This is a genomic window from Pseudomonas sp. MWU13-3659 (genome assembly GCF_023757525.1).
Taxonomy (GTDB): domain Bacteria; phylum Pseudomonadota; class Gammaproteobacteria; order Pseudomonadales; family Pseudomonadaceae; genus Aquipseudomonas; species Aquipseudomonas entomophila_E.
This window is the reverse complement of record NZ_JAMSHW010000018.1, coordinates 56,109-102,124: the sequence shown is the minus strand read 5'-3', so window position 1 is coordinate 102,124 and position 46,016 is coordinate 56,109. Positions and strand designations below refer to the sequence as shown.

The 46,016-nt window shown below is 62.7% G+C and carries 36 protein-coding genes (1 of these 36 only partly in view); 16 read left to right on the top strand and 20 right to left on the bottom strand.

Features of this window, described 5'->3' with window-relative positions; translation table 11 throughout:
* The first annotated feature begins 152 nt into the window (after positions 1–152).
* The 4 genes from NGM28_RS20465 (at position 153) to NGM28_RS20450 (ending at position 3,098) form a co-directional block, all read left to right on the top strand.
* On the top strand, positions 153–566 hold the full coding sequence (locus tag NGM28_RS20465; protein WP_240065129.1) for a GFA family protein: 414 nt from the start codon (positions 153–155) through the stop codon (positions 564–566).
* Between the two features lie 79 nt (positions 567–645).
* A complete protein-coding gene (locus NGM28_RS20460) occupies positions 646–984 on the top strand; it encodes an FKBP-type peptidyl-prolyl cis-trans isomerase (RefSeq protein ID WP_240065130.1) in 339 nt (112 codons plus the stop codon).
* Between the two features lie 212 nt (positions 985–1,196).
* Positions 1,197–1,859, top strand: a complete 663-nt coding sequence (locus tag NGM28_RS20455) for a histidine phosphatase family protein (protein WP_252091248.1) — start codon at positions 1,197–1,199, stop codon at positions 1,857–1,859.
* Positions 1,860–1,904: 45 nt separating this feature from the next.
* Positions 1,905–3,098 (top strand): D-amino acid dehydrogenase, encoded by a 1,194-nt coding sequence (locus NGM28_RS20450; protein WP_240065132.1) that lies wholly within the window; start codon positions 1,905–1,907, stop codon positions 3,096–3,098.
* A 108-nt stretch (positions 3,099–3,206) separates the two neighbouring features.
* Here NGM28_RS20450 and NGM28_RS20445 read toward each other — a convergent pair whose 3' ends face one another.
* From NGM28_RS20445 to NGM28_RS20435, 3 genes are all read right to left on the bottom strand, one after another.
* Complete coding sequence (locus NGM28_RS20445; protein WP_252091247.1) at positions 3,207–3,935, bottom strand: aspartate/glutamate racemase family protein; 729 nt, start codon at positions 3,933–3,935, stop codon at positions 3,207–3,209.
* A gap of 17 nt (positions 3,936–3,952) precedes the next feature.
* A complete protein-coding gene (locus NGM28_RS20440) occupies positions 3,953–5,488 on the bottom strand; it encodes an NCS1 family nucleobase:cation symporter-1 (RefSeq protein ID WP_240065134.1) in 1,536 nt (511 codons plus the stop codon).
* A 557-nt stretch (positions 5,489–6,045) separates the two neighbouring features.
* Positions 6,046–6,483: an Lrp/AsnC family transcriptional regulator gene (locus tag NGM28_RS20435; RefSeq protein ID WP_011532923.1), complete on the bottom strand. Its 438-nt coding sequence runs from the start codon at positions 6,481–6,483 to the stop codon at positions 6,046–6,048.
* A 133-nt stretch (positions 6,484–6,616) separates the two neighbouring features.
* On the opposite strand from NGM28_RS20435, the gene NGM28_RS20430 reads away from it, so the two are divergent.
* The 7 genes from NGM28_RS20430 to NGM28_RS20400 all read left to right on the top strand — a co-directional run bounded on the left by NGM28_RS20430 (position 6,617) and on the right by NGM28_RS20400 (position 23,036).
* On the top strand, positions 6,617–7,516 hold the full coding sequence (locus NGM28_RS20430) for a DMT family transporter (protein ID WP_252091246.1): 900 nt from the start codon (positions 6,617–6,619) through the stop codon (positions 7,514–7,516).
* Between the two features lie 158 nt (positions 7,517–7,674).
* Positions 7,675–9,369, top strand: coding sequence for a ShlB/FhaC/HecB family hemolysin secretion/activation protein (locus tag NGM28_RS20425; protein ID WP_252091245.1), 1,695 nt, complete (start codon positions 7,675–7,677; stop codon positions 9,367–9,369).
* 89 nt (positions 9,370–9,458) lie between these two features.
* A complete protein-coding gene (locus tag NGM28_RS20420) occupies positions 9,459–20,207 on the top strand; it encodes a two-partner secretion domain-containing protein (protein ID WP_252091244.1) in 10,749 nt (3,582 codons plus the stop codon).
* The gene (locus tag NGM28_RS20415) at positions 20,204–20,764 is read left to right on the top strand and encodes a hypothetical protein (protein ID WP_213660197.1); all 561 of its coding nucleotides are present in this window, start codon (positions 20,204–20,206) and stop codon (positions 20,762–20,764) included. The genes NGM28_RS20420 and NGM28_RS20415 overlap by 4 nt, the downstream gene beginning before the upstream one ends.
* A 130-nt stretch (positions 20,765–20,894) precedes the next feature.
* The gene (locus NGM28_RS20410; protein WP_252091243.1) at positions 20,895–21,287 is read left to right on the top strand and encodes a hypothetical protein; all 393 of its coding nucleotides are present in this window, start codon (positions 20,895–20,897) and stop codon (positions 21,285–21,287) included.
* A gap of 365 nt (positions 21,288–21,652) precedes the next feature.
* On the top strand, positions 21,653–22,519 hold the full coding sequence (locus NGM28_RS20405) for a hypothetical protein (protein WP_213660199.1): 867 nt from the start codon (positions 21,653–21,655) through the stop codon (positions 22,517–22,519).
* 31 nt (positions 22,520–22,550) lie between these two features.
* Positions 22,551–23,036 (top strand): hypothetical protein, encoded by a 486-nt coding sequence (locus NGM28_RS20400; RefSeq protein WP_252091242.1) that lies wholly within the window; start codon positions 22,551–22,553, stop codon positions 23,034–23,036.
* Between the two features lie 39 nt (positions 23,037–23,075).
* Here the strand turns inward: NGM28_RS20400 and nfi are convergent, their stop codons facing one another.
* On the bottom strand, positions 23,076–23,813 hold the full coding sequence (gene nfi / locus NGM28_RS20395; protein WP_252091241.1) for a deoxyribonuclease V: 738 nt from the start codon (positions 23,811–23,813) through the stop codon (positions 23,076–23,078).
* Positions 23,814–24,144: 331 nt separating this feature from the next.
* Here nfi and NGM28_RS20390 point away from each other — a divergent pair, with 331 nt between their 5' ends.
* Positions 24,145–24,537 (top strand): DUF2846 domain-containing protein, encoded by a 393-nt coding sequence (locus NGM28_RS20390; RefSeq protein WP_213661131.1) that lies wholly within the window; start codon positions 24,145–24,147, stop codon positions 24,535–24,537.
* A gap of 142 nt (positions 24,538–24,679) precedes the next feature.
* Positions 24,680–25,609, top strand: a complete 930-nt coding sequence (locus tag NGM28_RS20385) for a class I SAM-dependent methyltransferase (protein ID WP_252091240.1) — start codon at positions 24,680–24,682, stop codon at positions 25,607–25,609.
* Between the two features lie 75 nt (positions 25,610–25,684).
* Here the strand turns inward: NGM28_RS20385 and NGM28_RS20380 are convergent, their stop codons facing one another.
* The 8 genes from NGM28_RS20380 to gcl form a co-directional block, all read right to left on the bottom strand.
* The gene (locus NGM28_RS20380; RefSeq protein WP_240065145.1) at positions 25,685–26,683 is read right to left on the bottom strand and encodes a sulfate ABC transporter substrate-binding protein; all 999 of its coding nucleotides are present in this window, start codon (positions 26,681–26,683) and stop codon (positions 25,685–25,687) included.
* A gap of 171 nt (positions 26,684–26,854) precedes the next feature.
* Positions 26,855–27,676, bottom strand: a complete 822-nt coding sequence (locus NGM28_RS20375; protein ID WP_240065146.1) for an ion transporter — start codon at positions 27,674–27,676, stop codon at positions 26,855–26,857.
* Between the two features lie 45 nt (positions 27,677–27,721).
* Positions 27,722–28,597 (bottom strand): urea transporter, encoded by an 876-nt coding sequence (locus tag NGM28_RS20370; RefSeq protein WP_240065147.1) that lies wholly within the window; start codon positions 28,595–28,597, stop codon positions 27,722–27,724.
* A gap of 185 nt (positions 28,598–28,782) precedes the next feature.
* On the bottom strand, positions 28,783–30,198 hold the full coding sequence (gene pyk, locus NGM28_RS20365; RefSeq protein WP_240065148.1) for a pyruvate kinase: 1,416 nt from the start codon (positions 30,196–30,198) through the stop codon (positions 28,783–28,785).
* Positions 30,195–31,469 carry a glycerate kinase type-2 family protein gene (locus NGM28_RS20360; RefSeq protein ID WP_252091239.1) on the bottom strand — a complete coding sequence of 425 codons (1,275 nt, stop codon included), beginning with the start codon at positions 31,467–31,469 and terminating at the stop codon, positions 30,195–30,197. The genes pyk and NGM28_RS20360 overlap by 4 nt, the downstream gene beginning before the upstream one ends.
* Before the next feature lie 180 nt (positions 31,470–31,649).
* On the bottom strand, positions 31,650–32,543 hold the full coding sequence (locus NGM28_RS20355; RefSeq protein ID WP_011532931.1) for a 2-hydroxy-3-oxopropionate reductase: 894 nt from the start codon (positions 32,541–32,543) through the stop codon (positions 31,650–31,652).
* Positions 32,544–32,722: 179 nt separating this feature from the next.
* A complete protein-coding gene (hyi, locus tag NGM28_RS20350) occupies positions 32,723–33,505 on the bottom strand; it encodes a hydroxypyruvate isomerase (RefSeq protein WP_240065150.1) in 783 nt (260 codons plus the stop codon).
* Positions 33,506–33,559: 54 nt separating this feature from the next.
* Positions 33,560–35,335: a glyoxylate carboligase gene (gene gcl / locus NGM28_RS20345; RefSeq protein ID WP_252091238.1), complete on the bottom strand. Its 1,776-nt coding sequence runs from the start codon at positions 35,333–35,335 to the stop codon at positions 33,560–33,562.
* Positions 35,336–35,591: 256 nt separating this feature from the next.
* Here gcl and NGM28_RS20340 point away from each other — a divergent pair, with 256 nt between their 5' ends.
* Positions 35,592–36,032 carry a GlcG/HbpS family heme-binding protein gene (locus tag NGM28_RS20340; RefSeq protein WP_240065152.1) on the top strand — a complete coding sequence of 147 codons (441 nt, stop codon included), beginning with the start codon at positions 35,592–35,594 and terminating at the stop codon, positions 36,030–36,032.
* A gap of 87 nt (positions 36,033–36,119) precedes the next feature.
* Here the strand turns inward: NGM28_RS20340 and NGM28_RS20335 are convergent, their stop codons facing one another.
* Entirely contained in the window at positions 36,120–36,731 is a 612-nt protein-coding gene (locus tag NGM28_RS20335) for a TetR/AcrR family transcriptional regulator (protein WP_011532935.1), read from the bottom strand.
* Positions 36,732–36,864: 133 nt separating this feature from the next.
* Between NGM28_RS20335 and NGM28_RS20330 the strand changes: the two genes are divergently transcribed.
* Positions 36,865–37,779, top strand: coding sequence for a DUF808 domain-containing protein (locus tag NGM28_RS20330; RefSeq protein ID WP_240065153.1), 915 nt, complete (start codon positions 36,865–36,867; stop codon positions 37,777–37,779).
* A 97-nt stretch (positions 37,780–37,876) separates the two neighbouring features.
* Here NGM28_RS20330 and NGM28_RS20325 read toward each other — a convergent pair whose 3' ends face one another.
* Positions 37,877–39,820: an LTA synthase family protein gene (locus NGM28_RS20325; RefSeq protein WP_240065154.1), complete on the bottom strand. Its 1,944-nt coding sequence runs from the start codon at positions 39,818–39,820 to the stop codon at positions 37,877–37,879.
* 150 nt (positions 39,821–39,970) lie between these two features.
* Between NGM28_RS20325 and NGM28_RS20320 the strand changes: the two genes are divergently transcribed.
* Positions 39,971–40,279 carry a hypothetical protein gene (locus tag NGM28_RS20320; protein ID WP_240065155.1) on the top strand — a complete coding sequence of 103 codons (309 nt, stop codon included), beginning with the start codon at positions 39,971–39,973 and terminating at the stop codon, positions 40,277–40,279.
* Between the two features lie 68 nt (positions 40,280–40,347).
* Here NGM28_RS20320 and NGM28_RS20315 read toward each other — a convergent pair whose 3' ends face one another.
* From NGM28_RS20315 to uraD, 6 genes are all read right to left on the bottom strand, one after another.
* Entirely contained in the window at positions 40,348–41,130 is a 783-nt protein-coding gene (locus NGM28_RS20315) for an outer membrane protein OmpK (protein ID WP_252091237.1), read from the bottom strand.
* A 351-nt stretch (positions 41,131–41,481) separates the two neighbouring features.
* Positions 41,482–42,267 (bottom strand): outer membrane protein OmpK, encoded by a 786-nt coding sequence (locus NGM28_RS20310; protein ID WP_240065156.1) that lies wholly within the window; start codon positions 42,265–42,267, stop codon positions 41,482–41,484.
* A gap of 141 nt (positions 42,268–42,408) precedes the next feature.
* Entirely contained in the window at positions 42,409–43,764 is a 1,356-nt protein-coding gene (locus tag NGM28_RS20305) for a nucleobase:cation symporter-2 family protein (protein ID WP_240065157.1), read from the bottom strand.
* A gap of 153 nt (positions 43,765–43,917) precedes the next feature.
* Positions 43,918–45,237, bottom strand: coding sequence for a urate hydroxylase PuuD (locus NGM28_RS20300; RefSeq protein ID WP_252091236.1), 1,320 nt, complete (start codon positions 45,235–45,237; stop codon positions 43,918–43,920).
* A 45-nt stretch (positions 45,238–45,282) separates the two neighbouring features.
* Positions 45,283–45,786: an ureidoglycolate lyase gene (locus NGM28_RS20295; RefSeq protein WP_011532943.1), complete on the bottom strand. Its 504-nt coding sequence runs from the start codon at positions 45,784–45,786 to the stop codon at positions 45,283–45,285.
* A gap of 102 nt (positions 45,787–45,888) precedes the next feature.
* Positions 45,889–46,016 carry the 3' portion of a 2-oxo-4-hydroxy-4-carboxy-5-ureidoimidazoline decarboxylase gene (gene uraD / locus NGM28_RS20290; protein ID WP_011532944.1) on the bottom strand. The gene runs 388 nt beyond the window's last position, so only the last 128 of its 516 coding nucleotides appear in the window; its start codon lies beyond the right edge, outside the window; its stop codon occupies positions 45,889–45,891.

The window sequence follows — 46,016 nt, the reverse complement described above, 5'->3', positions numbered from 1 at the left end:
ACCATCGCCAATGGATATGCTCAATAGCCTTCAAACCCACACTCTGAAAAGCCGAAGCCGAAGCCGAAGCCGAAGCCGAAGCCGAAGCCGAAGCCGAAGCCGAAGCCGAAGCCTATACTCCCAATCCCCCAACCCAGCACGGAGCTCCCCAAATGCCCCTGGAAAAACAAGGCACCTGCCTCTGCGGCAAAACCCACCTCAAGGCCACCGTCGACAACACCCAGATCAGCGCCTGCCATTGCAGCATGTGCCGCAAGTGGACCGGCGGCCCGCTGCTGGCCGTGCATTGCACCCAGCCCCCGCAGATCGAAGGCCCCGAGCCCAGCGTCTACGACTCTTCCCCCTGGGCCCAACGCGGTTTCTGCAGCCACTGCGGCACCCACCTGTTCTATCGCGTAAAGCAGAGCGACATCTACATCCTGCCCATCGGCCTGCTCGACGGCGACGAAGCCTGGGACTTCAACCTGCAGATCTTCATAGACGAAAAACCCGCCTGGTACTGCTTCAAGAACCAGACCGAGGAATGGACCGGCCAGGAGGCGTTCGAGCGGTTCACCGCGCAATAGCAGCTGCGATGAACGCTTGCCAAACCACGGCATTCCTGAGAAAACGGCGCCCTTTGAATGCCCAGGGGAGAATCCGACCATGAACAGCGAACTGCACATCACCGACCTGCAAGAAGGCGACGGCAAGGCCGTGGTCAAGGGCGCGCTGATCACCACCCAGTACACCGGCTGGCTGGCCGACGGCAGCGAGTTCGACTCGTCCTGGTCGCGCGGCAAGCCGTTCCAGTGCGTGATCGGCACCGGCCGGGTGATCAAAGGCTGGGACCAGGGCCTGATGGGCATGCGCGTCGGTGGCAAGCGCAAGCTGCAGGTGCCTGCACACCTGGGCTATGGCGAACGGACCATGGGCAAGATTCCACCGAATTCGGACCTGACCTTCGAGATCGAACTGCTCGAAGTGCTGACCCGCGACGATTGAGCCAAACGCCATAATTCGGCAACACACAAGCACTAGTGTGAGCTTGTCGAAGGAATGGCATGTGCACTCAGGGAGGAACCAAAGGGCTTGAGGGGACTCTGACCCTCACTCGCTGCCACGGACGGCATTCACGACAGGGACGCCCGGCGGCTGCGGCCGCAGGGCAATGTGGCGAGGCATCCCGATTCTCCTTGTCACAAGAGCCTGCCTTGATGAAGTTGCCAACTTTCCTGCGCCGTCGCCGCCACCTGTTGTTGAGCCTGACGCTCGCCGCTGCGGCTGTGCCGTTGGCGTTGGACGTGGTTGAAAGCCGCGCGCAACCGGTGGACGGCACTCAGACACTGGTGTTCCTGCGCCACGCCGAAAAACCTGGCGAGGGGCTTGGGCAGTTGAACTGCCAGGGGCTCAACCGCGCCCTGGACCTGGCCACGTTGTTGCCAGAGCGTTTCGGCAAGGCCGACTACGTGTTCGCCGCCAACCCCTTGCGGCATGTCGAGGAGGGCAGCCAGGAGCAAAGCTACAGCTACATTCGCCCGCTCATGACCATCACCCCCAGCGCCATCCGCCTGGGCCTGCCGGTGAACATCGACTACGGCGCCAACGACACCGACGACCTCGCCGACGAGCTGCTGCGCGACAAGTACCGCAACGCCACGGTCTACACTGCCTGGTCCCATGGCTACCTGCCGGAACTCATCAACACCGTGGCCGGCAAGGCCCTTGGCGAGAAGCGGGTGATCACCGAAGACTGGAGCGGCGACGATTTCGACACGCTTTACGTGCTCACCCTGACCTGGCGTGACGGAAAGGCCAGCCTGCTCAGCCGCAACGTGCGCCAGGGGCTCGACCACGGCGAGGATGGCTGTCCGACCTGACCTGCTGCTACTGTCTCGGTCTGCAGACTTGGACAGGGATGTGCGATGAGCCAGCGGGTGACGGTGATCGGGGGTGGGGTGGTCGGCCTGGCGACAGCCTACGCATTGGTGCGCGAGGGGATGTCGGTCGACCTGGTCGAGGCGCGTGACAGCCTGGCCAGTGCCACCAGCTTCGCCAATGGCGGGCAGTTGTCCTATCGCTACGTGGCGCCGCTGGCCGATGCCGGCGTGCCCTGGCAGGCGCTTGGATGGTTGCTGCAGGGCGATTCGCCACTGCGCCTGCGGCTACGCATGGACCCTGCGCAGTGGCGATGGTTGGCGGCTTTTGTGCTCGCCTGCCGACGGACTACAAACCAGCGCAATGCGGCTCAACTGCTGAGCCTCGCACTTGAAAGCCAGGCAGCCCTGGCGCGTTGGCGCGAAGCCGATGGCCTGGAGGACTTCGCCTGGCGGCGCAATGGCAAACTGGTTGCCTTTCGAACACAAAAAGCCTTCTCCCACGGACGTGATCATTTGCTTGACCCGCAGAGCCAGCAGGTCCTGACCGCCGTCGATCTGCGCAGGCTGGACCCGGCGTTGGCCGATGCGCCTTTTATCGGTGGGGTGTTCACGCCCGATGAGGAAGTCGCTGATTGTCACTTGTTCTGCCAGCGCCTGGCCGAGCGCCTGCTGGCGTCCGGTCTGTGCCGAATCCTGTTGGGCAGGCACGTTTCTCGGCTGATTACCCGTGGTGACAGGGTGGTCGGGTTGGCGCTTGGGGAGGAACAACTTGATGTCGAGCGCTTGGTGCTGTGCGCCGGTCACCGTAGCCCGGGGCTGGTGTTGCCTGGGTTGGTGCTGCCGGTCTATCCGTTGAAGGGCTATAGCCTGAGCGCTCCCATCACAGCCGCGCACCAGGCGCCGGAAGTCAGCATCACCGACTACGAACGCAAGATCGTCTATGCACGGCTTGACCAGAAACTGCGAGTGGCGGCGATGGTGGACATCGTCGGCTATGACGAGTCGGTGGATGCCGGCCGGCTACGCAGCATGCGTCGGTTGGCGGGCGAGACATTGCCGGGGGCCGCGGATTACAGCCAGGCAGTGGAATGGGCGGGGATGCGGCCGGCGACACCGACCGGGGTGCCGATCATCGGTGCCACGGCTTACTGCAACCTGTGGATGAACCTGGGGCATGGGGCGCTGGGGTTCACCCTGGCATGCGGCAGTGGGGAGCGATTGGCCAGGATGTTGTGTTGATTGCACTGGCCTCTTCGCCGGCAAAGCCGGCTCCTACAGGTTCGGCGCTTGTCACATGCCTGTGGGAGCCGGCTTGCCGGCGAAGAGGCCGGTACAGTCAACCTTCACTCAACGCCCGAAACGCATCGGCCAACCCACCACTTTCTTCGCCCGGGGTGTGGCGTAGGTACGCACCTTGGACGTGCTCAACCCCATCCGCACCAGCGATTCGGCGATGGTCACCGCCGCACTCACGCCATCGACCACCGGCACCCCGGTGCGCTGGCGAATCTGCTCATCGAGCCCGGCCATCCCGCCACAACCCAGGCAGATGACCTCGGCCTTGTCCTCGCGCACCGCGCGCTCGGCCTGTTCGACGATGGCCTCCACTGCACGCCGTGGGTCGGCCTCCAGCTCCAGCACTGCCAGCCCGCTGGCGCGCACCGAGGCGCAGCGGTCGTACAGGCCGGACAGTCGCAGACGGTCCTCGATCAGCGGCACGGTGCGGTCCAGGGTAGTCACCACCGAATAGGCGTGGCCCAGGTACATGGCGGTGCTGGCGGCCGCATCGGTGATGTCCACCACCGGCACGTCGAGCAACTCCTGCAAGCCCTCGCGGCCATGCTCGCCGTAGCCAGCCTGGATCACCGCATCGTAAGGCCCTTCATAGGCCAGCACCCGGTCCATCACGGCGATGGCGGCCAGGTAGCTCTCGAAGTTGCCCTCGACCGACTCGGCCCCGAACCAGGGCGTCAGCCCGACAATCTCGGTGCCGGGCGCGGCGACGCTGCGCGCCTGCTCGGCGATGGCTTCGGTGATGGCTTCGGTGGTGTTGACGTTGGCAATCAGAATACGCATGAAGAATCTCCCTGAATTCAGTGGCTGCTGTGGTCGACGGCGATGCACTCGCCGCTGACATCGGCGTACTGGCCGTGTCGCGGCGCGATCAGCAGGTAGACGGCGGCGGCGATGCCGGCCCCGATCAGCCACGAGAACGGCGCCACGCCGTGGAAGTTGGGCACCAGGGCCAGGACAATGGCCAGTAGCGCGGCGGGGATGAACGCCGCCACCGCGCGCAGGTTGATGCCTCGGGTGTAGTGGTAGGTGCCGGCGGGGTTCTCGCTGTACAGCTCGGGCACGTTGATACGGCCCCGGCGCAGCAGCCAGTAGTCGGCCATGATCACGCCGTACAGCGGGCCGAGCAGGGCGCCGAGGCCTGAGAGGAAGTACACGATCACCAGCGGGCTGTTGTAGAGGTTCCACGGCAGGATCACCACCGCCAGGGTGGCGCTGATCAGGCCGGCGCGGCGGAAGTTCAGGTGGCGTGGCGCCAGGTTGCTCAGCACGAACGCCGGGGCGACGAAGTTGGCCATGATGTTTACCGCCACGGTGACGATCAGGAAGGCCAGGCAGCCCAGTACCAGAAAGGCGGTATTGGGGATGCTGGCGACGATCTGTGTGGGGCTGTCGATGATCTGGCCGTTGATCTGGAACTGCGCGCCGCACAGCACCACGGTGATCGCGGCGAACACCAGGATGTTCACCGGCAGGCCCCAGAAGTTACCCACGCGAATGGTCTTGCGGCAAGGCGCCGAGCGGGCGAAGTCGCAGAAGTTGAGCACCAGGGTGCCGTAGATCGCCAGCCACAGGGCACCGCCGGCGAAGATGTTGCGCCACATCTCGTAGCCGCTCAATGGTTCGGCCACCGACCAGGCGATGCGCGCGTCGGCCTTGAAGTACATGAACACGGCCAGGCTGGCCACCGTGAGCAGGATCACCGGGCCGGCGAACGCTTCATAGCGGCGCACCATCTCCATGCCGTAGGCGAGGATCACCAGTTGCACCAGCCAGATGCCCACGAAGCACACCCAACCCAGGCTCGACAGCCCGAGGATGCTGTCGTGGTCGTAGGCCGCGACCTGCGGCCACACGGCAGTCAGCAGCACGCGCAGCACCACCGAGGCGAGGTAGGTCTGGATACCGAACCAGGCGATGGCGATCACCGCGCGGATCAGCGCCGGGAGCTGCGCGCCGTGGATGCCGAAGGCAATGCGGCTGATTACCGGGAAGGGCACGCCGGTCTTCTGCCCCATGTAGCCGGAAAGGTTCATGAAGCAGTACACCAGCGCCGCGCCGATCGCCAACGAGAGCAGGATCTGCCAACCACCCAGACCAAGGGCGAACAAGCCCATGGCGAAGGAGTAGTTGGCAATGTTGTGCACGTCGTTGGTCCACAGCGCGAAGATGCTGTAGCCACCCCAGCGCCGGCCTTCGAGCTTGGTCGGGGCGAGATCGCGGTTGTGCAGGCGTGGGCTCAGTTCCAGATCGGTCGGGTGACCTTCGAGGGTGGTAGTGGCGGGGTGGGTGCTGGCAACGGAAAGTTCAGGGGCAAGGTCGAGGCTGCTACTCATTCCGGCGGCTCCTGATGCGGATGACTGCGATGAGCGGGCGCTGGCGCACGGGCTCGCCATCTCGTCGGTGCAGGCGTTGGCATCACTGGGTTCTGGGCGCGGCTGTCGCGGTTCGGGGCGACGCTGCGGGTTCTTGTGTATTTATGTTTTGCATTGTTTGTATACAAAACATGAGCACACAAAAGCCAGTTCCATGCCATATGGAATCCAACTTTTAGTTGGCCATTATTTTGAATTTCTTGGTTAAGTTTATAACTAGCTGAAATAGCGAAATTATAAATTGACCGAATGAACAGTTTTTATTTTTTTGAAGGTCTTTTAGTTGATCGATTGATCAGGTTTATGGACGAAGAGTGTGTAACCTAATGGGGCATCGCTTGGTGGAAGTGCACACAAAAATGGCACCTAAGGTGACATTTGTGTGTACAAGATTATTTGGCATGGGCTCTGTAGGAGCGGCTTCAGCCGCGATCACCCGCGAAGCGGGTGCCAGACACCGCGTTGTTCGCATCGCGGCTAAAGCCGCTCCTACAGGTTCGCGCCGGTCGTGCAGCGCCTCATTCCATCGGCGGCAGGCGCCGCTTCACCGGAGTCTTCTTGATAATCGCGGTATTGGTCTCGGCCAGCACGTTGAGGCGGTCGAGGAGGGTATCCAGCTGCTCCATCGAGCGCACATGCAGCCGGGCGATGAAACAGTCCTCGCCGGTCACCTTGTCGCACTCGGTGAATTCGGGGATAGCCACGATCTGCCGCTCCACCTCCTGTAGCTGCCCCGGTAGCGGACGAATGCGCACGATGGCCTGCAACTGGTAACCAAAACTGCGCGGGTCGACCTCCACGGTGTAGCCGCGCAGCACGCCGCGCTCCTCCAGGCGGCGCAAGCGCTCGCTGACGCTGGGCGCGGACAGCCCGCTGATCTGGGCCAGGGCCTTCAGCGAACGGCGCGAATCTTCCATCAGGGCGTTGATCAGCAACTGGTCGATAGCGTCGGTCATGCTTACCTCGTTAGGCGGTTTTCATTATTTGCCTTGATAGTAAAGGTGATTTCTGGAAAACACCTTCGCCATCCGCTGGATGGCAACCTGTGATCCTCCGCATACTGTGCCCATCGTCGACAGGAGGTGTGAGATGGACAATTCGCTGCGCCGCGGGGCCCTGGAAATGGTCGCCGCCATGCTGATCTCCGGGACCATCGGCTGGTTCGTGCTGGTGTCCGGGTTGCCGGTGCTGGAGGTGGTGTTCTGGCGCTGCGTGTTCGGGGCCGGCACCTTGCTGTTGATCTGCGCGGCCATGGGTATTCTCAAACCCGGTGTTTTGACCCGCGCGACCTTCCTGTTGGCCGTGGCCAGTGGGGTGGCCATCGTCGGCAACTGGGTGCTGTTGTTCGCTTCCTACTCGCGGGCCTCCATCGCCATCGGCACGGCGGTGTACAACGTCCAGCCGTTCTTGCTGGTGGGGCTGGCGGCGCTGTTCCTCGGCGAGAAGATCACCCTGCCCAAGTTGACCTGGCTGAGCGTGGCCTTCCTCGGCATGCTGGCCATCGTCAGCGCCCATGGCGCCGGGCAGGGCAGTGGCGGCGAGTACCTGCTGGGCATCGCCCTGGCCCTGGGCGCGGCGTTTCTCTATGCCGTGGCGGCCCTGATCATCAAGCGCCTGACCGGTACTGCGCCGCACCTGATTGCGCTGGTCCAGGTGAGCACGGGCGCATTGCTGCTGGCGCCTTGGGTGAAGCTTGGCGGTTTGCCGGCTGAGCTGCCCGCGTTGGGCAGCCTGGTGACGCTGGGCATCGTGCACACGGGACTGATGTACGTGTTGCTCTACAGTGCCATCCAGCGGCTGCCCACGGCGTTGACCGGGGCGCTGTCGTTCATCTATCCAATTGCAGCGATCCTGGTCGACTGGGTCGCCTTCGGCCATCGCCTTGCCCCCTTGCAGTGGCTGGGTGTGGCGCTGATCCTCCTGGCAGCGGCAGGCATGCAGCAGGGCTGGTGGTTCCGGCCAGCCGCCAAGCCGCTGCGCCAGCGCTGAACTGCGGGCGACGGCGTGTTTTTTCGAGCGCTAGAGAGGCATTGTCCTTCTATTCGATTGGATTGATGGCTTATTGATGGCATTGTCATTGTCTTGTAGGCTTCGCAAACGTTTTCGCAGCGATGCGCTCCTGCCTCCCAGTGACGGACCACTCCTGTATGCCTTCTATTTTCCGTGCCTTGGCCGCTGGCCTGGCGCTGCTTCCTGCTGTCGTTTTCGCCGCCTCGTTCCAGTCTCCCGGTGATCGCGACCTGATCCGGGACCGCCAGGAGAACCTGTTGCAGGAGCAGCGCAAGCGTCTCGAGGAGTTGCAGCAACTGCCTGGCAAGGCGGCGTCGCCAGCACCGGCCTTGCCCAGCGACGAGGGGCGTTGCTTCGAAATCCGCAGTGTCGAGCTGCAAGGCGCGACCTTGCTCAGCGAGCGCCAGCGCCAGGCGTTGCTGCAGGATTATCAGGGCAAGTGCCTGCAAGTCGGCCAGATCAACGACCTGCTCAAGCGCATCACCAACCACTACATCGACCGTGGCTACCTCACCACCCGCGCCTACCTGCCCCAGCAGGACCTGGGCTCTGGCATCCTGCGGATCATCATTGTCGAAGGGCGCCTGGAGGGGCTGGACGAATCCGCGCTGGCCAGCCCGCGCGAGCTGGCCATGGCGTTCCCCGGCAAGGCCGGGCAAGTCCTCGACCTGCGCGAGCTGGAGCAGATGGTCGACCAGCTCGGCCGCCTGCCCTCGCGCCAGGCCGAGATCGAACTGGTACCCGGGCAGGCGGTCGGTGGCAGCCGTGTGCAGCTCAAGGGCCAGCGCGACAAGCCCTGGCGGGTGTCGGCCAGCCGCCACAACAATGGCGATGCCAGCAGTGGCGAGCAGCAGATGAACCTGGGGTTCGAGTGGGACAGCCCGTTGGGCCTGGCCGACCAGCTCAGCCTGCGCAGCGGCCAGGACGTGGTCAGCGACCACTGGCGCCACGCCGACAGCAAGGGGCTGAACTACAGCCTGCCGTGGGGCTGGTGGACCTTCAACTACAGCTACAACCACAATTACTACCGCACCCGCGACACCTCCAGTGGTTTTCCCTTCAAGCTCGATGGCGACAACACCGTGCACCAGTTCCAGGCCGAGCGGGTGATCCACCGCGACAGCTTGAGCAAGACCGGGGTGAGTATGGGCGTGAGCCATCTGCGCGCGCGCAACTACCTCGACGACACCTTGATCGATGTGTCGAGCACGCGCATCACCGAGCGCCAGCTGGGTTTCAACCATGGCCGACGCATCGGTGGCGCCTTCGTCAACCTCGACGCCGGCTGGCAGCAGGGCATCGGCGCGCTCGACGCCCAGGGCGCGGGCGACCCCCATGGCAACGAGCCAGTGGCGCGCTACAACAAGTACACCCTGACCCTGAGCTATCTGCAGCCTTTCACGGTGTGGGGCGAGCAGTTCAGCTTCGACAGCCTGGCCACTGGTCAACGGAGCGAGGATGCCCTCTACAGCGGCCAGCGCATCAGTGTCGGGGGGCTGTCGTCGGTACGCGGCTTCAAGGAGCAGACCCTCACCGGTGACAGCGGCGGCTACTGGCGCAACCAGTTGCGCTGGCGCCGCCCGGTGACCTGGGGCGCCTTGCAGCCCTGGTTGCGCGAGTACGGCATGGCCTTCGCCTACGATGCCGGCGTGATCAAGGGCCAGCATGGCAACGGCAACGACCATGGCCGCCTCAGTGGCAATGCCGTCGAGTTCAACGTGCGTGGCCAGTACTTCGCCGCCAGCGCGACCTTCGCCCGTTCGCTGGAGCGCCCCGACGCCATCACGCATCGCGAACACCCGATCTACTTCCGCGTCGACGCGTTCTTCTGAGCCGCGCGCCCACCCTTTGCCCGTGACATCGCCGCCCAGCCATGGGCTGCCCCGCAACCTGCGCCCATAGCGCCTGGAGTTTGTTCGACATGGACATCCGCACCCCGCTGAATCAATGCATCGCCCTGATCGTCGCGGGCGTGATGTTCCTCAACCCCATCGTCACCACGGCGGCCGAGCTCACCCTCGACGCGGCGGCCAACGCCAACACCCACCTCGGCCAGGCGGGCAACGGGGTGCCGATCGTCAACATCGCCACGCCCAATGGCAGCGGGCTGTCGAACAACACGTTCAGGGACTACAACGTCGGCAGCAACGGGCTGATCCTCAACAACGCCACCAGCAAGACCCAGTCCACCGAGCTGGGCGGCATCATCGTCGGCAACCCCAACCTGCGTGGGCAAGCTGCCCAGGTGATCCTCAACCAGGTCACCGGCGGCAATCGCAGTACCCTGGAGGGCTACACCGAGGTGGCGGGGCAGGCGGCCCGGGTCATCGTCGCCAACCCGCACGGCATCACCTGCAAAGGCTGCGGTTTCATCAACACGCCACGGGCCACCCTCACCACCGGCAAGCCGGTGATGGACGGCGAGCGCCTGGACCGTTTCCAGGTCGATGGCGGCGACATCTCTATCGAAGGCGACACGCTCAATGCCGGCAACCTCGACCAGTTCGACCTGGTCACCCGCAGCGCCAAGCTCAACGCCGAGCTGCACGCCAGGCAGCTGAACATCGTCACCGGGCGCAACGACGTCCAGGCCGACAGCCTGCAGGCCACGCCACGCGCCGACGATGGCAGCACAAAACCGCTGCTGGCCATCGACAGCTCGGCGCTGGGGGGCATGTACGCCGGCAGCATCCGCCTGGTAGGCACCGAACAGGGGGTCGGCGTCAAGCTGGCCGGCAACCTGGCCGCCACCACCGGCGATATCCAGGTGGATGCCAATGGCAAGGTGACCCTGGCCCAGGCTGCCAGCGCCGGCAACCTCAAGCTCGAGGCGCAGAGCGCCGAGCTGACCGGCAAGACCTACGCTGCCGGCAGCGCCACGCTGCGAGTGCGTGACACGTTGCAGGTTGGCCAGAGCCTGGCCGCCCGTGAGCAGATCACGGCCAATGCAGCCCTGATCGACAACCGTGGTGTCGTCGAGGCGGGTGTGGAGCCAGACAACACGCGCAACACCCGTGGCGACCTCACCCTGACCGGCCAGACGCTGCAGAACCGCGGCAGCCTGGTTGCCAACCGCGACCTCAAGATCGACAGCACGGCCACCCTGGACAACCAGGGCGGCAGCCTCAAGGGTGCCAACGTCACGCTGACGACCGGCCAGTTGGACAACCGCAAGGGCCAGGCCCTGGCCGATGGCATCTTGCAAGTGACTGCCAGTACCGTGGACAACCGTCAGCAGGGGCTGCTGAGCAGCAGTGGCCGCACGCAAGTGGATGTGACCGACACGTTCGACAACCGTGGCGGGCGGGTGGTCGGGCAGGCTGGGCTGAAGGTGACGGCCACGCGCTTGGACAACAGCGCCAGTGGCCTGGTCGGCAGCGACCAGAAGGCCGAGGTGACCACCCACGCGCTGCTGGATAACCAGAACGGCGGCAAACTCAGCGCCGATCGCCTCGAGCTCACCACCGTCGGCCTGCTCAATTCGGGCGGCCAGTTGCTGGGCGGCGACCTGCTGGTCCGTGCCAGCGCCGACATCGACAACCGCCTCGGGCTGATGTCGGGCAAGCGCCTGCTCGACCTGTCCGCGGTAAACCTGAACAACGCCGGCAAAGGCAACCTGCAAAGCCAGAACACGCTCAAGGTCAGGGTCGCCACCCTGGACAACCGTGACAACGGCCTGCTCTCGAGCAAGGGTGCCCTGAGCTTGCACGGCGACACGCTCGACAACCGTGGCGGGTTGCTGCTCGCAGACCAATCGCTGACGGTCACTGGTGGGCATTTCGACAACCGTGACAAAGGCGCGGCCACGACCCAGGGCAACGTCCGTGTCGAGGTGACCAAGCTGACAAATGGCAACGCGGGTCATCTGCAAAGCGATGGGCGCATGGACCTGGTGGTTACCCAGGTGGACAACCAGGCCGGTGGGCGGATCATCGCCAAGGGCGACCTGGATGCCAAACTGGGCACGTTGAACCAGCAGGGTGGCCAACTGTCCGGCCTTGGCCAACTGGTGCTGACGGCCGATACGGTCGACAACCAGTTTGGCGCAAGCATCCGCGGCGGTACGGGCGCCGACATCAGCGCCCGCCAGGTCCTCAACCAGCAGGGCACCATCGCCAGCGTTGGCAAGGTCAAGCTCACCGCGCGCGAGTTGCTGGACAACCAGGGCGGCAAGGTCCTCGGCGACAGTGGCCTGGCGCTGACCGTGCAGCGGTTGCTGAACCAGAACAATGGCCTGCTCAGCGGGCGCGACAGCCTGAGCCTGGACGGGGGGCAGTTGCTCAACAGCGGTGGCTTGCTGAGCAGCGCCAAGCATATCGGCATCGACGTGTCCGGCAAGCTCGACAACAGCGCCAAGGGCAGGATCATCAGTGAAGGCGGGCTCACCCTCAAGGCCGGCGAACTGGCCAACAACCAGGGCGGCAAGGTCTCCGCGGTGGACCTGCTCGACCTGACCACCACCGGTTTGCTGGACAACCAGGGCGGTCAACTGGTGACCAATGCCGGGCTGATGCTGCGCAGCGGCCGCCTGGACAACAGCCAGGCGGGTGCGATCAGTGCACAAGGGCATGCAGAACTGCATGGCGGCACCCTCGTCAACAGTGGCAAGGGTGACATCGGTGCGGCCAGCCTGACATTGGTCGCGGATCAGCTGGACAACAGTGCCCTGGGTCGCATCAGCGCCGCAGGCCGGATCGAGGCGACCCTGGGTGGGCTCGACCAGCACGACCACGGCCAATTGGTCAGCGCCACCGGCATCGAGCTCAACCTGCAGGGCGGGCAACTGATCAACCGTGACGGCGGCCTGCTGCGCTCCCCCGGTGGCCTGCTGCTGCGCCAGGTAGGTGCTGTCGACAACAGCCTGGCCGGCGAGATCTCCAGCGACCAGGCCTTCACCCTGGCGGCCACCTCCTTGAACAACCAGGGGGGGCGTGTGGTCAGCAAGCAGGCCTTGACCCTGCGTATCGCCAACGCCCTGGACAACAGCGCCAAGGGCGTGCTGTCAGCCAGCAGCGGCCTGGACGTCAAGGCCGCCAGCCTCGACAACCGCCAGGGTGGCAGCCTGGCCAGCGGCGCCGCGCTCAAGGTGACCCTCGATGGCCTGCTCGACAACCGCGTCGACGGCATCTTGTCCGCGCTCGGCCTGCTGACCGTGGCCAGTGGCGAACTGGCCAACAGCGAGCGTGGGCTGCTGTCGGGCAAGACCGGCGTGGGCATCACCACCGGCAAGCTGGACAACACCCTGGGCGGCCAGGTGATCAGCCAGGGCGAGCTGACCCTCACCAGTGCCGAGCTGGATAACCGTGGCGGCACCCTGAGCAGCACGCAGGCGATGACCGTGACCAGCGCCGACCTGTACAACGGTGCCGATACCCGTCAACGCGCCGGCTGGATACACAGTGACGCCGGCCTGACCTTGACCGCAGCCAAGGTCGACGGCAGCGAGGGCGGCGAGATCTCCGCCAAGGGCGACCTGCTGCTGCGGGTTGATGCGCTGATCCAGCGCCAGGGCCGTCTGCTCGCCGAGGGCAAGCTCGACCTCGACCTCAATGGCGGCAACCTGATCAACGAAGGGGGCCGCATCAACGCCTCCGGTCCGCTGAACATTCAGCACCTGGGCCTGTTCGACAACCGCAGGGGCGAAGTGTCCAGCGACCAATCCTTCAGCCTGGTTGCCCGGCGCATCGACAACCAGCAAGGCCAGATCATCAGCCAAGGTCGCCTGGGCCTTGAGGCCGCGCAACTGTTCAACAGCGACAAGGGCCTGTTCTCCGGCGTGCAGGGCCTCGAGGTCAAGGGCACCGACCTGGACAACAGCGCCAGCGGAACCCTGTCGAGCAAAGCGGGCGAACTGACCGTGAAACTGGACGGCCTGCTCGACAACCGCGAACTGGGCGCCCTCGCCAGTGGGGGCAAGCAACATATCACCGCCAATCGCCTGGACAACCGCAAGGGTGTGATTTCCTCCGATGCGGCCATCACCCTGAGTGTCGGTGAACGGCTCGACAACCGTGACGGCGGCCTGATCTCGGCCACCGACGACCTGACCTTCGACCAGGCCGGCACGGTCGTCGACAACCGTGCCGGGCAGATCAACGGCCAGGCGATCAGCCTCGACGGCAAGCGCCTGGACAACAGCAACGGCCAGTTGACCAGCCGCGCGAAACTGCGCGCGACATTGACCGAGGCGCTGCTCAACGGTAACGGTGCCCGGTTGACCAGTGGCGGCGACCTGCTGCTCACCGCGGCCGAAGTGCACAATGGCGCTGGCAAGCTGATCAGCCAAGGGTTGCTCACGCTCAACGCCGACCTGCTGGACAACCAGCGTGGCGGCAACCTGGCCAGCCAGCAGAACATGGTGCTGCGCCTGAAGGGCGACCTGCTCAACGGCGAGGACGGGCTGGTGTTCAGCGAGCGCGGGGGGCTCGATATCCAGGCCCAGGGCCTGGGCAACCAGGCGGGTACGCTCAAGAGCCAGGGCACCATCAAGGTGACCCTGGACGACGCGCTGGACAACGCTGCTGGCCGTGTCGAAAGCCTGCAGGGCGACCTCGACCTGAATGCCGCTCGCCTGGACAACAGTGCTGGCGGCACGCTCAGCGCCGCCAAGGGCAAGCTCACCGGCGTGATCCGTGGCCGCTTCGACAACCAGGGCGGTGTCGCCCAGGCACAGTCGCTGTCCATCGAGGCCACGGGCGGGGTGAACAACCAGCGCGGCTACCTGTCGGCGCTTGAAGGCGACAGCCGCATCGTCACCACCGACTTCGACAACCGTGGCGGCGGCCTGTACGCGGCCGGCCTGCTCAAGCTCGAAGGCCAGCAACTGCAGAACCAGGGCGCGGCCCCAGGGCAGGGTGGCAAGGTCGGTGCCGGGCGTTTCGATTTCAGCCTGGCCGGCACACTGTTCAACGGCTTCGGCCAACTGGAGAGCGAAAGCGACCTGCTGCTGCGCGCCGCGCAGATTGACAACCGCAATGGCAGCCTGCGGGCACTCGGCAAGACCGGCACCAGCCGCTTCATCGTCACCGGCAGCCTGCTCAACGACAGCGGCGTGCTGGCCAGCGCCAACCAGGACCTCGACCTGCAGATCGGTGGCCTGAGCAACAGCGGCGGGCAATTGCTGCACACCGGCCAGGGCACGTTCGGCCTGGCCTCGGACAAGGTCATGCAGGCCGGCGGCCTGCTCCACACCGACGGCCTGCTGAACATCAATGCCGCTAGCTGGACCAACAGCAGCATCTTGCAGGCGCGGCGCCTGGAGCTGGATATCGGGCGCTTCGTGCAGACCGCCAGCGGCAAGCTGCTGGCCGTGGAAAGCTTCAAGGGCCGTGGCGGCAGCTGGACCAACCATGGCCTGCTGGCCAGCGACGGCAGCCTGCAACTGGACCTGAGCGGCACCTACGACGGCAATGGCCGCCTGAGCAGCCTGGGCGACCTGGGGCTGACAGCCAACGATGTCGTGCTGTCCAGCACCGCCAGCCTGGCCGGCGGTGCCAGCACCGGGGTGGCGGCCCGCAATCTGCTGAGCAACGCCGGCCGTCTGACTTCGGTGGGTGGCCTGGTGGTGAATGCCGCCACGCTCGACAACAGTGGCACCCTGGGAGGCGCCGCCACCGTCAAGCTCACCGCCAACACCCTGAGCAACCAGCGTGGCCTGCTGTTCAGCGGCAACGACATGACGTTGCGGGTGGGCAGCTTCACCAACAACTATGGCGACCTCTACAGCCTGGGCGGCCTGGACGTGGCCGGTAACGGCAGCGCCCGCGCCGCCTTGCTGGAAAACATTTCCGGCAGTCTCGAAAGCGCTGGCAACATGACGCTGGCCGTCGATGAACTGCTCAACCGCAAGGAACACCTGAACGCCAAGCTGAAACTGGTCGGCGGCAACGTCAATGTCTACTCCGACGACTTCTGCGACGGCAAAGGTTGCGAGTTGTACTTCACCGCGACGGAAACCTGGCAAGACGTCATCGACGCGGACAGCCCCACCGCGTTCATCACCGCCGGCGGCAAGCTGAATTTCACCGGCAATGCGCTGCGCAACCACTACAGCAGCATCTCCGCCGGCTCCGACATCAACGTCAACACCGGCGTGTTCGAGAACAAGGGCGCCGGTGGCGGCGAACAGCGCAACCTGAGCGCCAGCATGTACACCCGCAATCGCGGGCTGTACAACGCCTTCATCAGTGCCAGGAACCAGTTCAACCAGAACCCTGGCTCCCTGACCCTCGACCAGGTGATGGCGGCGGCGGGGTATCCGAAGGAAAGCATCTACAACGTCATCGACAACCGCACGCCGATCGCAGGTGCGGTAGTCGCCCCGGCGGTGGTGCAATCGGCTGGCGCCGTGACCATCAATGCCACCCAGCGCATCGACAACAGCGTGGTGCGTGCCTACCAGGCCGGCGCGGGCAGCCTCCAGGGGCGCGGTAATGCCAACGCCGACCCACGCCAGGCCCAGACCCAGGTGCGCGCGCTCAATCCGCAACTGCCACCGGACCTGGCCCAACGCCAGGTCAGTCCGGTCATGCTGCCGAGCTTCAGCTTGCCCCAAGGCAGCAATGGCCTGTTCCGCATCAGCAGCCAGGCCGGGCAGTCCGCGGCCAGCGCCGGCGCCCTGGCTGCGGTTGGTGATCGCACCCAGGCCGGCAGCGGCATCTTCATCGCCCCGCTGGCCGGCGCCGCCAGCGCCGACGGCAGCCAGGCGCAACCCCTCGCAGTCGACGGCACGGCCGCGGCGCCGGGCGCTCAGGGCAATGCTGGCGCCGGGTTGACGGGCCTGGCCAGCGGCGTGCGCCTGGTCCAGGGCGTGCCCGAGCGCAGCGCGCCGAGCGTCGCCCACAAGTACCTGGTGGAAACCAACCCGGTGCTGACCGACCTCAAGCAGTTCCTCAGTTCCGACTACCTGCTGGGCGAGCTCGACGTCAAGCCGGACCAGGCCATCAAGCGCCTCGGCGACGGCCTGTACGAGCAGCGCCTGATCCGCGAGGCCGTGGTCGCGCGCACCGGCCAGCGCTACATCGACGGCATGACCAGCGACGAAACCCTGTTCCGCTACTTGATGGACAACGCCATCGCCAGCAAGGACCAGTTGTCGCTGCGCGTGGGCGTGTCGCTCAGCGCCGCGCAGGTGGCGGCGCTGACCCACGACATCGTGTGGATGGAAGAGGTGGAGGTCAACGGCGAGAAAGTCCTTGCCCCGGTGCTGTACCTGGCCCACGCCAACGGCCGCCTGGCACCTAATGGCGCATTGATCCAGGGCCGCGACGTCAACCTCATCAGCGGTGGCGAGCTGGTCAACGTCGGCACCCTGCGCGCCACCAACAACCTTGCCGTCAGCGCCACCCACATCGGCAACAGCGGGCTGATGGAGGCCGGCGGTCGCCTGGACATGCTGGCCACCGACTCGATCCGCAACGCCCAGGGCGGCGTCATCGCTGGCCGCGAGGTGAGCCAGACCGCGCTGACCGGCGATGTGATCAACGAACGCAGCGTCACCCGCCTGGAAGGCCGCGCCGGTGGCGAGCACGTGACCAAGGACCTGGTCGATGCCGCCGCGCGCATCGAGGCGGCGAACGACCTGACGATCACGGCTGGGCGGGATATTGGTAATGTCGGCGGCACGATCAAGGCTGGCCGCAACATCGAACTGGATGCCGGCCGTGACCTGTACATCGCCAGCCAGGAAGGGATCGACAGCCACGAGTATCAACGTCGCCGTGTCAGCGGCTACGACACCGCGATCACCCAATACGGCAGTGAGGTGACGGCCGGAGGCAACCTCACCGCTACTGCCGGCCAGGATCTGAGCATCGTCGCCAGTGAGATCGAGGCTCGTCGCGACCTGGCCCTGCAGGCCGGCCGTGATGTGACGCTGGCCGCCGCAGCCAACGAGGAGCACAGCTACTCGAAAGGCAAGAAAGGCAATACCAAAACCACCCGCCAGGAAGATGAAGTCGAGCAGCAGTCCGCCGTGGTGAAGGCCGGTGGCGACCTGAACATCGATGCCGGGCGCGACCTGCGCCTGGTGGCGAGCAAGGCCAGTGCCGGCGACGAAGCCTACCTGGTGGCGGGTGACAAGCTGGAACTGCTGGCCGCCAATGACAGCCAGTACTCGCTGTACGACATGAGCAAGAAGGGTGGCTGGGGCAGCAAGCAGACCCAGCGCGACGAAGTGACCGACTTCAAGGCTGTGGGCAGCGAGGTCACCAGCGGTGGCGACCTTACCCTCAAAAGCGGCGGCGACCAGTTGTACCAAGGGGCGAAGCTGGCCTCTGGGAATGACCTGACCCTCGACAGCGGTGGCTCGGTGACCTTCGAAGCGGTCAAGGACATGCATCAGGAGAGTCACGAGAAGTCCAAGTCCAATGCTGGTTGGTTCAGCATGCAGGGCAAGGGCAGCACTGATGAAACTGTGCGTCAAAGCGAGTTGGCGGCCAAAGGCGATCTGGTGATCAATGCCGTTGGCAAGATTCATGTGGATGTACGCCAGGTCAATCAGCAGACGGTGAGTGAATCCATCGATGCCATGGTCAAGGCCGATCCGAAGCTGGCCTGGCTCAAGCAGGTAGAAGCCCAGGGCGGTGTGGACTGGCGTCAGGTCAAAGAAATCCACGACTCGTTCAAGTACAGCAATTCGGGGCTGGGACCGGCTGCCCAACTGGTCATCGCGATTGTCATGGCGGCAGTAGTGGGGCCTGCGGCTGCAGCCTGGGCAGGCGGTGGTGCCACGGGGGCCGCCGTAGGGGCCATTGCCACAGGTGCCTCGACCAACGCTTCGGTAAGCGTCGTTAACAACCGAGGCAATCTCGGGGCGGTGTTCAAGGATGTGACATCGTCCGAGGCAATGAAGGGTTATGTCATCTCTGGTGTGACAGCTGGGTTGACGGCTGCTTACTTCGATGGTTGGACAGGCACCAAAACCGATGTTGCCACAGGCAAAGTCATTGGACCGAAACTCTACACCCTTAAAGGCATAGGTCAGTTCGCGGCCAATCAAACGCTGCAGAACGGCACATCCATGTTGCTGGGCAAGGCGCTTGGACAGGGTGGCAGTGCCAGCGATGCACTGAAAGGGGCGCTGTTCAATACCCTGGCTGCGGCCAGCTTCAACGCGGTTGGCGACTACACGCATCAATTCGGTATCGAGAACGGTAGCCTATCCAAGATCGCGATCCATGCGATGGTCGGAGGCTTGCTCTCCAAGGCTACGGGAGGCGATTTCAAGACTGGTGCGTTGGCGGCAGGTGCCAACGAGGCGTTGGTTGTACAGCTCGACAAGCTCGCTGGTGGCAACGAAAGCTTGTTGACCATGAGTTCGCAGATCGTCGGTGTGCTGGCTGCGGCCAGTCAGCAGGATGCCGATGCCGCCTCAATGAACAAGGCAGCGTGGGTCGCAAAAAATGGCACACAGTACAATTTCCTGGGTGACCATTCGGCCAAGCAACGCGACGAGGCACGCGACAACTTCCGCAAGGAAGGCGGGCTGAATGCTGCACGTGAGCTGGTCAAGCTTGAGGGTGCAGACCAGCGCAGTGACAAGTTGCTGGAAGTGTACAAGCGTGATCCGTCGTTACTTTCAAAGGATGATCTGGTCGAACTCACCGCTTACCTGCAGGTGTATGCCTTCGAAAGAATGAATGCCAAAGGCCCGGCCGCTGCCCAGGCCAGTCTGACCAGCCTGCTCGGCGGTGAACAGGTTCAGGGATATGGCTATCCTTATGCGGGCAGCAGTCAGGACAAGCTCGCCTGGGCCGATGCGCAGCGCAGTCAAATGGGGTTTGTTGAAAACCTGGCGTGGACGCGCGACCGCAGTGGTGACGAGCAGACCTATCTGGATGCCAAGGGTACTCTGCGTATCGGGGACGAGCAGCAAGGGCTGGCCAATCTTGGCGATCCGGCCATCTACTTCCTGACGGGGTCCATCGGCAGCACAATCAGGGCTGTTGCTGCGACTAACGGGGCGCTGCAATTTACCCAGGGTACCAAGCAGGCATTCGAAGGGGATGGTTGGAATGCTGCTGGTAATCTGGTTGCTGGTTTGCTGGGTATGGCCACGCTGGGGGCTGGTGTCAAGGGCGGGGCAGGGTCTGTCGTAACAAGTGACCCTGGTTCAATCAAGCCAGTGGTTTCGAGTACAACCAGGAAAGACCCGGTCCCACCGGTGCAACCGAATACGGGGAAATACCTGGAGGATTTCACTCCTTCACCAACCCCAATGGAATTGCTTCAGCAGCAAGCAGGAGCGCAATTCAGCACGGCCTACATCCGCTTTGACCACATTCTCGATGGCGGAGTAAACACGTTGAGGAGCGGTGAGCGAGTAGGAACCGGAGGGCATTATTTAAGGTCTCCTAATGTAACGGTTACCCGTATCACTGGCGAGGCGGATGAATTTGGGGTTTCAAAAGGGTATGTTTCGATACGTGACCCTCAGACGAACAGTTGGGCAAACAAAAAAGCTGAGACGACATTCTTCCCTGAATCTTGGAGCAAGCGGCAAGTGCAAACAGAAATTGAGGGCGCGTTTAGAAACTCAACACCGATCGCGGGTAGTGAGCGCTGGCGTGGGATCTCACCTAGCGGTGTAAGAATAGAGGGCTATTACGGTAAGCCCGATGGCACCGGGGCAACAGCATGGCCTGTGTACGGGAAAGATAGAAAGTTATGAATGTAGGTATTATTTATCCGAGTTGGTCGAGCTTTGGTTTTTATGATCTGTCGGCCAATGAGCCTGATGCCAAGGTTAAAAATGAGCGACCTCCTTTCGGTGTGCGTGAGATTGTGGGGTGGTTGAGTGATGACGTCAGTGGGAGTGCCAGTGCAAAAGCACTGATCACTCGGCTAGCGGCGTGTGAGCTTCGTGGTCAACCTGAGTACTTGGGGTTCGGTAATGCACACCATATGGCATATGCGGCAGGTCATTTCTATCTGGAGTGTGAATACAGCGAGGGACATCAGGTGTTAATGACCCTTGAGCAAGCCGTTTCCGTATTGAACGAGTATGTGGGCTTTTTACACGCTGGCGTTCGGAATAAAGAGGTTCCGCCTCAGCCGTTCATGGTTGAATACCTCGCCGAAGGGGAGGAATCTTATACGCGCTTTGAAGCGTTAGGTGGTCGTTTGGGGTTTTCGGTGGAGGAAGTTAAAGAGATGAGTCGGGTTGAGCGGCAAGAAAATAAACGGAGAGTATTGGTCGATAAATCTCGTGCCTCCAAGAAGTCGTGAGTGGGTCCGCTGGTTGAGAGCTTTAGGACGGGATGAATGATTCAGTATGAAGATGCCTTGAAGGTGGTGTTGGCGTACCTGCCTGAATTTTATATTCCTGTGGAGACGCAGTTGTGGCTGGAAGATAAGCATGAAAGTGGGTGGGGTGGTTGTCTCTTGTGGTTGGTTGGTGATCATCGATTATAAGCTATATATTGTTCCGGAGGATTGCCTGGAAAATTATGAAGTATCTGATAGATTTGAGGTTTCCAGTCCGGAATTAGTTTTTTCTGTTGAAGATAAAATACTTCCATTGGGTGGGGGTAAAAGCTTTATTTTCCATAGGGCTGAATTTTCCGGCGTGATTTTGAATGTCAGTCCGGTGCGGATTGAATTGACTGAATTGGCGGTGCAGGAAAGAGGGGGTGATCTTGTTTCTATATGTCTTGATCCTGCAAGCGTCGCTGGCTATAAGGGGAGGTATGAAAGCTTTGTTTCGAAGGGGCGTCGCAATCCTTCAGGTGAGTGGCTAGATTTACTATAGATAGTAGTAGGGCTGAGGCTTGTTATTTGTAAGATATTTATTTCGATTTTTTGTTGAGGTCTGTCTGAGAGGGGAGCAGGTGGATTGCACATTGAAAGGCTTCCTGGCTAGGCGTCGTTCCGAAATTTGCTAGAGGGCAAGTTGTTGGGATTGATGCGGAGTGATTGTTGTTTGAAGGTGTAAGTTGTTTTAAGGGTTCGATAGTTTGCGTGTTTGTGTAGAGGCTGTGCTCGGGGATTCCATTGATCGTATTGAAGTTGAAATGGTTGCCGCCTAGGGAGAGGGGTCTTGATGAAATCTTCCGATTTTTATTGCGCCGGTAGCGGCAAGAAAATTCTCATGGATTCCGTGCGAAGGAAATGTTCGTGATTATCAAGGAAAATGCGATAGGAAATCAGGGCGGGTTGTGGGTTTTTCGAGGTGTGCCGTACACCGGGCGTGTGTTGACGTTCGCAAATGGTAAGTTGGTTGAAGGAAGGGTGTATGAGGATGGTTGCTATGTAGATGTCATTCGTAGCGATTTTTTTCTTGAGAGGGGGCGCGACGGTATCGAAATCGAGCGCGACTATACGGGGGAGCAATTTTACTGGGAGGGCAGGGTCTATGATGGATTTTGCTATGAGTTCATCGGCGATATTTGTGTCAGCGAGCGCTTGTATGAGTTTGGTTGGGTGATTGAGGAAGTCACGTATTTTTCAGATGGCCAACTGCATACCGTCGAGGTCGGGGAAGAGGTTCCACAGAGCTATGAGTGGTTCGAAGGCGGTGGACTGAAGGCGATGACGGCTCATCAAAATAATATTTTTATGCTCTCCTTGAAGTTTTCGTTGGAAGGGTTGGAGCGTTTGACTTTGATGGGTGACTATTTCGGCAATTTACCGAAAGTTGCCGAGCACATTAGGTTTCCTGTGTTGCGTGACAAAATAGAAATCGCCACGCTGCGGTGTGCTGGTCAGGTTTCACTCAATGGGAGTGGGATTGATGATGGTGTGGTCGATTATCTTTTCCGTGGCGAGAATGAGCGGCGTATCCAAAAATTGGAGTTTGATGGTGTCAACTGCTCATCTGCGCTGCTGCAGTGCTTAAAGCGCCTTGAGCAGTTAAACGATTTGAAAGTTGTTGCGGCTGAGCGCGGGTTTGATTGTTGGCGTGATGGGTGTGCACAATTGCAGATGCTTCGCCCTGGTTGTGATGTGTATCTCAATGGAAAGGTATTGCTCCCACAGGCGTAGCCCCCATGACGTGCAGACATGAGAAATTGTCATGGAAAAAGTTTTTACGTTTGCGGAAATGACAGGGCTTGAAAAGTTTGAGACTTGGCGAACCGGCTGGCAGGAGCCTGAGTCTATTGACATATTTTCTTATGTCGGGGATGTCGTGAGTCCAGAAGATTGCTTGATTTTTTGCAAATGGCTTTTCCCGGATTTCGTTGTATTTGAGGATTCGGTGATACTGGCCATGAAGTTTGACGAGGCCGCGTTTCACGTATGGCTTGATCACTGTTCAGGCGATAAATCTGGCGTTGAAAGGATGTTGAATCATACTCATCTGTACGATGTATTTTCCGGGTGTGGATCTTCGGTCAATGAGGCGGTTTTCGAGCAACTGTCCAAGGTGCTGGCCATGTCCTGGCGAATGGTATTGAAGGATCGATTCCCTGATAGAACGTTTCAGGTGGAGGCCATCAACTCCGACCAAGAGTATGGCCCAGTGGTCGTGTTTCATCAGGTACGAGTATCGGGCGAGTAGGTACGCATAGCGCCATCAACTCAGCGTAGCGTCAAGGACTCAATCCTGAGTGCTGTGAATGATTGAAGTGTTCGGTGCTGCGCTGGACGAACCGATGAGCAAGCTGTTTTGCTCATGAAACTGCCTCCCGTAGCGATCCGCCAGTCGTGTTGTTTCCGGTAGCCGGTAGTTGGGTGTCGCTTTCAAAACCCATTGGCAGGCCGTTGCCAATGAGATCCGATGGCCAATCGAAACAAACACAGGTTTGATGTTGTGCTGGGTTCGGAGCGCGGCGCCGATGATCTCGGGCCCATCGATCAAGTCTGATCTCGCCCCCCGCTCGGCGGCGGGCGTGGTGTACTCGCCGATATAGCGGCTCTTTCCACAGCCAATGGTGGGGATATCGAAAAGTACACCCAGGTGTGAGGCCAGGCCAAGCCGACGAGGATGCGCTATACCCTGGCCATCGCAGATGATCAGGTCTGGCTGGTTTTCTACCGTGGATAACAGTTTTATTATCGATGGCAGTTCGCGGAAGGAAAACAGCCCAGGGACATAGGGGAATGTGCTCGTGTCTTCCCAGGCACGTGCTTCGATGATCTCCAGCGTTTCAGCGTCCAGCACGACAATTGTGGCGATCAGGGTGTCGTTGTTTTTGTGGTAGGCCACATCTATTCCGGCAATGCGAGAAATAGCCCCCAGTTGATCTGTTTTGATGACTTGCTTCGCTAACGCTTGTTGAAGCGTGATGGCGTCGCTCGGGCTGATATCCCAGCGGTGCTGTATGACGGGATGCATGAGGATTGCCCTTGCTGATGTCCTGGCCTTACTGGACCCATGCCAGAGGTGCATCAGATTATGGCACTCGAAACGCGCTCAACATAGGCACACCTTCAACCTCCTCGCCGTCAGTGTTACTTAAGTCGGCAGCGCCAGGCCGGCGGGGTGGGCAGTAGATTGACGCCAGAATGATGGCGAATTAATATCGCGCCTCCCTGGCCACCCTGCGCCAATGACGACCCTTTCCGTACGCAAGGAAGACCCTGTGATCAAGACCCTGTTCAAAGCTGCCGCCGTCCTTTCCGTCGCCCTGCTGTACGGTTGCGCCTCGGCCCCTTCGGTGGACAAGATGCAGGCGGAAGTCGCGCATTACACGCTGCCCAAGGCCGCGGTAGCCGACAAGGGCCTGGTCTATGTGGTCCGCCCCAGCACCACCGGGATGATGGTGCGCTTCAATGTCTTCCTCGATGACAAGGAAGCCGACTCGGAAATGGGCTACAACCGTGGCAACCAGTACATCTACTTCTACGTGACGCCGGGCAAGCACGTGATCAGCTCCAAGGCCGAGAACTGGGCTGACATGACGGTCAACGTGAAGGCGGGTGAAGTCATCTACCTCAAGCAGGAAGTTGAAATGGGCCTGGTCATGGCGCGCAACAACCTCAAGGTGCTGAGCGATCTCGAAGGTCGCTACCTGGTCAAGGACGCGTCGCTGGGCACCATCGCCAAAGAGAGCAAGTAAGCGTTCCCGTCCCGCAAGGTGACTGGCAATTCAACAAGGGCGACCCTCGGGTCGCCCTTGTTGCTTGCGCGCTATCGTCATCCAGGCGGCCAGTTGCGGCACAAGCGGTTAGAATGTCGGTTTTGCCTGACCCAAGCCGACCATGACCCCGACCATCGCCACCCTCGAGCAGCACCTGCTCGCCGCCCTCGATCCCGCACCCCAGGAAACCCGCCGCCTGTTTCATGGCCGTGGCCGTTGCTGGCCGGGGCTGGAACAGATCACCGTCGACTGGTTGGATGGCGTGCTGCTGGTGGCGCTGTTCCGCGAGCCGCCCGAGGGCCAGCTGGCTGAGCTGGAGGAAATGCTCAAGGCCCTGGCGCAACGCCCGCAGTGGGCAGGCCAGGCCATTCTCCTGCAACACCGCTACTTGCCCGACAGCCCCGGCCAATGGCTGCTGGGCGAGCCCTGCCAGCAGCGCGAGGTGGTCGAGGATGGGCTTACGTACCTGCTCGACCTCGGCGTGCGGCAGAACAACGGCCTGTTCCTCGACATGCGTTATGGCCGTCGCTGGGTGCGTGAGCAGGCGGCGGGCAAGCGGGTGCTCAACCTGTTCGCCTATACCTGCGGTTTCTCCGTGGCGGCGATCGCCGGCGGCGCCGAGCAGGTGGTCAACCTGGACATGGCCAAGTCGGCGCTGTCCCGTGGCCGCGACAACCACCGGCTCAACGGCCATGACGCCTCGCGGGTCGCCTACCTGGGGCATGAACTGTTCAAGTCGTGGGGCAAGGTGCGCAAGTACGGGCCGTACGACCTGATCATCATCGACCCGCCGACCTTCCAGCGCGGCAGCTTCGTGCTGACCCAGGACTACGGCAAGATCCTGCGGCGGTTGCCGGAATTGTTGAGCGAGGGCGGGACGGTGCTGGCCTGTGTCAACGACCCGGGGATCGGGCCGCAGTTCCTGATCGATGGGATGGCCGAGCAGGCGCCGGGGTTGGCGTTCGTCGAGCGGTTGGAGAACCCACCGGAATTTCCGGATGCCGACCCCGAGGGTGGGTTGAAGGCATTGGTGTTCCGTTCGCAGGCTTGAAATGCTGTTCGCCAGCAAGCTGGCTCCTACAGGGTGTTGCGCAGCCCGTAGGAGCCAGCTTGCTGGCGAAAGCGATTACTTGTTGGTGTAGATCTGGTCGAACACGCCACCGTCGTTGAAGTGGGTCTTCTGCACGGTGCGCCAGTCACCGAAGGTTTTCTCCACCGACAGGAAGTCGACTTTCGGGAAGCGGTCGGTGTACTTGGCCAGCACGGTGGCATCACGCGGGCGCAGGTAGTTGTTGGCGGCGATCTCCTGGGCCTCCGGCGACCACAGGTACTTCAGGTACTCCTCGGCCACGGCCTGGGTGCCTTTCTTCGCCACCACCTTGTCGACCACGCTCACCGGCGGTTCGGCCTCGGCCGACACGCTTGGGTAGATCACTTCGAACTGGTCGCGGCCGAACTCGCGGGCGATCATCTCGGCTTCGTTCTCGAAGGTCACCAGCACATCGCCGATCTGGTTGGTCATGAAAGTGGTGGTGGCGGCACGGCCACCGGTGTCGAGCACCGGCGCCTGCTTGAACAGCTTGCCGACGAAGTCGCGGGCCTTGCTTTCGTCGCCGCCCTGCTTGAGCACGTAACCCCAGGCCGAGAGGTAGGTGTAGCGGCCGTTACCCGAGGTCTTGGGGTTGGGCACGATCACCTGCACGCCGTCCTTGAGCAGGTCGGGCCAGTCCTTCAGCGCCTTGGGGTTGCCCTTGCGCACGATGAACACGGTGGCCGAGGTGAACGGCGCACTGTTGTTCGGCAGGCGGGTCACCCAGTTCTCTGGCACCAGCTTGCCGTTGTCGGCCAGGGCGTTGATGTCGGTGGCCATGTTCATGGTGATCACGTCGGCCGGCAGGCCATCGATCACCGCGCGCGCCTGCTTGCTCGAGCCGCCGAAGGACATCTGCAGATTGACCTTCTCGTTGTGCTCTTTTTCCCAGTGCTTCTGGAACGCCGGGTTGTAGTCCTTGTAGAAGTCGCGCATCACGTCGTAGGAAACGTTGAGCAGGGTGGGGGCGGCCTGGGCGAGGTTGCCCAGGGCCAGGCCCGCGGCGAGCAGCGAGGCGCTGAAAAGTTTTTTCACTGGGGCATTCCTTGTTCTGGTTCAAAGGGTTGGCGATTTGCCAGCGACTATAACGGGTGGCTTTGCGCGGGTTAAAGAACAAAACGGTCTTTGGTTATGTCGGTGTCGCCCCGTTCGCCGGCAAGCCGGCTCCTACGGGGACTTGTAGGAGCCGGCTTGCCGGCGAACGGTTCACTGCCTTGGAAACAGCGCATTGCCACACCGCGAACAGAACGCTGCGCCATGCTCATGGTGATGCTTGGCGCAGGTTGGGCAGTCGTGCTGCAGCTGTTCGCCGCGCAGGGCATTGGCCAGTTCGGCGGTGAAGATGCCGGTGGGCACGGCGATGATCGAATAACCGGTGATCATCACCAGTGACGACAGCACCTGCCCCAGCGGCGTCTTCGGCACGATATCGCCAAAGCCCACGGTCGTCAGGGTGACGATGGCCCAGTAGATGCCCTTGGGGATGCTGGTAAAGCCATGCTCCGGCCCTTCGATCACATACATCAGCGTGCCGAACACGGTGACCAGGGTCGACACGCTGACCAGGAACACGATGATCTTCTGCTTGCTGCCCTGCAGTGCCGCCAGCAGGTAATGGGCCTGCTTGAGGTAAGGGCTGAGCTTGAGCACGCGGAAGATCCGCAGCATACGGATCACGCGGATCATCAGCAGGTACTGGGCGTCGCTGTAGTACAGGGCGATGATGCCCGGCACGATCGCCAGCAAGTCCACCAACCCATAGAAACTGAAGGCGTAGCGCAGCGGCTTGGGTGAGCAGTACAGGCGGGTGATGTACTCGGCGAGGAAGATCGCCGTGAAGCCCCACTCGATGGCGGCCAACAGCCCGGCGTAGTTCTTGTGCACGTCGTCGATGCTGTCGAGGATCACCGTGACCAGGCTGGCCAGGATGATCAGTAGAAGGATCTTGTCGAAGCGTCTTCCAGCGACGGTGTCGGTCTGGAAGACGATGACGTAGAGCCGCTCGCGCAGGCTCGAAGGGTTGTCCATGGGCGCGTTCCATTAGGCGAATGGGCAGAGCCTAGGGGCTGTGTTTCAGCTGTGCAAGCGAGGCGCGTTGCGGCGCTGGTTGAGTTGCAGCAGGTGGTTGCCCAGGTGCATCAACCAACAGGCGGTCACGAACGGCGCGGTCAGCCCGGCGATGGGCAGCAGATTGAACAGCGGTTGCAGCAGGAGCGCGCAGGCGATCGCCAGCAGGGTCATCCAAGGCTTCTCACCCTGGCGGCTGAAGGCCAGGGCCGCCAGCGCCGCATTGAAGCCGTACAGGCCCAGCCAGGCGCCCTGTGCTTCACCGGCCAGCAGTGCGACGCCACCGCCGATCGCCGAGCCGATCACCGCCCAGGTGGCGGCATACGGGTTGGCGAAGTACATGCCGATGACGATCAGCAGGCCGGCCATGGGCTTGTCCAGCAGGAAGATCTGGCCCACGCCACGCAGCAAGGCATACACCGGGTCGGCCTCGACATAGCCGTTGGCCGAGGGTGTCGCCATCAGCAGGGTGGCCCAACCCAGCAGCACGAAAGGCGCGGTGTAGGCGACCAGCAGCTTGCCGCCGCGCTTGCGCCATTGGTGGGTGAGCATGCTCGACAGGCCGCCGGCGGCGATGATCAACGGCGGCAGGATCGCCGACCAGGGCAGCACGGCGCTGATCAGCAGGCCGACCAGCACGCCGTTGTAGCAGTACAGCCCGGCCTGGCGATCAGCGCGGTCGTAGCCACGGCGCTGGGCGGTGAGCAGGCCGGCCAGGGCGCCGAGCAGGGCGCCGCCGACCAGGTCGGGGGCGGTCAGCAGGATGGCCAGCAGGCAGCACAGGCCGCACAAGGGGTTGCGCAGCAGCAGTACCTGGCTGAAGCCGTTGAGCAGCGCCGTGGCCCAGTCGGGGCACGGGTTGACGAAATTCTTGGTGTACATGGGCAGTCGGTAAGGTGAGTGGGGGAGCGGTGGGCCTCTTTGGGCCTCGGTTTTCCGCAGGTTCGGTGCATCGGGAGGGCGTTGCCCTCCTTTCGCGGCACAAGGCCGCTCCTACAAGGGATCGCGGTCTCCTGTAGGAGCGGCCTTGTGCCGCGAAAGGGGCGCAAAGCGCCCCCCCGGCGATCTCAGACCAAGGTCTCGATTCGCAAGGTGTTAGTCGAACCCGGCTTGCCGAAAGGCACACCGGCGGTGATCAGCAGCGTGTCGCCACGGCTGGCCATGCCTTGCGCCTGGGCGATCTCCAGTGCGGTGGAGACCACCTCGTCGACCTGGCGCAGGCGGTCGTTGACCACCGAGTGCACGCCCCAGGTTACGCTCAGGCGGCGAGCGGTGTTCAGGTTCGGCGTCAGGTTGAGGATCGGCGCCCGTGGCCGCTCGCGGGCGGCGCGCAGGGTCGAGGCCCCCGACTCGCTGTAGTTGACCAGCACCGCCACCGGCAGGATGCCGCTGATCCGGCGGATCGCGCAGCTGATGGCATCGGACACGGTCGCCTCGGCCTTGGGCCGGCCAACATCGAGCTGGGCCTGGTAGTCCGGGCCGTTCTCCACCTGGCGGATAATCTTGCTCATCATCTGCACCGCTTCCAGCGGGTAGTCGCCCGAGGCGGTCTCGGCCGACAGCATCACCGCGTCCGCGCCTTCGGCCACGGCATTGGCCACGTCGGTGACTTCGGCGCGGGTCGGGGCCGGGGAGAAACGCATCGACTCGAGCATCTGGGTGGCCACCACCACAGGTTTGCCCAGCTGGCGGCAGGTGCCGATGATGCGCTTCTGGATCTGCGGCACGCTCTCGGCCGGCACTTCCACGCCCAGATCGCCACGGGCGACCATGATCGCGTCGGACAGCTCGGCGATGGCTTGCAGTTGCTCGACCGCCGAAGGCTTCTCGATCTTGGCCATCAGGTAGGCACGGTCGCCGATCAACTGGCGGGCCTCGACGATGTCCTCGGGGCGCTGCACGAACGACAGGGCCACCCAGTCCACGCCCAGTTCCAGGCCGAAGGCCAGGTCGCGGCGGTCCTTCTCGGTGAGCGGGGAGAGGTCCAGCACCGCCTGGGGCACGTTGACCCCCTTGCGGTCGGACAGCTCGCCACCGGCCAGCACTTCGGTGTCGATGGCGTCGTTGTGCTTGGCGGTCACCCGCAGGCGCAGCTTGCCATCGTCCAGCAGCAGGTCCATGCCGGGTTCCAGCGCGGCGATGATCTCCGGGTGCGGCAGGTTGACCCGGCGGCTGTCGCCCGGGGTCTTGTCCAGGTCCAGGCGCAGGGCCTGGCCGCGTTGCAGCTGCACCTTGCCTTCGGCGAAGCGGCCGACCCGCAGTTTCGGGCCCTGCAGGTCCATGAGGATACCCAGCGGATAGTTGAGCTGCTGCTCGACTTCGCGGATCCACTGGTAGCGCAGGGCGTGGTCGGCATGTTCGCCGTGGCTGAAGTTGAGGCGGAAGATGTTCACTCCGGCTTCGACCAGCTGGCGGATGTCATCGATGCCATTGATCGCAGGCCCGAGGGTGGCGAGGATTTTGACTTTTTTATCAGGCGTCATGATTGCGGGGTCTCGAGGATCAGGATGGCACGGAAGTCGTTGACGTTGGTGCGGGTCGGCTCGGTGACGATCAGGGCATCGAGCGCCTCGAAGTAGCCATAGCCGTTGTTGTTGTCCAGCTCGTCGCTGGCCGACAGGCCCAGGGCTTCGGCGCGGCCGTAGCTGTCCGGGGTCATGAAGGCGCCGGCGTTGTCTTCCGAGCCATCGATGCCGTCGGTGTCGCCGGCCAGGGCATACACGCCCGGCAGGCCCTTGAGGCTTTCGGTGAGGCTGAGCAGGAACTCGGCATTGCGCCCGCCACGGCCGTTGCCGCGCACGGTGACGGTGGTCTCGCCACCGGACAGGATCACGCAGGGTGCCTTCAGTGGTTGGCCGTGCAGCACGATCTGCCGGGCGATGCCAGCATGGACCTTCGCCACTTCGCGGGATTCACCCTCCAGGTCACCCAGAATCAGCGGGCTGAAGCCGGCCTGGCGGGCTTTCACCGCCGCCGCCTCCAGTGATTGCTGGGGCCTGGCGATCAGCTGGAAGTGGCTGCGCGCGAGGGCGGGGTCGTCGGCCTTGACGGTTTCCGAAGCCGGGTTGTTCAGCCAGTCGATGACTGCTTTCGGCGCTTCGATGTCGTAGCGCTTGAGGATCGCCAGTGCGTCGGCCGAGGTGCTCGGGTCGGCCACGGTGGGGCCGGAGGCGATGACGGTGGCGAGATCGCCCGGCACGTCGGAAATCGCATAGGTGTAGACCGTGGCCGGCCAGCAGGCCTTGGCCAGGCGGCCGCCCTTGATCGCCGAGAGGTGCTTGCGCACACAGTTCATCTCGCCGATGGTGGCGCCGGACTTGAGCAGGGCCTTGTTGATCTGCTGCTTGTCGGCCAGGGTCAGGCCTTCGGCGGGCAGCGCCAGCAGTGCGGAACCACCACCGGAAAGCAGGAAGATGACGCGGTCGTCTTCGCTCAGGTTGCTGACCAGCGCCAGCACACGCTTGGCCACGGCCAGGCCTGCGGCATCGGGGACCGGGTGGGCGGCTTCGACCACCTCGATCTTCTGGCAGCTGGCGCCATGGCCGTAGCGGGTGACCACCAGGCCGGAGACTTCGCCTTGCCAGCACTTCTCGACCACTTCGGCCATGGCCGCGGCGGCCTTGCCGGCGCCGATGACGATGACCCGGCCGCTGCGGTCGGCGGGCAGGTAGGGTTCCAGGACCTGGCGGGGGTGGGCGGCGGCGATGGCTGTGTCGAACAGTTCGCGCAGGAGTTCTTGTGGATCGACCGACATGGCAGGCTCCCAATATTCTTGTTGTTCTGCAGAATCGAAAACGCCCCTGGAACTGCCTCCGTGCAGGCCGAACCAGGGGCGGGTGTTGCTCGGTGTGGGGCGGTTCGCCGGCAAGCCGGCTCCTACGGGATTAGCGTCGAACCTGTAGGAGCCGGCTTGCCGGCGAACAGCTGCCTCAAATCACTTGTCGTCGCGGATCGAGAAGTTGGCCATGTGCTCCAGGCCCTTGATCAGCGCCGAGTGGTCCCAGTTGCCGCCACCCAGTGCCACGCAGGTGCTGAACACTTGCTGGGCGTTGGAGGTGTTGGGCAGGTTGATGCCCAGCTCCTTGGCACCCTGCAGGGCCAGGTTCAGGTCCTTCTGGTGCAGGTTGATGCGGAAGCCCGGGTCGAAGGTGCCCTTGATCATGCGCTCGGCGTGCACTTCGAGGATCTTCGACGAGGCGAAGCCGCCCATCAGCGCTTCACGCACCTTGGCCGGGTCGGCGCCGTTCTTGGCGGCGAACAGCAGGGCTTCGCCGACGGCCTGGATGTTCAGGGCGACGATGATCTGGTTGGCGACCTTGGCGGTCTGGCCGTCACCGTTGCCACCGACGCGGGTGATGTTCTTGCCCATGGCTTCGAACAGCGGCAGGGCGCGCTCGAAGGCCTTCGGGCAGCCACCGACCATGATGCTCAGGGTCGCGGCCTTGGCGCCGACTTCGCCACCGGACACCGGAGCGTCCAGGTAGGCGGCGCCGGTGGCCTTGATCTTCTCGGCGAAGGCTTTGGTGGCAGTGGGGGAGATCGAGCTCATGTCGATCACCACCTTGTTCGGGCCGACGCCCTCGACGACACCGTTTTCACCGAACAGGACGCTTTCGACCTGCGGGGTGTCCGGCACCATGACGATGATGAATTCAGCTTCCTGGGCCACTTCCTTCGGGTTGGCCAGGGCGACGGCGCCGGCGGCGATCAGGTCGGCCGGGGCGGCGTCGTGGTGGGTGGATACGAAGATGCTGTGACCTGCTTTTTGCAGGTTCTGGGCCATGGGCTTGCCCATGATGCCGGTGCCGAGGAAACCGATTTTAGCCATGAGAGTTCTGCCTCTTTGTATTTGTATGAACAGGCGACCTGGCCCCTGCAGGAGCGGCCTTGTGCCGCGAAAGGGGCGCGCAGCGGCCCCACGATCTCAATCACGCCGGAAGATTGCCGGGGCTGCTGCGCAGCCCTTTCGCGGCACAAGGCCGCACCTACAATGGTCCCGCGTGTGTCTTAAATTGCGTTGTGCGTCTTCAACCAGCCCAAGCCGGCTTCAGTGGTGGTCTTGGGCTTGTATTCCGCGCCCACCCAGCCTTGATAGCCGATGCGGTCCAGGTGCTCGAACAGGAAGCGGTAGTTGATCTCGCCGGTGCCCGGCTCGTGGCGGCCCGGGTTGTCGGCCAGCTGCACGTGGTTGATCAGCTTCAGGTTGGCTTCCAGGGTGCGGGCCAGGTCACCTTCCATGATCTGCATGTGGTAGATGTCGTACTGCAGGAACAGGTTGTCGCTGCCCACCTCGGCCTGGATTTCCAGGGCTTGCCTGGTGGTGTTCAGGTAGAAGCCCGGGATGTCGCGGGTGTTGATCATTTCCATGACCAGGCGGATGCCGGCGGCCTGGAGCTTGTCGGCGGCATAGCGCAGGTTCTCGACGAAGGTCTTGCGCACGGTGGCGCAGTCCAGGCCCTCGGGGCGAATGCCGGCCAGGGCGTTGACCTGGGTGTTGCCCAGCACCTTGGCGTATTCAATGGCCTTGTCGACGCCGGCGCGGAACTCTTCGACGCGATCCGGATGGCAGGTGATACCGCGCTCACCTTTCGCCCAGTCGCCCGCTGGCAGGTTGAACAGCACTTGCGTCAGGCCGTGGGCATCGAGCTGCTGCTTGATCTCGGTGGCGCTGAAATCGTACGGGAAGAGGTATTCGACACCGCTGAAGCCAGCGTCGGCGGCGGCCTTGAAGCGGGCCAGGAAGTCCTGTTCGGTGAACAGCATGGACAGGTTGGCGGCGAAGCGAGGCATAAGTCGTCTCCTTGCGTTGAAACCCCCCGCGCGAGGCGCGGGGGCGTCAGGCGATCAGTCCAGCAGCGAGATGGCGGTTGGCGCGTCGTTACCCACCAGGGCGAGGTCTTCGAACTCGTTGACCGCGTTGATCTCGGTGCCCATGGAAATGTTGGTCACGCGCTCGAGAATCACTTCGACCACCACTGGTACGCGGAACTCTTCGGCCATTTTCTGCGCCTTGAGCAGGGCAGGGGCGATGTCGGCCGGTTCGAACACGCGGATGGCTTTGCAGCCCAGGCCCTCGACCACGGCGACGTGGTCGACACCGTAGGTGGCGGCGTCGGTGGAATTGATGTTCTCGAAGGCCAGTTGTACACAGTAATCCATGTCGAAGCCACGCTGCGCCTGGCGGATCAGGCCCAGGTAGGCGTTGTTCACCAGCACGTGGACATACGGCAGGTTGAACTGCGCGCCCACTGCCAACTCTTCGATCATGAACTGGAAGTCGTAGTCACCGGACAGCGCAACCACCTTGCGCTTCGGATCGGCCTTGACCACACCCAGCGCGGCCGGGATGGTCCAGCCCAGCGGGCCGGCCTGGCCGCAGTTGATCCAGTGGCGTGGCTTGTACACATGCAGGAACTGCGCGCCGGCGATCTGCGACAGGCCGATGGTGCTGACGTAGCAGGTGTCCTTGCCGAATACCTGGTTCATCTCTTCGTACACGCGCTGCGGCTTGACCGGCACGTTGTCGAAGTGGGTCTTGCGCTGCAGGGTGGCCTTGCGCTGCTGGCAGTCTTCCAGCCAGGCCTTGCGGCACTTGAGCTTGCCGGCGGCTTTCCACTCGCGGGCGACTTCGAGGAACACGTCCAGCGCCTTGCCGGCATCGGAAACGATACCCAGGTCGGGGGTGAACACGCGGCCGATCTGGGTCGGTTCGATGTCCACGTGCACGAACTTGCGGCCTTCGGTGTAGACGTCGACGGAACCGGTGTGGCGGTTGGCCCAACGGTTGCCGATACCGAACACCAGGTCGGACTTGAGCAGGGTGGCGTTGCCGTAGCGGTGCGAGGTCTGCAGGCCGACCATGCCGACCATCAGTTCGTGATCGTCCGGGATGGTGCCCCAGCCCATCAGGGTCGGGATCACCGGCACGCCGGTCAGCTCGGCGAACTCGACCAGCTTGTCGCTGGCGTCGGCGTTGATGATGCCGCCACCGGCCACCAGCAGTGGACGTTCGGCGTCATTGAGCAGGGCCAGGGCTTTTTCGGCTTGTACGCGGGTGGCGGACGGCTTGTGCACCGGCAATGGCTCGTAGGCGTCGATGTCGAATTCGATTTCGGCCATCTGCACGTCGAACGGCAGGTCGATCAGCACGGGGCCTGGGCGGCCGGTGCGCATTTCATAGAAAGCCTTCTGGAAGGCGTAGGGCACCTGGCCTGGTTCCAGGACGGTGGTCGCCCACTTGGTGACCGGTTTGACAATGTTGGTGATGTCGACGGCCTGGAAGTCTTCCTTGTGCAGGCGCGCACGCGGCGCCTGGCCGGTGATGCAGAGGATCGGGATGGAGTCGGCGGAGGCGCTGTAGAGGCCGGTGACCATGTCGGTGCCGGCAGGGCCGGAGGTGCCGATGCACACACCGATGTTGCCCGGGTTGGCGCGGGTGTAGCCCTCGGCCATGTGCGAGGCACCTTCGACGTGGCGAGCGAGGACGTGATCGATGCCACCGACTTTCTTCAGGGCCGAGTACAGCGGGTTGATGGCAGCCCCTGGAATGCCGAACGCGGTATCTACACCTTCACGGCGCATGACCAGAACGGCTGCATCGATTGCTCTCATTTTGCTCATGGGTTGTGCCTCATCGATTTTGTAATTGTATACAACTTGCGTTGCGGCAGAGTGTATTCATGCTCGACGCAAAAGGTCAATCCATTTTCGTCGGCGGGTTTGACTAACTGGTCATGCCCAGGAAAGGCGGCATTTCGTCGCAGTTGCCACGATTGAATCAGAAAATTGTATACAAATAGTGCCTTTGTTGTGTTCTATGCTGTCTATCGGTTTTCAACTGCCCTCCGGGCTCTCACAACAAGAAGAGGACCTTTTCATGAACGCATTGACCCTGAAAGTCGCCGTTGGCGTGGTGAATGCCGCGCTGGCCGCAGGCCGCAAGATCAACGCCGCGCCGTTGACGGTGGCGGTGCTGGACGCCGGCGGGCACCTGCTGGCGTTGCAACGGGAGGACGGCGCCAGCCTGCTGAGGCCGGAAGTCGCCATCGGCAAGGCCTGGGGCGCGGTGGCCCTGGGCAAGGGCTCGCGCCTGTTGGCGCTGGACTCGCAGCAGCGGCCGGCTTTCTACGCCGCGCTGAACGGGTTGGGCGAACGACCGGTGGTGCCGGTGCCGGGCGGGGTGCTGATTCGTGACCAGGATGGCAAGGTGCTGGGGGCGGTGGGGATCAGCGGGGATACGTCGGATATCGACGAGCAGTGCGCGATCAATGCGATCGAGGAAGTGGGGCTGACGGCGGATGCGGGGGTGGCGGCTTAAGGTTCGATCTATTGGGGCCGCGATGCGGCCCATCGCCGGCAAGCCGGCTCCTACAGTAGGAGCCGGCTTGCCGGCGAACTGGCCAGGTCAGGCCGCCTCGGGCTCGCAGCCTTTCAACACCAGGCGAATAATGGTCTCCGCCGCCGCGTCGTAGTCACTGTCGGCCAGCTTCGCCTTGCCGGTCACCACGGCAATCTGCCAGTCGAAATCTGCATATGTTTGCGTCGCCGCCCAGATGCTGAACATCAGGTGATGCGGGTCGACATTGGCGATCTGCCCGCGCTCGATCCAGCGCTGGATGCACTCGATGTTGTGCCGGGCCTGCTCGTTGAGCTGCTCGACCTGGCTGGGCGAGAGGTGTGGCGCGCCGTGCATGATCTCGCTGGCGAACACTTTCGAGGCATGGGGCAGGTCGCGGGAGATGCGGATCTTCGAGCGGATGTACGAACTCAGCACTTCTTTCGGATCACCGTCGGCGTTGAACGGCGTCGAGGCCTGCATGATCGGCGCGATGATGCTCTCGAGCACCTCGCGGTAGAGGTTTTCCTTCGACTTGAAGTAGTAGTACACGTTGGGTTTGGGCAGGCCGGCCTTGGCCGCGATATCGCTGGTCTTGGTGGCGGCGAAGCCCTTGTCGGCGAATTCTTCACTGGCCGCGCGCAGGATCAGTTCCTTGTTGCGCTCGCGAATGGTGCTCATTGTCGGGGATCTTCCTCGTGTCTGGCCCCCCTCCAAGAGGGATCGCGCATGGTAGCACCGCCCCGGACAGGCGCTCAAGGCAGCGACTTTGCGCTAGAATCCGGGCCTTTCACCCCACTGGATACAGGCAAACATGGCAGGAAGCAGTCTACTGGTACTGATCGACGATATCGCCACGGTACTGGACGATGTCTCGGTAATGACCAAGGTCGCGGCAAAGAAGACCGCGGGAGTGCTGGGCGACGACCTGGCGCTCAATGCCCAGCAGGTCACCGGCGTGCGCGCCGACCGGGAAATCCCGGTGGTCTGGGCGGTGGCCAAGGGCTCGCTGGTGAACAAGGCGATCCTGGTGCCGGCCGCGCTGCTGATCAGCGCCTTCATCCCTTGGGCGGTCATTCCCTTGCTGATGGTCGGTGGCGCCTACCTGTGCTTCGAAGGTTTCGAGAAGCTGGCGCACAAGTTCCTGCACAGCAAGGAAGAGGACGAGGCGCAGCACGAGGCGCGCAAGGAGGCCCTGGCCGACGCCAATGTCGACCTGGTGGCCTATGAGAAGAGCAAGATCAAGGGCGCGGTGCGCACCGACTTCATCCTGTCCGCCGAGATCATCGCCATTACCCTGGGTATCGTGGCCGACGCGCCGTTGAGCCAGCAGATCGTCGTGCTGTCGGGCATCGCCGTGGTCATGACCATTGGTGTCTATGGCTTGGTGGGCGGTATCGTCAAGCTCGACGACCTGGGGTTGTGGATGACCCAGAAATCCTCGGGCCTGGCCCGCGCCATCGGTGGCGGCATCCTGCGCGCCGCACCGTACATGATGAAGGGGCTGTCGGTGGTCGGTACCGCCGCCATGTTCCTGGTCGGTGGCGGCATCCTGGTGCACGGCATCGCGCCGTTGCACCATGCCATCGAAGCGTTTGCCGATGGGCGGGGCGGGGCGCTGACCGGGGCCGCGCTCAACGGTGTTGCCGGTGTGGTGGCCGGCGCCGTTGTGCTGGCCGTGGTCGCGGTGCTGGGCAAGCTGTGGCGGTTCGTGCGACCTGCCCGCTGAGGCTGGTGGGGCAGTTCGCCGGCAAGCCGGCTCCTACAGGTGTTGCGTGATCCTTGTAGGAGCCGGCTTGCCGGCGAAGCGCCCTTGAATCAAGGCCTCAACGGCTGACAGCGACACCTTTCTCTTCTGGCTTCCACGCCAGCAACCCTTGGCTGAACCCGTAGGCGGCGCTCTGGTAATAGGCGATCGCCCGGCGTACCAGCGGGTTGTCCTCACCCACGTTCGTCTCGCGGCTGTTGCCCAGCGCATCTTCATGCACGCGCAGGCCACCACGTGGGCTGAGGATCGCCAGGTCCTTGCCGTCGAACAACCCCAGGTGCTGGTAGTTGCCGATCAACACCCGTGGTGGCAACACGTCGTCACGCAGCAGGTCGCGACCGAAGAACGTCGAGGTGTAGCTCAGGTTGAGCAGGCCGAGCAGGGTGGGGGCCAGGTCGATCTGGCTGGCCAGCTTTGGATTTTCCTGCGGCGCGATCATTTTCGGTGCGTAGATCCACAGCGGAATCTGGTAGTTGTTGACCGGCAGGTCTTCCTTGCCGGCGCTGCCTGCGGTGTGGTCGGCGACAAACACGAACAGGGTGTTGTCGAACCAGGGCTTTTCCTTGGCCTGGCGCAGGAACTGGGCGATCGCGTAGTCGGTGTACTTCACCGCGCCCTCGCGCCCGTCGCCCGAAGGGATGTCGATGCGACCGTCGGGGTAGGTGTACGGGCGGTGGTTGGAGGTGGTCATCAGCTGCAGGAAGAACGGCTTCTGCGCGGCGTGGTCGGTATCGGCCAGCTTGATCGCCTGGCGATACAAATCCTCGTCGGCCATGCCCCAGGCATTCTTGAAGCTGATCTCGCTCTCGTCGACGCTGCTCTGGTCGACGATGCGGTAGCCGTTGCCGCTGAAGAAGGCGTTCATGTTGTCGAAGTAGCCGCGCCCGCCATAGACGTACACCGCGTCATAGCCGACCGCCGTCAACTGTTGGCCCAGGCTGGCATAGCCGCTTTCTCGGCCGATGCGCTTGACGATCGAGCGCCCGGGGGTGGGCGGGATCGACAGGGTGATGGCTTCCAGGCCGCGGTCGGTACGGGTGCCGGTGGCGTAGAAGTTGCTGAAGTACAGGCTTTGGGTGCGCAGTGCATCGAGGTTGGGCGTGAGGTTTTCCGGGTGGCCGTTGCTGCCCATGTACTTGGCGCTGAAGCTCTCGATGGTGACCAGGATGATGTTTGGCTTGCGCAGTTCACCGCTGGCGCTGATGTGGCGGCGTATGTCCTGGGCCTCGCGGGCCTCGAAGCGGGCGTTGGCGGCGGCCAGCTCCTGATGCATCTGTGTACCCACCGCGTCCGCGCCAAGGCTGGCGTAGAACTGGGTGTAATCCAGTTCGTTGTTACGGAAGGCGGCGAAGAACTGGTAAGGGCCGTTGCTGGCCAGTTCGCGCTGGTAGGCGTTGCCACCCTGGCCGCGGGGGAACTGCTGGTCGATCACCAGCACTGCCATAACGCCCAGACCCGCCAGCACGCAGAGACCTGCCAGGCGCTGGCGGCCGGTGATCGCCGGAGCTGCGAGGGCACGGGTCAGTGGCCTGCGCAGCAGCAGGGTGAGCAGCAGTGCCACCACTGCCAGGCTGCCCAGCAGCGTGGGCAGGGGGTAGGACTCGCGAATGTTGTCCAGGACTTCCTTGGAGTACACCAGGTAGTCCACGGCGATGAAGTTGAAACGCACGCCGAACTCGTCCCAGAACAGCCACTCGGCCACCGCGACGAACAGCATGAGGAACAGGCTTGCCGCCAGTGCGCCTTGTAGCAGCCAGCGGTGGGCGCGGGTGCGCCACAGGGATGTCGGGCACAGTGCCAGGTACAGCGCCAGCGGGAGCGCGGCATAGATCAGGAAGCTCAGGTCATACAGCGCGCCGCTGATGAACACCGACAGATAGCTGCCGCTGAACTCATCGGCATGGGCTGCCAGCAGGACCACACGGGTCAACAGAAAGATGCCGAACCAGGTCGAGCAGAGTAACAGCAGGAAACGCCAGGGCGCGGCGAGCGGGGTACGCATGAAGTTGGCCTATGTCCATATGGGGTGCAGGAAGACAAGCAGACTAACCGGCCAGTTGCAAAAAAAATGTCAAAAATATGCAGGTTGTGCAGGGATATCGACTTTAATGGTGCGGGCTTTTTAAATGTGATCCGTATCGGGGAGGTCATCATGTTCGGTCAAGTTCTGACCTACGACGTTTATCATCTTGCGTTGTATCTGCTCACGGCGCTGGCCTGGGGGCTGCTGGGCATGCGGTTTCTGCTTCGCGACACGACTGTCACGGGCTTGTTCAAGTGCTGCGCGATGTTCGGGGTAGCCGTGGCGATCAAGGCAGTGATGCTGATGCTCGATATCTGGCGAGTGCTGGAACACCATCAGGTGGAGATGCTGTTGATGGTGTTGGGCGGGTTGTTGCCCGGTGCGTTGCTGTTGATCTGGAAGACAAGTTCTACGCTAAGTAGGAAGTTTCCTATTTAGTTGTAGGTTGATTCTTACAATTTTGAAAGAAACAGCGCCTTTTCGAAAGGCGCTGTTTCGTTTCACGATCAGAAGTGAACTTTGACCAGCAAGCTCGCGGTGTTCTGGTCGGTGGTGAAACCATCGCTGTCCTTGATGCCGTACTTGTTCTTCCAGTAGTCGTACTCGATACCCACGTACAGCTGCTTCTCACCCAGGTGCAAGGCCTTGCCCAGGTCGTACTTGATCTGTGGGTTGAAGTGCAGGTTGGCCTGGTAGGTGCCACGGCGGTTCTCGTCGTTGTCCACCACCCAGTCCATGAAGCCGTCGATCAGCACGTCGGATGAACCCACGGGAATGGTGTAGGACCAGGCCGGGGTGATCTGCCAGACATTGTCACCTGGGCGGCTGCCGTCGGTGGTGCGCTGGTAGAAGTTCAGCTGGAAGTAGTCGAAGCCCGGGATGGCCAGGTCGAAGCCAGGGCCGATCAGGTAGGACTCGGTGTCACCCTCGCCGAACTCGTAGGTCATCGCCAGCAAAACGTCCTTCACCGGGCCGAACTCGAGCTTCTGGTCGAAGATCTTGCCGAACGACAGGCGCGGGCTGATCTCGCCGTAGTAGGTGTTGGGGCCGTTGTTGGCGTCCTTCTTGCCTTGGTAGAAGATCTTGTCGACGAAGATGAAGTTGTCGCCGTACTTCCACGCATCGGCGTGCTCGAAGGTGAAGGTCTGCTGGGTCTCGGGGTTGACCTTGAAGTTCTTGCCCCACAGGTAGGTCAGGCTGTTGTTCTGCCATTGCAGCAGGTCACCGGCTTGGCTGGCGCCGCAGGCCAGCAGGCCACCGGCGAGGATCAGGCTATTGATGGTACGCATTGCGTGTGTCGCTCCCTTGATTTGGATCTGTTGTCAGCGCTCGGGCGCTGTTCTTGTCTTTTGGGTCAGCTTTTTTCGATTGGCCACAGCTGTTTGGCAAGAGCTGCGCCAACTTTTCCGCGTTGGGCACAACCATCCTGCTCGACGTCTTTCTGAACGGATGAAAAGGGTGTCTCAGGCTGGCAACACGTTGGCCAACCGCCCGAATTCATTGACTGAGCGGTCAGTAAACGCAGGCAGAATCCGTCCTGCCCTGATCGAGGGGGCGCGCAGATTACTGGCTTGCGCGCCGTACCTCAAGTGCTCCGTCCTGGAGCACGGTGCTGCAAAGTTGGGCGTTCGGTCAGGTTATCAGAAATGCACTTTGACCAGTGCACTGGCGACGCTCTGATTGCTGTCCAGGTTGCCCCGGCTGTCGATGCCGTACTTGTCCTTCCAGTAGCTGTACTCGAAGCCCACGTAGAGTTGCTTGGCGCCCAGGTTCAGGGCCTTGCCCAGGTCGTACTTGACCTGTGGGTTGAAGTGCAGGTTGGCGTGGTAGGTGCCGCGACGGGTCTGGTCGTTGTCGGTCACCCAGTCCATGTAGCCGTCGATCAGGATGTCCGACCGGCCCACTGGGATGGTGTACGACCAGCCGGGGGTGATCTGCCAGACGTTGTCGCCCGGGCGGCTGCCCTCGGTGTTGCGCACATAGAAGTTCAGGGTGAAATAGTTGAAACCGGGGATGTCCAGGTCGAAGCCGGGGCCGATCAGGTAGGCCTCGTTGTCGCCTTCGCCACGTTCGTAGGTCATGGCCAGCAGCACGTCCTTGACCGGGCCGAAGGCCAGCTTGCGCTCGAAGATCTTGCCGAACGACAGGCGCGGGCTGAACTCGCCGTAGTAGGTGGTGACGCCTTTGCCGGGGTCAGCCTTGCCGTTGTAGAAGATCTTGTCGACGAACAGGAAGGTGTCGCCGTACTTCCACTTGTTGGCGTGCTCGAAGGTGACGGTCTGCTGGATGTCGGGGTTGATCTTGAAATCCTTGCCGTACAGGTAGGTCAGGCTTTCGCCGTGCCATTGCAGCCATTCGCCGGCGTGGGAAGGGAGGGTGGCCAGCAGGCTGCTGCCCAGCAGAACGGACGTGGTGATGCGCTTCATGTTGTGGTTCCCGGACTTATTGTTTTTGTTTGGGGCTTTTTCGGCGCGCAGGCGCCCCGGGCGGCCCATTCCGGCGGGCCGACGGTCCAGCGGTTGCAACGTGTCTGAAGTGGGGCGGCACGCTAATGCCGCCCCGGTCACTCAATGCGGGTGACAGGCCTCGTTATGCGCGGCGCGCTCGGCGCCACCGAGGATGTTGAACAGCAGGTTCAGCACCAGGGCGCTGAGGGTGGCCATGGCGATGCCACTGTGGGTGATGGGTTCCATCCACTGCGGCATCTGCGCGAAGAACTCCGGACGGACCACGGGGATCAGGCCGAAGCCGACGCTGACCGCGACCAGCAGTTGGTTGCGCCGATCGGAGATGTCCGCTTCCTGGAGGATCTTGATCCCGGTGGCAGTGACCATGCCGAACATGGCGATGGACGCGCCGCCCAGTACCGCAGGTGGGATCGAGGCGATCAGGAAGGCCGCCTTGGGCAGCAGGCTGAGCAGGATCAGCAGGGCGCCGGCCATCACCGTGACGTAGCGGCAGCGCACCCCGGTCATCTGCACCAGGCCGATGTTCTGGGCGAACGAGGAGTGGGTGAAGGTGTTGAAGAAACCGGCGATGAACGACGCGCCGGCGTCGCACAGCAGGCCGCGGCGCAGCATCCCTGGCGTGACTTCACGGTCGGTGACCTTGCCCAGGGCAAGGAACATGCCGGTGGACTCGACGAAGATGATCACCACCACCAGGCACATCGACAGGATCGGCGCCAGGCTGAAGGTTGGCATCCCAAAGTGCAGGGGGGTGACCACCTGCAGCCACGGCGCCTCGCTCAGGCCCGACAGGTCGACCATGCCGATGGAACCGGCGAGCACATAGCCCAGGCCCATGCCCACCAGCACCGACACATTGACCCAGAAACCGCGCATGAAACGGTTGATCAGCAGGATCACCGCCAGCACCAGGCCGGCCACCATCAGGTAGATCGGCGCGCCGAAGGCTTGCGCCTCATGGCCGCCACCGGCCCAGTTGACCGCCACCGGGAACAGCGACAAGCCAATGGAGGTGATGACCGTGCCGGTCACCAGCGGCGGGAAGAAACGCACGACCTTGGACATGAACGGCGCGATCAGCATGCCGAAGAACCCGGCCGCGATGGTCGCACCGAAGATCCCCTGCAAACCGACACCTGGCATGCCGGCCATGGCCACCATGCTGCCGACCGCCGCGAAACTGGCGCCCATCATGACCGGCATGCGGATGCCCACGGGGCCGATACCGAAGGATTGGATGATGGTGGCAACGCCAGCGACCAGCAGGTCGGCGTTGATCAGGAAGGCGACTTCTTCGCGGGACAGGCCCGCCGCCTGGCCGATGATCAGGGGCACCGCGATGGCGCCACCGTACATCAGCAGAACGTGTTGCAGACCCACCAGGATCAGCTGGAACAAGGGCAGGGGCTGTCGCGGGGGCGCAACGGGGATGTACGCCTTGCGTGACTCGGACATGCAGCACCTCGAGTTTTGTTTTTATTCTCGGATCCAAGCCACAAGCTTCAAGCGGCAAGCTTCAAGTAGAAGCTTGTGGTATCCGCTCGAAGCCTGAGGCTCGATGCTTGCTTGTTGCCTGACTACATACAGCTTGCAGCTTGCAGCTGCTTGTTAGTTGACCCGCGCGCCAGCGGCGATCCAGTCGCCGACCAGCTTGCGCTCTTCAACGGTCATCTGGGTGATGTTGCCCAGCGGCATGATCTGGCTGGCGACGGCCTGCGCCTGGATGCGCGCGGCCTGGGCCTGGATCTGCTGCGGGGTGTCGAACATCACGCCGGCCGGGGCGGCGCTGAACAGCGGGCTGGTCGGCTTGGCCGAGTGGCACACGGTGCAGCGTTCCTGGATCACGCCGTGGATCTTTTCGAAGCTGCCGGTGGCCGCTTGGGCCGTGGCCTGGGCCGGTTGCGCGGCAGGTGCCTCGGCAGGCTTGGCGGCTTCCTCGGCGCGCAGTTCGGCGGCGGTCTTGCCACCCACGGCGGTAGCCGGCAGCGGCTGGTACTCAACCTTCGCGGCGGCCTGCTCAGGGGCGGTCGGCAGTGGTTTCGGGCCGGTCACGTAGGCCAGGCAGATCATCGCCAGGGCGCCGACAGGCAGGGTCCAGGCGTACTTGTTGCTGTCGTGGCGGGTGTTGAAGTAGTGACGGATCAATACCGCGGCCACTGCGATCCCGGCCAGGATCAGCCAGTTGTACTGGCTGCCGTAAGTGCTCGGGAAGTGGTTGCTGATCATGATGAACAGCACCGGCAGGGTGAAGTAGTTGTTGTGGCGCGAACGCAGCAGGCCCTTGGCCGGCAGTACCGGGTCCGGGGTCTGGTTGTTCTCGATGGCCGCCACCAGCTGGCGCTGCGCCGGCATGATGATGCGGAACACGTTGCCGACCATGATGGTGCCGATGATCGCGCCGGTGTGCAGGTACGCGCCGCGGCCGCTGAACACCAGGCTGAAACCCCAGCAAGCGGCAATGATCAGCACGAACAGCACGCCACCCAGCAGGGCCGGTTTCTTGCCCAGGGGCGAGTCGCAGAGGAAGTCGTAGACGAACCAGCCGGCGATCAGCGAACCGATACCGATGGCCACGCCTTCGGCACCGCTCAGGGTGCTGCCGGGTGCCAGCAGGTACAGGGCCGGGTTCCAGTAGAACACCACGCACAGCAGCGCTATCCCGGACATCCAGGTGAAGTAGGCTTCCCATTTGAACCAGTGCAGGTTCTCGGGCATTTTCGGGGGCGCCAGCTTGTATTTCTCCAGGTGGTAGATACCGCCACCGTGGATTGCCCAAAGGTCACCCGACAACCCATCGCGCGGGTTGCTTCGGTTCAGGTGGTTCTCCAGCCAGACGAAATAGAACGATGCACCGATCCAGGCGACGCCGGTGATCATGTGAACCCAGCGAATGCTCAGGTTCAGCCATTCGTGAAGGTGTGCTTCCACAGTATTTACCTCTCGCCGGTCACCCCATCGATGACCGACCCTTTCTTATTGGTGGGGATTGAGGATCAACATCTGTTCCTCGGGGAAGTAATGCTCATCGCAGTTGTTGCCGGAGCCACTGCGATCAACCACCAGGAAATCATCCCGCTTTTCGATCGTCAGCACCGGGTGGTGCCAGACGCCGCGATGGTAATTGACGCCCTGCCTGCCATTACTGCGGAAGGCACGGACCAAGCCTGATACAGGTGCATCGCCAACCGGCGCGACCACGATCAGAAAGGGGTTGCCGAGCAGCGGGATGAAAGCCTGGCTGCCCAGCGGATGGCGTTCCAGCATGCGCACGGTCAGCGGCATCTCCAGCGCGTCGGCGCGGAAGATGCTGATGATCGCCTTGTCTTCGGGCTCGGCGGTCTCGACCGTGGCGAGCTTGTGGAAGCGCATGGTCGAGCCGTTGTTGATCATGAAGTGGTCGCTGCCATCGGTTTCGATCACATCACCGAACGGGGCGAAGGCTTCTTTGGTCAGGGGCTCGATCATCAGGGTGCGCATGCGGTTATCTCTTCTATGTTCGTTGTTCTTGAAATAGGGTGGGCTGTCTTGCCTCGGCAGGCCCTGGGTGTCACGCACTCGGGCCAGGCCGGGCGACCGCCCTCAAAGCTGCAGCAGGCGGAACAGGGCGATCAGGTTGATCTGCGCCAGGGCTTCCTTGAATTCGGCATCCTTGTCGTTGTGGATGCGTTTTTCGAAGGCGGCGAGGATCTGGTGCCGGTTGCTACCCT

Coding starts and splice junctions, on each gene's coding strand:
- NGM28_RS20375 (WP_240065146.1), bottom strand. CDS start 27,676: ATGGACAACCCTTCGAGCCTGCGCGAGCGGCTCTACGTCATCGTCTTC.
- NGM28_RS20385 (WP_252091240.1), top strand. CDS start 24,680: ATGACCCCGACCATCGCCACCCTCGAGCAGCACCTGCTCGCCGCCCTC.
- NGM28_RS20415 (WP_213660197.1), top strand. CDS start 20,204: ATGAATGTAGGTATTATTTATCCGAGTTGGTCGAGCTTTGGTTTTTAT.
- NGM28_RS20400 (WP_252091242.1), top strand. CDS start 22,551: ATGGAAAAAGTTTTTACGTTTGCGGAAATGACAGGGCTTGAAAAGTTT.
- NGM28_RS20295 (WP_011532943.1), bottom strand. CDS start 45,786: ATGCGCACCCTGATGATCGAGCCCCTGACCAAAGAAGCCTTCGCCCCG.
- NGM28_RS20310 (WP_240065156.1), bottom strand. CDS start 42,267: ATGAAGCGCATCACCACGTCCGTTCTGCTGGGCAGCAGCCTGCTGGCC.
- NGM28_RS20370 (WP_240065147.1), bottom strand. CDS start 28,597: ATGTACACCAAGAATTTCGTCAACCCGTGCCCCGACTGGGCCACGGCG.
- hyi (WP_240065150.1), bottom strand. CDS start 33,505: ATGCCTCGCTTCGCCGCCAACCTGTCCATGCTGTTCACCGAACAGGAC.
- NGM28_RS20465 (WP_240065129.1), top strand. CDS start 153: ATGCCCCTGGAAAAACAAGGCACCTGCCTCTGCGGCAAAACCCACCTC.
- NGM28_RS20440 (WP_240065134.1), bottom strand. CDS start 5,488: ATGAGTAGCAGCCTCGACCTTGCCCCTGAACTTTCCGTTGCCAGCACC.
- NGM28_RS20360 (WP_252091239.1), bottom strand. CDS start 31,469: ATGTCGGTCGATCCACAAGAACTCCTGCGCGAACTGTTCGACACAGCC.
- NGM28_RS20330 (WP_240065153.1), top strand. CDS start 36,865: ATGGCAGGAAGCAGTCTACTGGTACTGATCGACGATATCGCCACGGTA.
- nfi (WP_252091241.1), bottom strand. CDS start 23,813: ATGCATCCCGTCATACAGCACCGCTGGGATATCAGCCCGAGCGACGCC.
- NGM28_RS20320 (WP_240065155.1), top strand. CDS start 39,971: ATGTTCGGTCAAGTTCTGACCTACGACGTTTATCATCTTGCGTTGTAT.
- NGM28_RS20410 (WP_252091243.1), top strand. CDS start 20,895: ATGAAAGTGGGTGGGGTGGTTGTCTCTTGTGGTTGGTTGGTGATCATC.
- NGM28_RS20340 (WP_240065152.1), top strand. CDS start 35,592: ATGAACGCATTGACCCTGAAAGTCGCCGTTGGCGTGGTGAATGCCGCG.
- pyk (WP_240065148.1), bottom strand. CDS start 30,198: ATGACGCCTGATAAAAAAGTCAAAATCCTCGCCACCCTCGGGCCTGCG.
- NGM28_RS20420 (WP_252091244.1), top strand. CDS start 9,459: ATGGACATCCGCACCCCGCTGAATCAATGCATCGCCCTGATCGTCGCG.
- NGM28_RS20335 (WP_011532935.1), bottom strand. CDS start 36,731: ATGAGCACCATTCGCGAGCGCAACAAGGAACTGATCCTGCGCGCGGCC.
- NGM28_RS20430 (WP_252091246.1), top strand. CDS start 6,617: ATGGACAATTCGCTGCGCCGCGGGGCCCTGGAAATGGTCGCCGCCATG.
- NGM28_RS20390 (WP_213661131.1), top strand. CDS start 24,145: ATGCAGGCGGAAGTCGCGCATTACACGCTGCCCAAGGCCGCGGTAGCC.
- NGM28_RS20425 (WP_252091245.1), top strand. CDS start 7,675: ATGCCTTCTATTTTCCGTGCCTTGGCCGCTGGCCTGGCGCTGCTTCCT.
- NGM28_RS20460 (WP_240065130.1), top strand. CDS start 646: ATGAACAGCGAACTGCACATCACCGACCTGCAAGAAGGCGACGGCAAG.
- NGM28_RS20450 (WP_240065132.1), top strand. CDS start 1,905: ATGAGCCAGCGGGTGACGGTGATCGGGGGTGGGGTGGTCGGCCTGGCG.
- NGM28_RS20355 (WP_011532931.1), bottom strand. CDS start 32,543: ATGGCTAAAATCGGTTTCCTCGGCACCGGCATCATGGGCAAGCCCATG.
- NGM28_RS20455 (WP_252091248.1), top strand. CDS start 1,197: ATGAAGTTGCCAACTTTCCTGCGCCGTCGCCGCCACCTGTTGTTGAGC.
- NGM28_RS20435 (WP_011532923.1), bottom strand. CDS start 6,483: ATGACCGACGCTATCGACCAGTTGCTGATCAACGCCCTGATGGAAGAT.
- NGM28_RS20325 (WP_240065154.1), bottom strand. CDS start 39,820: ATGCGTACCCCGCTCGCCGCGCCCTGGCGTTTCCTGCTGTTACTCTGC.
- NGM28_RS20315 (WP_252091237.1), bottom strand. CDS start 41,130: ATGCGTACCATCAATAGCCTGATCCTCGCCGGTGGCCTGCTGGCCTGC.
- gcl (WP_252091238.1), bottom strand. CDS start 35,335: ATGAGCAAAATGAGAGCAATCGATGCAGCCGTTCTGGTCATGCGCCGT.
- NGM28_RS20445 (WP_252091247.1), bottom strand. CDS start 3,935: ATGCGTATTCTGATTGCCAACGTCAACACCACCGAAGCCATCACCGAA.
- NGM28_RS20305 (WP_240065157.1), bottom strand. CDS start 43,764: ATGTCCGAGTCACGCAAGGCGTACATCCCCGTTGCGCCCCCGCGACAG.